The sequence below is a fragment of the Streptococcus sp. 3.1 genome, assembly GCF_016648915.1.
Taxonomy (GTDB): Bacteria; Bacillota; Bacilli; order Lactobacillales; family Streptococcaceae; genus Streptococcus; species Streptococcus salivarius_E.
On record NZ_JACLQV010000007.1, the window covers coordinates 57,672 to 106,650 of the forward strand.

General features: G+C 40.4%; 49 protein-coding genes and 2 tRNA genes (1 of these 51 running past the window's edge). 14 read left to right on the top strand and 37 right to left on the bottom strand.

Annotated features, from left to right (window positions below; genetic code table 11):
• Positions 1 to 2,159, bottom strand: partial view of an excinuclease ABC subunit UvrA gene (uvrA, locus tag H7U02_RS05610; protein ID WP_110981003.1) — the 5' portion only. The gene continues 667 nt to the left of window position 1, outside the view; 2,159 of the gene's 2,826 nt are visible here — the first part of the coding sequence; its start codon is at positions 2,157 to 2,159; the stop codon falls past the left edge of the window.
• A gap of 294 nt (positions 2,160 to 2,453) precedes the next feature.
• Here uvrA and H7U02_RS05615 point away from each other — a divergent pair, with 294 nt between their 5' ends.
• The 3 genes from H7U02_RS05615 to H7U02_RS05625 all read left to right on the top strand — a co-directional run bounded on the left by H7U02_RS05615 (position 2,454) and on the right by H7U02_RS05625 (position 5,136).
• Positions 2,454 to 3,398 (top strand): magnesium transporter CorA family protein, encoded by a 945-nt coding sequence (locus H7U02_RS05615; RefSeq protein WP_110981004.1) that lies wholly within the window; start codon positions 2,454 to 2,456, stop codon positions 3,396 to 3,398.
• A gap of 68 nt (positions 3,399 to 3,466) precedes the next feature.
• A complete protein-coding gene (locus H7U02_RS05620) occupies positions 3,467 to 4,138 on the top strand; it encodes a DUF1129 domain-containing protein (RefSeq protein WP_002891841.1) in 672 nt (223 codons plus the stop codon).
• Between the two features lie 116 nt (positions 4,139 to 4,254).
• The gene (locus H7U02_RS05625) at positions 4,255 to 5,136 is read left to right on the top strand and encodes a DUF4300 family protein (protein ID WP_201042924.1); all 882 of its coding nucleotides are present in this window, start codon (positions 4,255 to 4,257) and stop codon (positions 5,134 to 5,136) included.
• 122 nt (positions 5,137 to 5,258) lie between these two features.
• Here the strand turns inward: H7U02_RS05625 and rpsR are convergent, their stop codons facing one another.
• Genes rpsR through rpsF form a run of 3 tightly spaced genes read right to left on the bottom strand, consistent with a single transcriptional unit; the run spans position 5,259 to position 6,360 of the window.
• The gene (gene rpsR, locus H7U02_RS05630) at positions 5,259 to 5,498 is read right to left on the bottom strand and encodes a 30S ribosomal protein S18 (protein ID WP_000068665.1); all 240 of its coding nucleotides are present in this window, start codon (positions 5,496 to 5,498) and stop codon (positions 5,259 to 5,261) included.
• A gap of 41 nt (positions 5,499 to 5,539) precedes the next feature.
• Positions 5,540 to 6,058 (bottom strand): single-stranded DNA-binding protein, encoded by a 519-nt coding sequence (locus H7U02_RS05635; RefSeq protein WP_002891844.1) that lies wholly within the window; start codon positions 6,056 to 6,058, stop codon positions 5,540 to 5,542.
• An 11-nt stretch (positions 6,059 to 6,069) separates the two neighbouring features.
• Positions 6,070 to 6,360 (bottom strand): 30S ribosomal protein S6, encoded by a 291-nt coding sequence (gene rpsF, locus H7U02_RS05640; protein WP_002884188.1) that lies wholly within the window; start codon positions 6,358 to 6,360, stop codon positions 6,070 to 6,072.
• Between the two features lie 203 nt (positions 6,361 to 6,563).
• On the opposite strand from rpsF, the gene H7U02_RS05645 reads away from it, so the two are divergent.
• Entirely contained in the window at positions 6,564 to 7,517 is a 954-nt protein-coding gene (locus H7U02_RS05645; protein WP_002884801.1) for a hypothetical protein, read from the top strand.
• 1,167 nt (positions 7,518 to 8,684) lie between these two features.
• The gene (mutY, locus tag H7U02_RS05650; RefSeq protein WP_002884244.1) at positions 8,685 to 9,836 is read left to right on the top strand and encodes an A/G-specific adenine glycosylase; all 1,152 of its coding nucleotides are present in this window, start codon (positions 8,685 to 8,687) and stop codon (positions 9,834 to 9,836) included.
• A gap of 143 nt (positions 9,837 to 9,979) precedes the next feature.
• Here mutY and H7U02_RS05655 read toward each other — a convergent pair whose 3' ends face one another.
• The 3 genes from H7U02_RS05655 to polA all read right to left on the bottom strand — a co-directional run bounded on the left by H7U02_RS05655 (position 9,980) and on the right by polA (position 14,603).
• Positions 9,980 to 10,180 carry a Blp family class II bacteriocin gene (locus H7U02_RS05655; RefSeq protein ID WP_021143608.1) on the bottom strand — a complete coding sequence of 67 codons (201 nt, stop codon included), beginning with the start codon at positions 10,178 to 10,180 and terminating at the stop codon, positions 9,980 to 9,982.
• 269 nt (positions 10,181 to 10,449) lie between these two features.
• The gene (locus H7U02_RS05660; RefSeq protein WP_207185657.1) at positions 10,450 to 11,547 is read right to left on the bottom strand and encodes a DUF6287 domain-containing protein; all 1,098 of its coding nucleotides are present in this window, start codon (positions 11,545 to 11,547) and stop codon (positions 10,450 to 10,452) included.
• A gap of 416 nt (positions 11,548 to 11,963) precedes the next feature.
• Positions 11,964 to 14,603, bottom strand: a complete 2,640-nt coding sequence (gene polA, locus H7U02_RS05665) for a DNA polymerase I (protein WP_110981006.1) — start codon at positions 14,601 to 14,603, stop codon at positions 11,964 to 11,966.
• A gap of 231 nt (positions 14,604 to 14,834) precedes the next feature.
• On the opposite strand from polA, the gene H7U02_RS05670 reads away from it, so the two are divergent.
• Positions 14,835 to 17,183, top strand: a complete 2,349-nt coding sequence (locus H7U02_RS05670) for an endonuclease MutS2 (RefSeq protein ID WP_110981007.1) — start codon at positions 14,835 to 14,837, stop codon at positions 17,181 to 17,183.
• A 102-nt stretch (positions 17,184 to 17,285) separates the two neighbouring features.
• Here H7U02_RS05670 and H7U02_RS05675 read toward each other — a convergent pair whose 3' ends face one another.
• On the bottom strand, positions 17,286 to 17,828 hold the full coding sequence (locus H7U02_RS05675; RefSeq protein WP_110981008.1) for a CvpA family protein: 543 nt from the start codon (positions 17,826 to 17,828) through the stop codon (positions 17,286 to 17,288).
• The gene (zapA, locus tag H7U02_RS05680; protein WP_004183554.1) at positions 17,825 to 18,139 is read right to left on the bottom strand and encodes a cell division protein ZapA; all 315 of its coding nucleotides are present in this window, start codon (positions 18,137 to 18,139) and stop codon (positions 17,825 to 17,827) included. Before zapA ends, H7U02_RS05675 begins: the two co-directional genes overlap by 4 nt.
• A gap of 316 nt (positions 18,140 to 18,455) precedes the next feature.
• Here zapA and rnhC point away from each other — a divergent pair, with 316 nt between their 5' ends.
• The 3 genes from rnhC to H7U02_RS05695 are packed head-to-tail and all read left to right on the top strand — an operon-like array spanning position 18,456 to position 22,553.
• On the top strand, positions 18,456 to 19,346 hold the full coding sequence (gene rnhC, locus H7U02_RS05685) for a ribonuclease HIII (RefSeq protein WP_073688626.1): 891 nt from the start codon (positions 18,456 to 18,458) through the stop codon (positions 19,344 to 19,346).
• Between the two features lie 18 nt (positions 19,347 to 19,364).
• Positions 19,365 to 19,988 (top strand): signal peptidase I, encoded by a 624-nt coding sequence (gene lepB / locus H7U02_RS05690; protein WP_013991198.1) that lies wholly within the window; start codon positions 19,365 to 19,367, stop codon positions 19,986 to 19,988.
• A gap of 60 nt (positions 19,989 to 20,048) precedes the next feature.
• The gene (locus tag H7U02_RS05695) at positions 20,049 to 22,553 is read left to right on the top strand and encodes an ATP-dependent RecD-like DNA helicase (RefSeq protein ID WP_110981009.1); all 2,505 of its coding nucleotides are present in this window, start codon (positions 20,049 to 20,051) and stop codon (positions 22,551 to 22,553) included.
• 51 nt (positions 22,554 to 22,604) lie between these two features.
• Here H7U02_RS05695 and H7U02_RS05700 read toward each other — a convergent pair whose 3' ends face one another.
• From H7U02_RS05700 to tsaB, 5 genes are read right to left on the bottom strand one after another with little or no spacing between them, the layout of a single operon-like run.
• Complete coding sequence (locus tag H7U02_RS05700; RefSeq protein WP_037599077.1) at positions 22,605 to 22,931, bottom strand: AzlD domain-containing protein; 327 nt, start codon at positions 22,929 to 22,931, stop codon at positions 22,605 to 22,607.
• Positions 22,918 to 23,610, bottom strand: a complete 693-nt coding sequence (locus tag H7U02_RS05705) for an AzlC family ABC transporter permease (protein WP_073688624.1) — start codon at positions 23,608 to 23,610, stop codon at positions 22,918 to 22,920. Before H7U02_RS05705 ends, H7U02_RS05700 begins: the two co-directional genes overlap by 14 nt.
• Positions 23,611 to 23,661: 51 nt before the next feature.
• A complete protein-coding gene (tsaD, locus tag H7U02_RS05710) occupies positions 23,662 to 24,675 on the bottom strand; it encodes a tRNA (adenosine(37)-N6)-threonylcarbamoyltransferase complex transferase subunit TsaD (RefSeq protein WP_110981010.1) in 1,014 nt (337 codons plus the stop codon).
• Positions 24,675 to 25,130: a ribosomal protein S18-alanine N-acetyltransferase gene (gene rimI / locus H7U02_RS05715; protein WP_045769118.1), complete on the bottom strand. Its 456-nt coding sequence runs from the start codon at positions 25,128 to 25,130 to the stop codon at positions 24,675 to 24,677. Before rimI ends, tsaD begins: the two co-directional genes overlap by 1 nt.
• Entirely contained in the window at positions 25,090 to 25,776 is a 687-nt protein-coding gene (tsaB, locus tag H7U02_RS05720; protein WP_110981011.1) for a tRNA (adenosine(37)-N6)-threonylcarbamoyltransferase complex dimerization subunit type 1 TsaB, read from the bottom strand. The genes rimI and tsaB overlap by 41 nt, the downstream gene beginning before the upstream one ends.
• 260 nt (positions 25,777 to 26,036) lie before the next feature.
• Here tsaB and H7U02_RS05725 point away from each other — a divergent pair, with 260 nt between their 5' ends.
• Together H7U02_RS05725 and rnjA are read left to right on the top strand one after the other, a co-directional pair.
• Complete coding sequence (locus H7U02_RS05725; RefSeq protein WP_002884752.1) at positions 26,037 to 26,267, top strand: DNA-dependent RNA polymerase subunit epsilon; 231 nt, start codon at positions 26,037 to 26,039, stop codon at positions 26,265 to 26,267.
• A 4-nt stretch (positions 26,268 to 26,271) separates the two neighbouring features.
• Entirely contained in the window at positions 26,272 to 27,954 is a 1,683-nt protein-coding gene (gene rnjA / locus H7U02_RS05730; protein WP_002884294.1) for a ribonuclease J1, read from the top strand.
• Between the two features lie 100 nt (positions 27,955 to 28,054).
• Here rnjA and H7U02_RS05735 read toward each other — a convergent pair whose 3' ends face one another.
• The 5 genes from H7U02_RS05735 to H7U02_RS05755 form a co-directional block, all read right to left on the bottom strand.
• Complete coding sequence (locus tag H7U02_RS05735) at positions 28,055 to 28,687, bottom strand: CHAP domain-containing protein (RefSeq protein ID WP_008535629.1); 633 nt, start codon at positions 28,685 to 28,687, stop codon at positions 28,055 to 28,057.
• A 186-nt stretch (positions 28,688 to 28,873) separates the two neighbouring features.
• Positions 28,874 to 30,217: a type I glutamate--ammonia ligase gene (gene glnA, locus H7U02_RS05740; RefSeq protein ID WP_002884322.1), complete on the bottom strand. Its 1,344-nt coding sequence runs from the start codon at positions 30,215 to 30,217 to the stop codon at positions 28,874 to 28,876.
• Positions 30,218 to 30,265: 48 nt separating this feature from the next.
• A complete protein-coding gene (locus H7U02_RS05745) occupies positions 30,266 to 30,640 on the bottom strand; it encodes a MerR family transcriptional regulator (protein ID WP_008535631.1) in 375 nt (124 codons plus the stop codon).
• 173 nt (positions 30,641 to 30,813) lie between these two features.
• Complete coding sequence (locus tag H7U02_RS05750) at positions 30,814 to 31,317, bottom strand: FUSC family protein (protein ID WP_002884568.1); 504 nt, start codon at positions 31,315 to 31,317, stop codon at positions 30,814 to 30,816.
• 187 nt (positions 31,318 to 31,504) lie between these two features.
• The gene (locus tag H7U02_RS05755) at positions 31,505 to 32,704 is read right to left on the bottom strand and encodes a phosphoglycerate kinase (protein WP_002884739.1); all 1,200 of its coding nucleotides are present in this window, start codon (positions 32,702 to 32,704) and stop codon (positions 31,505 to 31,507) included.
• 141 nt (positions 32,705 to 32,845) lie between these two features.
• Between H7U02_RS05755 and H7U02_RS05760 the strand changes: the two genes are divergently transcribed.
• On the top strand, positions 32,846 to 33,550 hold the full coding sequence (locus H7U02_RS05760; RefSeq protein ID WP_073687373.1) for a hypothetical protein: 705 nt from the start codon (positions 32,846 to 32,848) through the stop codon (positions 33,548 to 33,550).
• Between the two features lie 112 nt (positions 33,551 to 33,662).
• Here the strand turns inward: H7U02_RS05760 and gap are convergent, their stop codons facing one another.
• The 10 genes from gap to rsgA all read right to left on the bottom strand — a co-directional run bounded on the left by gap (position 33,663) and on the right by rsgA (position 43,566).
• The gene (gap, locus tag H7U02_RS05765) at positions 33,663 to 34,673 is read right to left on the bottom strand and encodes a type I glyceraldehyde-3-phosphate dehydrogenase (RefSeq protein ID WP_002884461.1); all 1,011 of its coding nucleotides are present in this window, start codon (positions 34,671 to 34,673) and stop codon (positions 33,663 to 33,665) included.
• A 187-nt stretch (positions 34,674 to 34,860) separates the two neighbouring features.
• Positions 34,861 to 36,942 (bottom strand): elongation factor G, encoded by a 2,082-nt coding sequence (gene fusA / locus H7U02_RS05770; protein ID WP_002884537.1) that lies wholly within the window; start codon positions 36,940 to 36,942, stop codon positions 34,861 to 34,863.
• Positions 36,943 to 37,154: 212 nt separating this feature from the next.
• Complete coding sequence (rpsG, locus tag H7U02_RS05775; protein WP_002884746.1) at positions 37,155 to 37,625, bottom strand: 30S ribosomal protein S7; 471 nt, start codon at positions 37,623 to 37,625, stop codon at positions 37,155 to 37,157.
• 18 nt (positions 37,626 to 37,643) lie between these two features.
• Positions 37,644 to 38,057: a 30S ribosomal protein S12 gene (gene rpsL, locus H7U02_RS05780; protein WP_002884809.1), complete on the bottom strand. Its 414-nt coding sequence runs from the start codon at positions 38,055 to 38,057 to the stop codon at positions 37,644 to 37,646.
• Between the two features lie 228 nt (positions 38,058 to 38,285).
• On the bottom strand, positions 38,286 to 39,101 hold the full coding sequence (purR, locus tag H7U02_RS05785) for a pur operon repressor (protein ID WP_002891918.1): 816 nt from the start codon (positions 39,099 to 39,101) through the stop codon (positions 38,286 to 38,288).
• A gap of 93 nt (positions 39,102 to 39,194) precedes the next feature.
• Positions 39,195 to 40,136: a 3'-5' exoribonuclease YhaM family protein gene (locus H7U02_RS05790; protein WP_002884679.1), complete on the bottom strand. Its 942-nt coding sequence runs from the start codon at positions 40,134 to 40,136 to the stop codon at positions 39,195 to 39,197.
• Positions 40,126 to 41,400 carry a DNA recombination protein RmuC gene (locus H7U02_RS05795; RefSeq protein ID WP_002884600.1) on the bottom strand — a complete coding sequence of 425 codons (1,275 nt, stop codon included), beginning with the start codon at positions 41,398 to 41,400 and terminating at the stop codon, positions 40,126 to 40,128. The genes H7U02_RS05790 and H7U02_RS05795 overlap by 11 nt, the downstream gene beginning before the upstream one ends.
• Before the next feature lies 1 nt (position 41,401).
• Positions 41,402 to 42,034 (bottom strand): thiamine diphosphokinase, encoded by a 633-nt coding sequence (locus H7U02_RS05800; RefSeq protein ID WP_002884399.1) that lies wholly within the window; start codon positions 42,032 to 42,034, stop codon positions 41,402 to 41,404.
• On the bottom strand, positions 42,027 to 42,686 hold the full coding sequence (rpe, locus tag H7U02_RS05805) for a ribulose-phosphate 3-epimerase (RefSeq protein ID WP_002884311.1): 660 nt from the start codon (positions 42,684 to 42,686) through the stop codon (positions 42,027 to 42,029). Before rpe ends, H7U02_RS05800 begins: the two co-directional genes overlap by 8 nt.
• 7 nt (positions 42,687 to 42,693) lie before the next feature.
• Positions 42,694 to 43,566 carry a ribosome small subunit-dependent GTPase A gene (rsgA, locus tag H7U02_RS05810; RefSeq protein ID WP_198463609.1) on the bottom strand — a complete coding sequence of 291 codons (873 nt, stop codon included), beginning with the start codon at positions 43,564 to 43,566 and terminating at the stop codon, positions 42,694 to 42,696.
• A 134-nt stretch (positions 43,567 to 43,700) separates the two neighbouring features.
• On the opposite strand from rsgA, the gene H7U02_RS05815 reads away from it, so the two are divergent.
• Positions 43,701 to 43,783: transfer RNA gene (locus tag H7U02_RS05815), tRNA-Leu, on the top strand.
• 39 nt (positions 43,784 to 43,822) lie between these two features.
• On the opposite strand, the gene rsmA is transcribed toward H7U02_RS05815, so the two are convergent.
• The 5 genes from rsmA to trxA all read right to left on the bottom strand — a co-directional run bounded on the left by rsmA (position 43,823) and on the right by trxA (position 47,016).
• Positions 43,823 to 44,695, bottom strand: coding sequence for a 16S rRNA (adenine(1518)-N(6)/adenine(1519)-N(6))-dimethyltransferase RsmA (gene rsmA, locus H7U02_RS05820; protein ID WP_201036120.1), 873 nt, complete (start codon positions 44,693 to 44,695; stop codon positions 43,823 to 43,825).
• A 126-nt stretch (positions 44,696 to 44,821) separates the two neighbouring features.
• Positions 44,822 to 45,382, bottom strand: coding sequence for a ribonuclease M5 (rnmV, locus tag H7U02_RS05825; RefSeq protein WP_037599066.1), 561 nt, complete (start codon positions 45,380 to 45,382; stop codon positions 44,822 to 44,824).
• Positions 45,375 to 46,151, bottom strand: a complete 777-nt coding sequence (locus H7U02_RS05830) for a TatD family hydrolase (RefSeq protein ID WP_198463961.1) — start codon at positions 46,149 to 46,151, stop codon at positions 45,375 to 45,377. The genes rnmV and H7U02_RS05830 overlap by 8 nt, the downstream gene beginning before the upstream one ends.
• Before the next feature lie 53 nt (positions 46,152 to 46,204).
• A complete protein-coding gene (locus H7U02_RS05835; protein ID WP_198463608.1) occupies positions 46,205 to 46,636 on the bottom strand; it encodes a CoA-binding protein in 432 nt (143 codons plus the stop codon).
• Between the two features lie 65 nt (positions 46,637 to 46,701).
• Complete coding sequence (gene trxA, locus H7U02_RS05840) at positions 46,702 to 47,016, bottom strand: thioredoxin (RefSeq protein ID WP_037599064.1); 315 nt, start codon at positions 47,014 to 47,016, stop codon at positions 46,702 to 46,704.
• Between the two features lie 194 nt (positions 47,017 to 47,210).
• Here trxA and H7U02_RS05845 point away from each other — a divergent pair, with 194 nt between their 5' ends.
• Positions 47,211 to 47,993 (top strand): protein-ADP-ribose hydrolase, encoded by a 783-nt coding sequence (locus H7U02_RS05845; protein ID WP_073689894.1) that lies wholly within the window; start codon positions 47,211 to 47,213, stop codon positions 47,991 to 47,993.
• A 34-nt stretch (positions 47,994 to 48,027) separates the two neighbouring features.
• Here H7U02_RS05845 and H7U02_RS05850 read toward each other — a convergent pair whose 3' ends face one another.
• The 3 genes from H7U02_RS05850 to H7U02_RS05860 form a co-directional block, all read right to left on the bottom strand.
• Entirely contained in the window at positions 48,028 to 48,438 is a 411-nt protein-coding gene (locus H7U02_RS05850; RefSeq protein WP_073689893.1) for an acyl-CoA thioesterase, read from the bottom strand.
• A 17-nt stretch (positions 48,439 to 48,455) separates the two neighbouring features.
• Positions 48,456 to 48,791, bottom strand: coding sequence for a conjugal transfer protein TraF (gene traF, locus H7U02_RS05855; protein WP_060971720.1), 336 nt, complete (start codon positions 48,789 to 48,791; stop codon positions 48,456 to 48,458).
• A 112-nt stretch (positions 48,792 to 48,903) separates the two neighbouring features.
• A tRNA-Asn gene (locus H7U02_RS05860) sits at positions 48,904 to 48,977 on the bottom strand.
• Positions 48,978 to 48,979: the final 2 nt, after the last annotated feature.

Here is a 48,979-nt window from a genome sequence, read left to right on the forward strand (position 1 = left end):
TCATTGGTTTGAGCAAAAAGATCACGAATATCGTCGAAGACGCCTGTATAGGTTGCAGGGTTGGAACGTGGAGTACGCCCGATTGGACTTTGGTCAATATCAATCAAACGTTCGATATGCTCGATTCCAGTCACCGATTTATGTTTCCCAGGTTTCTCGCTGTTTCGATTAAGCTCTTGGGCAATCTTTTTCTTGAGAATACCGTTAACCAAAGTTGACTTCCCAGAACCAGAAACACCTGTCACTGCGATTAATTTCCCAAGTGGAAATTTGACAGACACATTCTTAAGGTTATTTTCACTGGCTCCTTTAACCTCAATAAAACGACCATTCCCTACACGGCGTTCCAGAGGAACAGGAATTGATTTAGCACCTGACAGGTACTGACCAGTAATTGATTTTTTGTTTTTAGCCACTTCCTCTGGGGTTCCCGAGGCCATGATTTGCCCACCAAAGGCACCAGCACCAGGTCCCACATCAATAAGCCAGTCAGCCTCACGCATGGTATCTTCATCATGCTCCACCACAATCAAAGTATTGCCCAAGTCACGCATCTTTTTAAGACTTGATATCAAGCGATCATTGTCACGCTGATGAAGCCCAATAGAAGGCTCATCCAAAACATATAGGACTCCAGAAAGGTTAGAGCCAATCTGTGTCGCCAAACGGATACGCTGACTCTCACCCCCAGAAAGGGTTCCAGCCATACGAGAGAGAGTCAAATAATTAAGACCTACATTATTTAGGAAAGTCAAGCGATCCTTGATTTCCTTAACAATTGGACGGGCAATCATTCCTTCATTTTCACCTAATTCCAGGCTATCGATTTCCTGAAGATGATCTGAAATAGACAAATCAGAGATTTGACCAATATTGAGGCCATTCTCACCACCAACACGAACCGAGAGAGCTGCTTCGTTAAGACGATAGCCATGACAAGTTGGACATGACAACTCATTCATATAACCTCGCATGACATTACGAGTGAAATCACTATTGGTCTCGTGGTAGCGACGATTAATATTAGTCACAACCCCTTCAAAAGGAATGTCAATATCACGCACCCCACCAAAGTCATTAACATAATGGAAGTGGAATTCGCGGTCCCCAGATCCATAGAGGATCAAATCCTGTTCTTCTTTTTTCAGATTTTCAAATGGTGTATCCATATCCACGCCGAACTGCTCCATGGCCTGCTCAAGCATAGCTGGATAATAGTTGGATGATATAGGATTCCAAGGCGCCAGAGCACCTTCACGCAATGTTTTACTAGCATCAGGGATAACCAAATCCATATCAACTTCCAGTTTATTACCCAAACCGTCACAGGTCGGACAAGAGCCAAACGGTGCATTGAATGAAAAGAGACGCGGCTCCAACTCTGGCACTGTGAAGCCACAAACTGGACAAGAATAATGTTCTGAGTAAAGCAGCTCATTATCATCCATGGTATCCACAATCAAGTAGCCATCTGCTAAACGAAGGGCCGCCTCCACTGAATCAAAGAGACGACTACGGATACCCTCCTTATTTACCAAGCGGTCTACAACCACTTCGATATTATGCATCTTAGACTTGGACAACTCTGGCACTTCTGTGACATCGAAAATCTCACCATCTACACGAACACGAACATAACCGTCTTTCTGTACACGCTCAAAAACAGCCTTGTGTTGCCCTTTCCTACGACGAACAATTGGTGCCAAAATTTGCATACGAGTACGCTCTGGAAGGGCTAGAACCTCGTCAACAATCTGTTCCACAGAGGACGACTGAATGGCTCCATGACCATTAGGACAATAGGGGACACCCACACGTGCATAAAGGAGACGGAGATAGTCATTAATCTCCGTTGCCGTTCCGACCGTCGAACGAGGGTTTTTACTTGTTGTTTTCTGGTCAATGGAGATGGCAGGGCTCAAACCATCAATCGAGTCCACATCAGGTTTCTCCATATTACCCAAAAACTGACGGGCATAAGCCGAGAGACTTTCAACATAACGACGTTGCCCCTCTGCATAAATAGTATCAAAAGCCAAGGAAGACTTCCCAGAACCTGACAAACCCGTAACCACTACCAGTTTATCACGTGGAATCTCCACATCGATATTTTTTAAATTGTGAGCTCTTGCTCCATGAATCACTAACTTATCTTGCATATTTTTAAGAGGCCCTAGCCCAAAAGCTACGGCCACTCCTTTCTACAGACGGAGGGAAAATCCATCCCGACTTTCTCTCATATTATAACAAAATTTCAATTTATCCAGCCCAAAAATGTTTCAAATGTAGTATAATATTGGAGTGTCTAAAAAAGGCAAGGAACATCGTCCCAAGCCTCATTTGACAGCACTAAAATAGCTAAGAGCAGTGTTTATTTTACTTAAAAGCGATTGTAAAAATTCTTTTGTAATCAAGGCGCTAGCGCTTACCTAATGACAAAGGAGGGGTTCCCATTGAAACAAATGTTCTTATCCACCGGAAAAGAATTCAAAGAAATTGAAACATTCGAGCCTGGTGCTTGGATTCATTTGGTGAACCCTTCCCAAGAAGAAGCCCTGAAGGTCGCAGAACGTTTTAACATTGATATTCAAGACCTCCGTGCCCCTCTGGACGTGGAAGAAACATCACGTATCGATGTCGAAGATGACTACACCCTGATTCTGGTCGACGTCCCAACCCAAGAAGAGCGTAATAACAAAAGCTACTACGTCACTATTCCATTGGGAATCATCGTTACCGATGAGGTGGTTGTTACAACCTGTCTCGAGGACATCAGCCTCATGGACAACTTCCTCAACCACCGTGTACGTAACTTCTACACCTTTATGAAGACCCGTTTTGTCTTTCAGATCCTCTATCGCAATGCTCAACTCTACCTAACCGCCCTACGTTCTATCGACCGTCAGAGCGATAAATTGGAAGCTCAGTTGGAAAATGCGACTAAAAACGAGCACTTGATTGACATGATGGAATTGGAAAAATCCATTGTCTATCTAAAAGCCTCACTTAAGATGAATGAGCGAATTGTCAAAAAGCTAACAGGTAACGCCTCTAGCTTGAAGAAATATATCGAGGACGAGGATCTCTTGGAAGATACACTGGTCGAAACCCAACAGGCCATTGAGATGGCAGGCATCTATGAAAATGTCTTGAATGCCATGGCTGAAACCGCTGCTTCTATCATCGGCAATAACCAGAACACTATCATGAAGACACTCGCTCTCATGACTATGGCTCTGGACATCCCAACCGTTATCTTCTCCGCCTACGGCATGAACTTTAAAAATAATTCTATGCCTCTAAACGATTTAGATAACGCCTTTTGGGTTATCTTTTTCATCGCAGCCTTCGGGTCATCCTGCGTTGTTATCTACTTTATCAGGAAAAAATGGTTCTAACATAGAGCCTCTTCTTTTCCCTAAACTACAAAACTAAAAAATAATACTATTTATCGAAAGGTCATCTCATGGACATCCAAAAACTCACCAAGAAAAACCAAGAATTTATCCACATCGCAACCAACCAACTCATCAAAGATGGTAAGTCAGACCAAGAAATCAAAGATATCCTTGGCGATATTATTCCTGAACTTATCGAAAACCAGAAAAAAGGAATCACAGGACGTGGACTCCTTGGTGCTCCAACTGTTTGGGCAGCTAGTTTCTCTCCTGAAAAACACCAAAAACCTGAAACTGGTAAGCCTAGCAAAGAAGTGCCTGAAACAGATAAAACACCTTGGAAGATGTGGCTTGATACCTCACTCTTCCTTCTAGCCATCGTTGCTATCATGAACGCAATCTTTGGTTTCTCAGGTACACAAACCAGCTACGGCCTCACAACCTTGCTTTCAGTGTCATTCATTGGCGGTCTTGCTATGTATACCCCTTACCACTACATCTACCGTCACAATAACAAACCAAAGGAAGAACGTCCAAAATGGTGGTTCAGCATGACCATCATCACTCTCTCTTTTATTGCATGGTTTGCTCTATTTAGTCTTACAGCCCTTCTTCCAAGCTACCTCAACCCTGGTCTTTCACCAATTGTAATCCTTATCATTGGTGTCATCGCTGGTGTTGCCAAATACTTCTTCAAACGTCACTACAACGTTCAAAGTACTTACGCACCTGCATCTTAATCAATCTCATCCCTAAGCACCCAGAAGGGTGCTTTTTTACGTCAGAAATCTTGACACAGTTGGTTGTTCTATACTAAAATGTTAAAGTTAATAGACAAAAGAAAGAAATCCAATAGATGCGTATCAAATTCCCTCTACTAATCATTGCTTGCTGCCTACTACTTATGGCTTGTGGCCACAAGAATACTCAGAAAAACCATCAAGCTTACTATAGTTTTAACAATGTGACGACTTCCACTCAGGAAAAACAGCTGGCAAAAGCCTTAAAAAGCAAGGGCATCCCGACAAAAGACTGGGACAATCTAGCCCCTTATATTGCTCGTTACAATCAGGAAAATACAAACCTCCAACCTGTTGTCAAAAAATGGACCCAAAGTAAAATCGGCAAGGATCAAAATCAATTCGTCACCTTCCTTAATGAAAAAACTTTCGAAGATAACAAATCACATTTTACTGATGACTTAAACTGCCGACGAACATCGTTCCTCCTTCTTCATGATCTTATTACAAGTTCAGAGGACCTCACCAAATTGGACCTCCCCCTTCAAAACGAATTTATAAATCTTAAGTCACGCCACAAAGAGCTAACTGCCAAGGATCAAGCTCTCTATAGTCTCCTCTTTGGGGATAATATCAGCTACCAGTCTACGGGTGACCTCCTTAAAGCTTGGAAAAAAGCTGGACTCAAGTTCCCAGAAAAGGTTAAACTCCTCTCTGTCTTTCAAAATAGCCCTGGTGATGTCAGCAATTTCCACACGGCTATAGCTTACGAAAAAGACAGCAGTATCTATGTCTTTGAAAAACAGGACCCTACACTTCCTTACAGGTGGAGCCGCTTCAATAATTGGGCGGACATCAAAACACACTGGTTAACAAACCGCTTCAATGTCTTCAAAGATAATGTCGATATCCTCGTTAACGACCAAAAATTTGATGATTTCTTAGAAAACACACTCTATATACCACAAAACAACCAACTAGCTCCTCAAGACGAATGAGAAAGCCAGTTGGTTTTTCTTTTTCCCCTAAAGTATAAAATAAAACTCAGCACACAAGCCTAAAAAGAAAAAAACCACAAAATCAAGGCAGAAAAAAACACCCTCAGTCGAGGGCATTATTTTTAGTCTTCGTTTACGTAAGGCATAAGTGCCATAACGCGAGCGCGTTTAATCGCTGTTGTTACTTTACGTTGGTTTTTAGCTGAAGTTCCTGTTACACGACGTGGAAGAATTTTACCACGTTCTGAAACGAAACGGCTAAGAAGCTCAGTATCTTTGTAATCAACATATTCGATTTTGTTAGCTGCGATGTAATCAACTTTTTTACGGCGTTTGAATCCGCCACGACGTTGTTGAGCCATGTTTATTTCTCCTTTATATATTTAATTCGTTTTGTCCATTCTTAGAATGGGAGATCGTCATCTGAAATATCCATTGGATTTGAATTACCAAATGGACTCTCGTCACGACCGAAGTTTGGTGTAGATTGTGCAGGTTGTGATCCACCAAATGAACCACCAGTTGAAGCTCCCCCACCGAATGAATTTGAATTATCAAATCCTCCAGCGTTGTAAGAACCACCACTGTGACCTTCACGTGCCGCACGGCTTTCCAACATTTGGAAATTATCAGCGACAACTTCAGTTACGTAAACACGTTGACCTTGTTGATTTTCATAGTTACGAGTCTGAATACGACCTGTAATTCCAATCAATGCGCCTTTCTTAGCCCAGTTAGCCAAATTTTCAGCTTGCTGGCGCCAGATAACACAGTTAATAAAGTCAGTTTCACGTTCACCATTAGCACCCTTGAAGTTACGATTAACTGCAAGACTGAATGTAGCAACTGCAACATTACTTGGTGTATAACGAAGTTCCGCATCACGGGTCATGCGACCAACGAGTACGACATTATTAATCATAATCTACCTTCTTACGCGTCAAGTTTAACGATCATGTGACGAAGAATGTCACCGTTGATTTTTGAAAGACGGTCAAACTCGTTAAGAGCAAAATCGTTATCAGATTCAACGTTAACAACGTGGTAAAGTCCTTCACGGAAATCTTGGATTTCGTATGCAAGACGACGTTTTTCCCAATCTTTTGATTCAACAACAGTTGCACCGTTGTCAGTCAAGATAGAATCGAAACGTGCTACCAAAGCGTTTTTAGCTTCTTCTTCAATGTTTGGACGAATGATATAAAGAATTTCGTATTTAGCCATTGATATTTTCCTCCTCTTTTGGTCTAATGACTCATGGTCTTTCGCCACGAGTAAGTGAGGTGCACTCACAAGATATAATTCTACCAAAGTTTGGAGGATAATGCAAGGAAAAAGTAAAGAGTTAGAAATTTGAATCTCTCAGAAAAAAATTAAGCCCTATGCGTTATCTTTTCTCTGACTAAACTTCATGCTAAAATAAGAGAATGCTTTATCATAAAAAGAAATTAGGGGAAAAACTAGGGCTTCCAACCTTTAACCACTACTATAATATCCCTATTACCTCCCTAGAATATGATTTTCAAAACCTAGGTCCGAGTGATGCCTACATTATCACTTTCAAACAGGACAACAACCTTTTTGTTGTCGATATGACACATCAGCTTGGTCACACCAGTCATTTCGATACTGTCTCTCTCTTTAAAAAAGACAATCTCCTATCAGGTATCGCTGCTGTCCCTTTAGCTGCTGTCCACAGCATTCAAATCTTGAGTTTTCCAGACGAGTTATACTCTCTGGATTCTAGCCAGCATCTTAAAAATCTGGTCGCTCTTTACTACAAGGATGCTGAAATCATGCGCTACCTCAAGACGACTAAAAATATCGGTGATCAGGTGACAAGATATCAATTAGAGGCTAATCGACTAGAAAGACAAGGTAAGAGTTTTGACTTCTTCAAGTACACCAATCGTGGCAAAATACGAGAAGAAAACGGTCTATCGGAAGTATCCAGCAAGGACTACGACTTCATTCCTGATTTTCATCCCTTCTTAACCTCACCAAGAAGCCAACAGGTTTTAAGCGTCCCAGTAACCTACTGTGATGACAAAACGAAACAGACCGCTAGAATAGACATCATGGGCTGGTACATCAAGGACCAGCAGCTTAAGATTCGTTGGAAACCTAAGTACATGCGCAAACGCCGATGGCGTTCTTCACGTATCTCAGTTGACATCGTTACCGGCAACTACTTCTTCCAAGGGCAAATCTATAGAGACAGTAGCGCCCCCATATTTCTAGACAACCTAAGCTTTGATAACAAGGTTCCTAAAAGTTTCCTGCCACATCTCCAGAAACAGTACCAAATCTTTATGGCTCTAGTCGAAGAACAAAAAAGACTGGCTCTCCTACGAGAGGTCCAGTTGAATAATAAGGATTAAGAGTCTTTCACTAAAATCCAACATATCAAAAAGCTCATTCTTACACGCTAGAATGAGCTTTTAAGATTCTTCAATTGTCATTAGAACATCCTTTTGGAATTTTGTAAAAAATATTTTCATAAGGAGGAGTCATTGTGTGTCACCATTTTTATACCTAGCAATCATAGATTACCTCCATCAACTTACAAATAACATTTTTGTATTGTAAATTTTCTATTACATTGGTATCACTCCCTAAGCTATTTTATGCAATAACTTGAAGTGTCTCCATTTTTATAACGTCCTAAATTCATCATCATAGTAATCACCTCTGATTCGTATGATTTGAGACCTATCTCCCCATTGACCACTCAATGAGACTTACTTGTCGCCGTTCTTATAACGACTTACATCAAACATCAACATAAGCGTCACCTCGGTACTTTTTTACAAGATTTAAGCATTTAACTTTTGTCGATAGTTTACTCATTTGGCATCGGTATCACTCCTTAAGCTATTTTACGCAACAGCTTAAGTGTCTCCGTTTTTATACCTACTAACATTTCTCATGAGCTTTACCTCACTTTTTGACGTTAATCTTGAGTTTAGCTTTCGATTTCTGGTGGTATCACTCCCTTGTAGCTATTTTATGCAACATTTTTAATCGCCGTTTTTATACCTACTGATATTTTTCATGAACTCACCTCGTTCATCTTAAGAATATAGGATTTACGTTTCGTTTGGCATGGGTATCACTCCTTAGGCTATTTTACGCAACAACCTAAGTGTCTCCATTTTTATACCTACTAACATTTCTCATGAGCTTTACCTCACTTTTTCTTAAGTTAACAGATTTGAGTTTGGCTTTCGACTTCTGGTGGTATCACTCCCTTGTAGCTATTTTATGCGACTGAATTAATCTCCGTTCTTGTAACGTCCTACTGTCATGCGGTCACGCTCCTCAGAGATGATTGGTAAAGTTACTTGTTTTGCCTACTGTTTTATTTAGAGATCTTAGTCTCCGTTTTTGTACCTTGAAATATTGACTCTCACCATGGCTTTTACCTCCTTGATGAATCCTTATCTTCTTTACACTCTTAGTATAATGTAAACGCTTACTTTTGTCAATCTTTTTAACAGAAAAACGCATGATTTTTTGAAAAAAGATTTCTTTGCTACAATAGAGACATGTTAGATTTAAAAGAATACGGCATTATCATGTGGGATGCTGAGAAAATCGCCTCTTTTCGTCGTACCCTCCTGGACTGGTACGATCGAGAGAAACGAGACTTACCATGGCGTAGAACTAAAAATCCCTACTATATTTGGATTAGCGAAATTATGCTACAACAAACCCAGGTTCAGACCGTCATTCCCTATTACGAGCGCTTTTTAAACTGGTTCCCAACAGTTAAGGATTTGGCTGAGGCTCCTGAAGAGAAGCTTCTCAAAGCTTGGGAAGGGCTAGGTTACTATTCACGTGTCCGAAATATGCAAAAGGCTGCTCAACAAATCATGGATGACTTTGATGGTCAGTTTCCAGATACTTATGACAATATTGCCAAACTCAAGGGCATAGGGCCTTATACTGCTGGTGCGATTTCTAGCATCGCCTTTGGGCTCCCAGAACCCGCTGTTGATGGTAATGTTATGCGAGTCATGGCTCGTCTCTTTGAGGTTAACTACGATATCGGAGACGCCAAAAATCGTAAGATTTTCCAAGCAATTATGGACATTTTGATTGACCCTGACCGTCCAGGTGACTTTAATCAGGCGCTTATGGACCTTGGAACTGATATCGAATCAGCTAAAAATCCGAGACCAGACGAAAGCCCAATTCGCTTTTTCTGTGCAGCCTATCTCAACGGAACTTATGATAAATACCCCATAAAATTACCTAAGAAGAAGCCTAAACCTATGCAAATTCAGGCTTTTATTATCAGAAATGCAAAGGGTGAATTTCTGCTCGAAAAAAATATCGAGGGTCGTCTGCTAGGTGGTTTCTGGTCCTTCCCTATCATGGAAACGGACTTTATTAGCCAACAACTCAGCCTTTTTGAAAAAGATGATAGTATTCTCGAGACAGTCTCTCAAAAGGCTATTTTTGAGGAAAATTATGCCCTCAAACCAGAGTGGACGAGCAGTTATTTTACACCTGTAAAACATACCTTCAGCCACCAAAAATGGACCATCGAGATGGTAGAAGGTAGCGTTAATGACGACAAACTCACTACCGATAAGGAGCTATGCTGGGTAGCGGCTGAGGACTTCGACCAGTTCCCAATGGCCACACCACAGAAGAAAATGATTAAAACTTATAAAGACAGCAAAAAAGGATAGCATTGAGTGCTACCCTTTTTCTTATGCATCAAGTTTATTGTGCTTCCGACCACGCAAAGCAAGGTATACCTTTGAAAGAACTACTCCCAGAAAGATATAAAACAATTCCAAATAAGTCACATTTTTTGACATCAAAAATTCAATCATACCCAACACAACGCTCCGTAACTTACTGCTCCTCCAGCTAATCCCAATAAAGCTCCTCCTGGGCCACTAGTGATAAGACCCGTGATACTTGTTCCGAGGGCTGCCTTAGCTGCATTGTTCCAACTACATCCACCACCTACAACCACTGATAATTCCTGATGTGTCAATACTTGTTGTGTCATTTCTGATGTTTTCAATATATTTTCTCCTTATTAATACTAATTTTTCTATTTATGGTAATTGTGAGTTGCAAATCTCTTAGTGTCCTCACTAATCACTAAGAGATATCCTAAAATTAACTGTCTATTCTATCTCCTTTCATTTTAAAGACAACTGTCGCTAGCTCTCAGTTATATCCTTAAGTTATGCTTTTATTATAGGTAAGATGGCCAATAAAAAATAGTGACATAAATGTCACTATGGAGGACAAAAAAGCCGAAACGTTTAAGTTTCGGCTTGAAAATTATTAATCGACTTTATAGAAGAAGTAACTGTCGTCAGTGGTGCCATAAATTGACTGACCACTCCAGATGCGGTCCTTACTTTTATCTGACTGATCATCAGCTTTCTCATTTGGTGATGATGTTACAGAACCGGTCAAGGCTACTCCTTTGGGTAAGAATGCAATCATTCCACCTCCAGGACCAACTTCTTTTGGTACAAGTCCTGCTTTAAAAAAGCCATCAGTGATTTTACCATATTCAATTCCTACCTTCTCAGTATCACTTACTAACCCATTTTTATCAAAGGTCATCGTATAGCCCTTGCCATTCTTCCAAGTTCCAGCGATGCTTGAGAAATCACCATTCTGAATAGCATTGATGTCCATACCAGTCTCTTTATTTGATTTGCTGTCGCTACTGCTTGCTTCTGTCTCGTCGCTACCTGAGTCGTCAAAGTCATACCAATCTTCGGAAGACAAATCCAGAGTCTGGGCGTCACCTAAGCCAACCTTACTTGCACCATCAGTTGTCTCAGACATACTGAAATCAACTGATTGAAGTTGGTTAAAGGCGCCATCCTTGATTTCATAGGTCTCAGCCTTGGCCTCAGGTCTCATACGCTGGAATTGTTGGCAGTAAATCGTACCATCTTTATAAAATTTCATGGTACTCAAGTAACCACCCTTGGCAAAGGTTCCAGCACTTTTGGCAAATACAGGCTTATCATCATTATCAAGATAATAAAGAGCATGAACACTGTCAGGAGTACCAATCAAAAGCTCAGCTGAGCCATCATCGTTGATGTCTACATAACTATATTGCACGTTTTCTCCTGCTCTTTTAGCATCAAAAATAGTGCTAGTCGCATAAGCTTCGTCAGACGAAAGATCACCTGGAACAGCTGATGTATCGCCGTTCAAAGCAATAGGGCGATAGAGATCCAAGACTGAAGCATAGAGCTCATCGTAGCTCACTTCCTCGGTTTCGGACGAATCGCCACTCACTTGCTCAGACTTAGAAGCACTGTCGCCTGAGCCTGAACCACCCGTATTTGTTGCGTTACAAGCTGTCAGCAAGAACAAACTTGATAAGAGCGCAAATCCTGTTAATTTCTTTTTCATAACAATCCTTTCATAAGAAACGACCTAATATAAATATTAAATCATTTAAATCTCTCTGACATTATGTTAACAATTGTATGGTTGATAAGTCAAGTATTTTTTGAAAAATTAATTTATATTTATTTATCAAGAACACTTATATAATCATAGCTTTCACTATAACCCAACAATTCCATCCCCAATTAAATTAGAGTTTTGATTAAAATGTCTAGATATTAATTAGTGATTCTTTTTTCATTTACAAATATCTGCATCAAAAAAAGCCGAACCTCAGTCCAGCTTTCATCTGTCTATTTCTACTTGTTCATAAAGTAGGTGATAATCACCAATACTGCTACGATACCTAGGACAACGGCCAGGAATCCTAGCATGTAACGCAAGAGAAAGTAGGTAAATGGAAAATTTTCTTTCATGTTTTACTTTGCCTCATACCATGTGCGGCCGTCATTCTCATCTGCAATGAGTGGGACAGCGAGTTCGACTGCAGCTTCCATGGTTTCTTTAACCAAGGCTTTCATCGCTACAAGTTCATCGTTTGGCACCTCAAGGACGATTTCATCGTGCACTTGGAGGAGCATCTTAGTTTTATAGCCACCTTCTACCAAAGCCTTGTCTAAGTTAATCATAGCAATCTTGAGGATATCAGCAGCACTTCCCTGAATAGGCGAGTTGATGGCTGTACGCTCTGCGAAGTTGCGAACATTAAAGTTACGAGAATTGATATCTGGCAACTCACGACGGCGATGGAAGAGGGTTTCTACATATCCTTTATCCTTGGCCTCACGAACCACATTATCCATATAGGCCTTGATGCCAGGATAACGCTCAAAGTAGGTGTCGATATACTCCTTGGCCTTCTTACGGCTAATACCAAGGTTGTTGGAGAGACCGAAGTCAGAAATGCCATAAACGATACCGAAGTTAACAGCCTTGGCGTTACGACGGTCGTTAGGTGTCACATCCTCTGGCTTTTCGATACCAAAGACACGCATGGCTGTAGAGGTATGGATATCTGCCCCCTCTTTAAAGGCTGCAATCAAATGCTCATCTCCCGAAATGTGGGCGAGCACGCGCAACTCAATCTGTGAGTAATCCGAGCTTAAAAGCACTGCGTCCTCAGTCGATGGGACAAAAGCCTTACGGATGAGACGACCTTGCTCCAAGCGAACAGGGATATTTTGCAAGTTTGGATCCACTGATGAGAGGCGACCTGTCTGTGTTAAATCTTGCACATAACGGGTATGGATTTTGCCATCCTTAAGGATATAATCCTGAAGCCCCAAGACATAGGTAGACTGAAGCTTGGTGATTTGGCGGTACTCCAAAATCTTAGCTACGATTGGAGCAATTGGTGCCAAACGTTCAAGGACATCCACAGCCGTTGAGTAACCTGTCTTGGTTTTCTTAGTGTATTCCAAAGGTAGTCCCATCTTTTCGAAGAGGATAACACCCAACTGTTTTGGCGAGTTGATATTAAACTCTTCGCCCGCCATTTCATAGATTTCTTGGGTCAATTTATCGATGACTACTTGGTTTTCCACTGCCATCTCGTTAAGGGTTTGTCCCTTAACCTTAATACCAGCGATTTCCATCTTAGCTAGCACATTTGCCAGTGGTAACTCCATATCAAAGAGGAGCTCTGATTGGCCGTGTTCAGCCAATTTTTCAAGCATGACAGGTTTAGCTACCTGAAGGACCTTGACTTTTTTAGCTAGGTGGCTGAGCAAGACCTCTTTTTCAGGAACGGCACGTTTAGCCCCCTTACCATAGACCACTTCATCTGTTTCAAGCGGCAAGTCTGTATAGAGACGGGCAATGGTTGACAATTCATTGTCCTCAACGGTTGAGAGGAGATACTTGGCCAGACGTGCATCAAAATTAGCTGTAGGCAAGTCAATACCTAGATGACTCAAAAGGACCTTACTACGCTTGAAATCGTAGATATTAACAGCTTTAGAAAGAGCTACTTGGAAGGCTTCTGATTTGAGGAGGTCAGTATCTGTAGACGCATAAATCTGCTTGTCATTCCCCCAAGCAAAACCAATGATAGGCTCAGTGTGATAATTCTCACCAAGAATTTCAAGATAAAAGAAATCATCAAGGCTGAAGTGATCCGCTGTTACTTGGCTAGGCTCTTCATAGGCCACATCAAAATCTTGTGGCACAGCCTCGCCACCAAGGGCATTTTTAAACTGAACAAAGCCCATCTCGTCATAAAAGGCTGCCAATTTTTCAAGGTCAGGTCCCGTAAAGGCCGTATCATCGAGACCAATTTCAATAGGAGACTGGGTATCAATAGTCGCCAGGGTCTTAGAAAGGAAGGCTTTTTCCTTGTCATTGATGAGATTTTCCTTCATTTTGGACTTCTTCATCTCATCAATATGGTCATAGATACCTTCAAGGGAACCGTGTTCCAAGAGGAGCTTGAGACCAGTCTTTTCACCAATCTTAGTCACTCCTGGAATATTATCGGACTTATCACCCATGAGGGCCTTAAGGTCGATGAATTGCGCTGGAGTAATCCCCATTTTCTCCATGAGGTAGTCAGGTGTGAAGGCTTCAAACTCAGCCACACCTTTTTTCGAAATCTCAACAACTGTATTTTCGTCAGTCAGCTGAATCAAGTCTTTATCCCCAGAAACAACTGTGATTTGGTAGTCCTCACTGGTATTTTCAGCCATCTTAGCTAAGGTACCGATAATGTCATCTGCTTCATACTGAGCCAAGTCATAATAGGCGATGCCACGTGCAGCCAACATCTCACGGATATAAGGGAACTGCTCACGGAATTCCTCTGGAGTCTTGGCACGACCAGCCTTATAGTCCGCAAACATCTCTGTACGGAAAGTTGTTTTACCCGCATCAAAGGCTACCAAAACATGGGTCGGTTGGATACGCTCAAGCAGGTTGTCCAACATGAGGTGGAAACCGTAGATAGCATTGGTATGAAGGCCGTTATTGTTACGAAAACGGTCAATTTGATTATAAAGTGCGAAAAAGGCACGAAAGGCAACGGATGAACCGTCGATTAGGAGTAATTTTTTCTGATTAGTCATAGGTTTATTATAGCATAGATGGGAGCATTGGTTTTAATTGAAAATCTCTTATTTTAGGGAGACTCTTTTGTAAAATAGTCGTTCAAAAATAAAAAACTTCAAGGAAAATTGTTCAGAGATAAACTGTAAAAATAGCCAGTCAACATCTGATGACAAAAGCCCGCTTATAAAACTATCTCAAGCATTTCCCACCTCCACCCCCCTATAGTCAAATGTGTTATAATAGGAGCTATGAACACAAAGATTTTAGACCAATTAGAATTTAACAAGGTCAAGGACCAGTTCACAGAATACCTGCAGACTGAACAGGCTCAGGCGGAGTTGCGTGACTTGGTGCCTATGACCAATCCAGAAAGAATTCAAAATCAATTTACAGAAATTCAAGAAATGGCTGAGATTTTCGTAGAGCACCATGGCTTTGCCATTGGTAGCTTGCGACATATTTCTGAGCCCTTGCGTCGCTTGGAACTAGATGCTGACCTCAACATCCAGGAACTCATTGCCATCAAGAAGGTGCTACAAGCTTCTGCTGACCTTGGTCGCTTTTACGCTGACCTTGAAAATGTAGAGCTCATCGCCCTTAAACGTCTTTTCGAAAAGATTGAAGCCTTCCCAAGTCTACAAGGCAGTCTTCAGAGCATCAATGACGGTGGTTTTATTGAGCATTTTGCTAGCCCAGAGTTGCAAAACATCCGTCGTCAACTCAAATCTTGTGATGATGCCATTCGCCAGACCTTGCAAGACATTCTCAAGAAATCTGGTCACATGTTGGCTGAAAGTTTGATTGCTAGTCGTAACGGCCGTTCGGTGCTTCCTGTCAAAAATACCTACCGTAACCGTATTGCTGGAGTTGTGCATGACATCTCAAGCTCTGGAAACACAGTATATATCGAGCCACGTGCCGTTATCCAGCTTAACGAAGAAATTACACAATTACGTGCAGACGAACGCCACGAGATGGCTCGTATCCTGCATGAACTGTCTGATCAACTCCGTCCACAGGCTGCTGCAATTGCCAACAACGCTTGGATTTTGGGCCACATGGACTTCATTCGAGGAAAATACCTCTATCTCCATGATAAAAAAGCGGTTATTCCAAAGATTAGTGACAACCAAACACTACAACTACTTAACGTTCGTCACCCTCTTTTGGTCAATCCTGTAGCTAACGATTTGCACTTTGATGAGGACCTCACGGCCATTGTCATTACAGGTCCCAATACTGGTGGTAAGACCGTCATGCTTAAAACGCTAGGACTAGCACAACTAATGGCTCAATCTGGTCTGCCAATTTTGGCTGATAAGGGCAGCCGTGTCGCCATTTTCCAAGAGATTTTTGCGGACATCGGAGACGAACAGTCTATCGAACAGAGTTTGTCAACATTCTCTAGTCACATGACTCACATTGTCGAGATTCTGGACGCTGCCGACAGCAACAGTCTTGTCTTGGTCGATGAGCTCGGGGCTGGTACCGACCCTCAGGAAGGAGCTAGTCTAGCCATGGCAATCTTAGAGCACCTCCGTTTAAGTCAGATTAAGACCATGGCTACCACTCACTATCCTGAGCTTAAGGCCTATGGGATTGAGACGCAACATGTGGAAAATGCCAGCATGGAGTTTGACACAGCGACTTTAAGCCCTACCTATCGTTTTATGCAAGGGGTTCCTGGTCGTTCTAATGCCTTTGAAATTGCTCGACGCCTCGGTTTGAATGAGATTATTGTCAAGGAGGCAGAAAACCTCACTGATACTGATAGTGATGTCAACCGTATCATCGAGCAACTTGAAGCCCAAACTGTGGAAACACAAAAACGTCTGGAACACATCAAGGACGTGGAGCAAGAGAACCTTAAATTCAACCGTGCGGTCAAGAAACTCTATAACGAATTCTCCCATGAATACGACAAGGAACTCGAAAAGGCTCAAAAAGAAATTCAAGAGATGGTTGATACCGCTTTGGCTGAGAGCAATAGTATTCTCAAAAATCTCCACGATAAGAGTCAACTCAAACCTCATGAAGTTATCGACGCCAAAGGAAAACTCAAGAAACTTGCCCCACAGGTGGAACTCTCTAAGAATAAAGTCCTTCGTAAGGCCAAGAAAGAAAAGGCTGCGCGTGCCCCTCGTATCGGAGATGATATCATTGTTACCGCCTATGGTCAACGTGGTACCCTTACCAATCAAGCCAAAAATGGTAACTGGGAAGCCCAGGTAGGTCTCATCAAGATGACACTCAAGGCGGATGAATTCACTCTTGTTCGTGCCCAAGCGGAAGCCCAACAACCTAAGAAGAAACAGATTAACGTGGTTAAAAAAGCCAAAAAGTTATCTGGCGGTCCTCGTGCCCGTCTAGACCTTCGTGGGAAACGTTACGAAGAAGCCATGCAAGAGCTTGATGCCTTTATTGACCAAGCCCTACTTAATAACATGAGTCAGGTGGACATCATCCACGGTATTGGTACAGGTGTCATCCGTGATGCTGTTACCAAATATCTCCGCCGTCATCGCCATGTTAAAAGTTTTGAATATGCCCCACAAAGTGCCGGTGGTTCCGGATGTACCATTGCAACCTTAGGGTAAAAATAGTTAAGAAAGACTGAGACCTTGTGTCCGGTCTTTTTCATATCCTACCAAAACAATGAACAAAAAAAGTCTCCCTTAATCAAGGAAGACTTCTATTTTCTATATCACACTTGTCCACAAATGCTGGATAATCTGACTAACTGGAAAATAACCATTAATCAAGATACGTAAAACCCAGCTCGATGACAAGAGCGTTTGAATGTTGTTCATAGGAACAGTCGCAAGAATATTCCCCAACATAGTCAAAGGCACAAGACTCACTAAGGTGGCCAAGACACCACCTACCACTTGGTAACGTCTCTGATCAAGTCGCTCAATTCTCACAAAATGGAAGAAAATACCAAGAAAGCGTAAGCCATAATAGGCTATACAGTAGATAGCAAAATAAGCCACACCTGCATAATAGACACGGTCAAGTGAAAATATGTTCTGATCTTTAAAGAAAGCTATACTGGCATCCTTGGTTGGATTGGTATAAGGTACCCAAAGATTGATAGCCTCTCCTAGCGACCGGTAGAAATAGGCCGCCACACACATGGCGATAATGACTGAAACCACGTAATAAGCTTGCATAAAGAGGCCTCGACGGTAGCCAATGTAGAAATTCCAAGCCACGATAGCTAAGACAAGGAGTCCAATCATGCGTCATCCTCATCGTCATTTGTAGCTGTCGCCTTGACCTTAAGTTGTTCAAGTTGCTTAGCTCTCAACGTTTCCAACTCTTTTTCCATATCTTCAACTTGGATTTCACGTTCCAACTGAGTCGACAAAGAATTGATAGCCATTAGGATAGCAATCGTTTCATTGTCAGCGTTTTTCATCTGCTCTTTGATAATTTTATATTTCTCGTGGGCAACACGCTCAACCTCTTCCATGAATAGGTTATCCTTATCAGTTGTTAGCGTGAGGTTCTTCTCTCCAAAATGAAATTTGTAACGGTTCTTATTTGCCATTTGCTTGTTAGCTGCCAATCAATGGTGGTCACGGATTCGCCACCGCAGCTTCTCCTTATTTTATTGCTTTTATATCGCCTTTTTTTAGCAAGATTCAGACACTTACTCTGAGGCGTGTTCGACACTTAAATGCCAACCTTTTTCTTCTAATTGTGGAAAAAAGAGCAGGGTTAGGCATTCTCTTTCTAATCATTATATCCTAAATTTTAACTTTCGTAAATTTTAGACTTTGCACTTCTCTAGAAAAATAATTTTCAGGGATTCCGAGTCTGTAAAATATCTACCAATTCTCCTTTTTTGTGCTAAAATAGATTTCATGGGCACAATCGTATTAAAAATGACAGCAGAGCAGATTTCGACACTCCAGAAGGACCTAGCAAGCTATGCGACTGCGACTAAAAATCCTTATGCAAGTTTTTCAGCCAAGGTCGATGGAATAAGTGTCATCGCCTATACTTCAGGAAAGGTAACTTTCCAAGGTGCTAAGCCAGAAATCCTAGCTAGCCGTTTTGGATACCAAGCTGAACCTAAGCATTCACCTGATGGGCAAAACATAGCCCTAATTGGATCAGACGAAGTCGGAAATGGCTCCTATTTTGGTGGTCTAGCTGTTGTAGCTAGTCTAGTTACCCCAGCTGACCATACCTTTTTGAAATCTCTAGGAGTTGATGATTCTAAAAATCTTAACGATATCAAGATTCGTCAGATTGCACCTATTTTGGAGGAGAAAATTCCTCACAAGGCACTCCTTCTTTCGCCTAGAAAGTACAATGAAGTGGTTGGAGACGGTAAGAGTCATAATGCTGTGTCCGTTAAAGTAGCCCTCCATAATCAGGCTATCTTCCTATTGTTACAATCAGGTGCTAAACCAGATAAGATTGTCATCGATGCCTTCACCAGCGAGAAAAATTATCAAAAATATCTCAAGAACGAACGTAATCGCTTTGACTTTCCTATTACTTTAGAAGAAAAAGCCGAAGGTAAATACCTAGCTGTCGCGGTGAGCTCTATCATCGCCCGCAATCTCTTCCTGGAAAATCTGGATAAACTCAGCCAAGAAGTAGGTTATACTCTTCCTTCAGGTGCTGGTGCTAAGTCCGACCAGGTCGCAGCCAAGCTTCTTCAAGCCTACGGAGATCAGGCTCTCCAAGCTACTGCTAAATATCATTTCGCCAATACTAAAAAAGCCTACCAACGCTTAAAATAACCCTGAAAGGCCTTAACTATGAAAAACAAATGGACCCAATACTTTCTCATTTTCCTTCGTGAATGGGGACTCTTTATCCTCTTTATCACATTCTTCCTCTTGACTCGCCTCTTCCTCTGGCTTCCTGTTCAGGTTGACGGCCACTCAATGGATCCAACTCTCGCCAATAACCAGCGTGTTATTGTTTTGAAACACACGTCCATTGAACGCTTTGATATTGTCGTTGCCAAGGAGGTTGAAAATGGTAAGACGAAACAAATCGTAAAACGTGTCATTGGGATGCCAGGTGATACCATTACCTATCAAAACGATAAACTTACTGTCAACGGTAAAGAAGTCAAGGAAGAATACCTCAAAGAATTCCAGGCTGCCTTTGCCAAAGATAAGCTACAAAAAGAGTATGCATACCGCGATTACTTCCAACAACTAGCTAAAGAATCTAAGGCCTTCACTGTCAACGCGGACAAAAACACTACTTTCTCTGTCACTGTTCCTGAAGGCAAATATTTCCTACTTGGAGATAACCGTATCGTTTCAAAAGATAGCCGCGAAGTTGGTTACTTTGACAAGAGTGCTCTTGTAGGGGAAGTCAAATTCCGCTTCTGGCCACTTAATAAAATTGGTACCGTTGAAGACAACTAAAACCACTAAATAAGATAAGGTTGGGGAAACCCAGCCTTATTATGTATCTAGGAAAAACACATGCAAGAATTTTATTTTTCAGGAACTATCGAACGCGTCATTTTCGAAAACACTAGTAATTTTTTTCGTATCTTACTCTTAGAGATTGACGAAACGGACAGTGATTTTGAAGACTACGAAATCATTGTCACAGGAACTATGGGGGATGTCATGGAGGGTGAAGACTATACCTTCTGGGGCCAACTAACCAATCACCCTAAATATGGGGAACAGCTACAAATGACCCGCTACGAGCGTTCAAAACCTTCTGCCAGCGGTCTTATCAAATATTTTGCCAGCGACAATTTCAAAGGAATCGGTAAGAAAACGGCCGAGCGTATTGTCGAAATTTACGGAGAAGACCCTATTGACAAGATTCTCGAGGATTCTAGCGAGTTAGAGCAGATTCCCAACCTCTCCAAGGTCAATCGAGAAGCCTTTGTTGCGAAGTTAAAAATCAATTATGGAGCCGAGCAAATCCTGTCCAAACTTTCTAGCTATGGACTCACACCAAAGGCCGCCTCACAAATTTTCAATCAATATAAGGAAGAGTCACTAAATCTTATTGAGGAACACCCTTATCTATTAGTAGAGGAGATTCAAGGAATCGGTTTTAAAATGGCTGACCAACTAGCCGAACGTCTCGGAATTGCTAGCGATGCTCCTGAGCGTTTACGAGCTGCCTTGATTCATTGTCTACTAGAAGCCAGTATGGAAGAAGGCGATACCTACATAGAAGCCAAAGCCTTGCTTGAACGTACCATCATTCTTTTGGAAGGTGCTCGTCCGATTGAACTTGACCCCGCCTTGGTCGCTAACCAATTAACCAATCTTATCCAAGAGGATAAGGTGCAAAATGTAGAGACTAAAATCTTTGATAATACCCTATATTTTGCGGAACAGGGCATCTATACCCACCTAACTCGTATCATGAAGGACCAACCTGACGTCAGCTCTGAAGACAAAATCTTAGACAGCCTTGAAGGGGTGGAAGAGGAGCTTGGTATTACTTATGATCAGGTTCAAAAAGATGCCATTATCAAAGCCCTACAAAGCAAGGTCTTCATCCTGACAGGTGGTCCCGGAACAGGGAAAACCACTGTTATTAACGGCATTATTAAAACCTATGCTGACCTCCATGGCCTAGATCTCAAAAAGTCTGATTTACCTATTATTTTAGCAGCACCAACGGGACGGGCTGCTCGTCGGATGAACGAACTCACCCAACTCCCTAGCGCCACTATTCATAGACATTTAGGCCTCAATAGCGAGGACGATTTTAAGACCTTAGAGGACTATCTCGATTGCGATTTGATTATCATCGACGAGTTCTCTATGGTTGATACTTGGTTGGCCAATCAACTCTTTGAAAGTATCTCTGATTCAACCCAAGTTATCATTGTGGGTGACCAAGACCAACTACCTTCCGTAGGCCCTGGCCAAGTCTTGGCTGACCTTTTGCAGATTGATAACTTGCCTAAAGTTTCCCTAACCAAAATTTTCAGACAATCCGAGGATTCCACTATCGTTACCCTAGCTAGCCAGATGCGCCAAGGCCAACTACCCGCTGATTTCACAGAGAAAAAGGCTGACCGCTCTTACTTTGAGGCCAATGCCAACCATATTCCACAGATGGTTCCTAAAATCGTCTCTGCTGCGATAAAGAGTGGGATTGCAGCTCAGGATGTTCAGATTCTAGCCCCCATGTACCGAGGACAGGCTGGTATTAACAATCTCAATACCATTATGCAAGACCTACTTAATCCTAAAGAAAAGGCCAATCAGTTCGCCTTTAATGATATCTTCTTCCGCAAAAACGACAAGATTCTCCATCTGGTCAACGATACAGAACTCAATGTCTTCAATGGCGACATCGGAATCATTACTGATCTCATTCCTGGTAAATATACTGAAAGCAAACAGGACGAAATTTACATGTCCTTCGACGGCAATGAGGTTATCTATCCTCGTAACGAATGGAATAAGATTACTCTGGCCTATGCTATGTCAATCCACAAATCCCAAGGGAGTGAGTTCCCAGTCGTTATCCTTCCCATCACACGCCAAAGTGGGCGTATGCTACAACGTAACCTCATTTACACCGCAATCACACGCGCCAAGAGTAAACTAGTCATGCTGGGGGAAATCGTAGCCTTCGATTATGCTGTTCACAACGAGGGAGCTAAACGAAATACTTATCTCATCCAACGTTTTGAACAAACTTATACACAAGCTGTTGATAAGTCTGTCGAAAAGATTGTTAAAAACGAGGCAACAGACGCATCCAATCAAACAAAAAAGGAAAACAACGAATCCTCAGAACCCCTTGAAAACAAAGACATTTCGGAAAATATCAATCCATCCCCAGATCTTGTTAACACTTATTCACAACCTGTGGATAAGTCTGTTAACAAACCTGTGCAAACAGAAGAAAACTATCGTTTAACTGAAGAAAATTGGGCAACTATAGATCCAATGATTGGTCTCAGTGAAGACGATATCGCTGCTTTTTTTAACAATAACTAAAAAAGACTTGGAAAGCGACTCACTAAGAGCAACTCCAAGTCTTTTCATTTACTAAAACACTAAACGAATCAGGGCCATAGACACTATACCGACGATTACTGCATAGAGCAGATTTTTGCTCTTAAATGCTACAATTACCGTTGGCACAGTAGCCAGTATTTCCATCCACTTAAACTGTGGCAAGTGACCAATCTTCTCAGTCGTGAGACTAGAGAGAATCAGAGCAAAGAGGATAGAAACTGGTAAGTAGTGCAAAAATCGAACAACGATATCTGGTAAGCCCTTGTATTTCACTAAAACAAAGGGGAGAATACGGGGCACCCAGCTAACAACAAATCCAAGTAGAATGGCAATGAGAATAAACTTATTGACGGCCATCACACATCACCCCCACACTACATCCAACTAAAGTAGCCACTAAAACAGCCAAAGATTCCGACAAGATGACACTAAAGCTCAGATAAGCCATAGCAATAGATAGTAAAATCAAGAATAGCTTACGCACGCCTTCACCTAACAAAGCATCTATCTGACTACTTAACAAACCTATAAACATGGCAATCAAGGCAAAATCCAAACCAAAAAGCTCAGGATTAGGAATCATGGAACCAATCAAACACCCAACAACTGATGATACAATCCAAACCAGATAGCTGAAAATATTGTTCCCATGCATCCAGTTCGCAGAAATATCTTTATGATGCACATATTCTCCCAACAAGACACCATAACTTTCATCCGTAATCAGACTACCAATTCCCAGCTGATTCCAGAGGCTTGTTTTTGTAAAAATCGTCGTTGCATGTAAACTCATCAACATGTTACGCAAATTAACTAAGAAAACAGTCAAGGTTAACTCACCAAGGCCAGCTCCTGCAACTACTAATGCACACATAGCAAACTGAGCCGAGCCACCATAGACTAAGGCACACATGAGGCCAACCTCAAGGGCCGATAGACCAGAAGCCGCCGCTACAACACCAAAGGCTAGGCCAATAGCCACATATCCTAGGGCTGTCGGTACTGCAGCTTTTACACCTAAACGAAAGGCAGACATACTCAATTCCTTTCTAAAGGAACCTCTTACCAGACTAGTAAGAGGTTCTTCTTATTCTTCAAATCCTGCAAAGGCAAGACTTGGTTTTGCATTCAAGTCCAACTCAGCAAAATGTTTCTGATCACATTCAATGGCAGCTGCTAGGGCAATCATGCCAGCATTATCACCACAGAGACGTAAAGGCGGAATAACCACATCTACATCCGTAATTTCTTCAGCCAAACGTTCACGTAAGCCCTGATTAGCTGCTACGCCACCAGCAACAACAAGTGTCTTGACAGGATAACGCTCCAAGGCTTTCTTAGTCTTAGCTAGGAGAATATCCAACACAGCAGCTTGGAAGGAAGCACAAAGGTCCTCTCTGACTAGAACTTCTCCCTTCTGTTCTGCATTGTGATGCAAATTGATGAAAGCAGACTTTAGGCCTGAAAATGAAAACTCCAAGTGGTCTTCCTTAATCATAGCGCGTGGAAAATCATAAACATCTTTCCCTTTATGAGCCAATTCATCAATTTCACGCCCAGCTGGGTAGGTCAAACCCATCACACGCCCAACCTTATCATAGGCCTCACCAACTGCATCATCACGTGTCTCACCAACAATCTTGTAATTTCCTGGTTCTGACACATAAACCAACTCTGTGTGTCCCCCAGACACCAAAAGTGCTAGGAGGGGGTATTCCAACTCTTGTACCTCACGCGCTGCCATAAGATGCCCAGCCATATGATTAACTGGAATCAAAGGCAATCCATGTGCCCAAGCGAAGGCCTTAGCCGCTGCCATCCCGACCAAGAGCGCTCCGACCAAACCAGGACCATAGGTTACTGCTACAGCATCTAGTTGTTCAGCAGTAATGCCCGCCTCTGAAAGGGCATCCTTAATGCAAAGAGTCACCACTTCCACATGGTGACGACTAGCCACCTCAGGGACAACACCACCAAAACGTTTATGACTTTCCACCTGACTGGCAATAATATTACTCAAAAGTTCCTTCTCATTTTTCAAAACGGCAACTGAAGTCTCGTCACACGAGCTCTCCACTGCCAAAATATATCTATCTACCATTAGACTTCCTCTCGCCTCATGATAACTGCATCTTCTTGAGGCTCATGATAATAATTTTTCCGAATTCCTAGACTTTCAAAACCAAATTTTCTATAAAGTGCCTGAGCGACTTGATTTGAAGCCCTCACCTCTAAAAATATAGGTTCACTACGCTCTTCCAAATGCTTCATCAGCTGACTAGCATAACCACGCCCCTGATAAGCTTTTAAAACAGCGATATTGGTCACCTCAAGCTCACCCACCAAATTTTGAAGGGCTAAAAAACCAACAACTTCTTCCTGATCATAAACATAGAAATACTCCGTAGTATCCAAAGCCAAGTCTGCTACCACTTGTTCTATCGTCCACGGAGATTTGTCATAAACATCCGACAAAATCTGATAAATCAGTTGAGCTTGCTCCTGACTACTCAATCTAGACGCGCTTGATGTAGTTGTCACGGTTAATCTCCTCATGCGTCTTAAGCCAATTCTCCTCTGCCTCAACCCGCTTCAAGTAATGTGGAACAAAGGCATCCACATCAACAGAAGGCAAGGACAAGCCTAAACGACCAATTAACTGAGCTGATGGAAGGCTAGACAAGATCGTTGCCTCTGGAAGATTTTCCTTAATCTGATCCGCAAAATTAGCCACTTCACCGACAAATGTCACCTTTTCATAAACTTTAGCTTGCTCAAGAACATCTGTAAAGGCAGCATGACAATCAGGGACGATAGCCTGACCATTTTCATAAAAACCAACGTAAACATTATTACGACGGGCATCCATGATAGGAATCACAACACCGACAACCGAAAGGTTTGTCAGCGCCTGTAGACTTGAAACCCCCACTAAATCAATGTCAAGCGCATAGGCTAACGTCTTAGCTGTTGCGACAGCCACACGAAGCCCGGTGTAGGATCCAGGCCCCTGTGCAACCACAATACGTTCTAAATCAGACGGCTGCCAGCCTGCCTGAGCAACTAAAAAATCAATGGTGGGCATTAAACTAATACTGTGGTTCTTTTTTACTGTGACAGTTGTCTCTGCCACTAGTTTCTCTTCTTCCAACAAGGCTACTGATAAAGCAGTGCTAGAAGTATCAAATGCTAATATTTTCATCTTTTTTCCTTGTTTCCTTTTATGCTTTTCTATTATAACACAAGTCACTGTTTCCCAGAAACGAACATTTTCCAACTTTTTCCGCCATTTTCTTTATCTAGCCCTTATCTTATGGTACAATAATAGTAATTGTTAAACGAATCAAGGCTACTAGCTATTACTCATAAAGTGAATATCATAACGTCAAGTAAATCATAGAAAGATTAACTTGACCGGTTTTTTTATAGAATGGCAGAGCCTTTTGGAAAGAAAGGAAAACCATGATTTATAAAGTCTTTTACCAAGAAACTAAAGAGCGTAATCCACGCCGTGAACAGACAAAATCACTCTACCTAGATATCGATGCAGAAACTGAACTTGAGGGACGTATCCAAGCTCGTCAAATCATCGAAAAAAACACTGCCTATAACATCGAATTCATCGAGCTCCTCTCAGAAAAAGCCCTTGAATACGAAAAAGAAACAGGCGTTTTTGAAGTAACGGAGTTCTAAGACCATGGCATCAAAAATCAATCTAAAACCTGAAGAAGTTGGGGTTTATGCGATTGGTGGTTTGGGGGAAATCGGTAAAAACACCTATGGTATTGAATACCAAGATGAGATTATCATCGTCGATGCGGGTATTAAATTCCCCGAAGACGATCTTCTCGGAATCGACTATGTCATCCCAGACTATTCTTACATCGTTGAAAACGTTGATCGTGTAAAGGCACTTGTCATTACCCACGGTCACGAAGACCATATTGGTGGGATTCCCTTCCTTCTTAAACAGGCAAATATCCCAATTTATGCAGGACCGCTTGCTCTTGCTCTTATCAAAGGAAAATTGGAAGAACACGGACTACTTCGTGACGCACAACTCTACGAAATTAATGCTAATACAGAGCTTACTTTCAAAAATATGAGCGTGACCTTCTTCCGTACTACTCACTCAATTCCAGAACCTCTCGGTATTGTCATCCATACACCTCAAGGTAAAATTGTGTGTACCGGTGACTTTAAGTTTGACTTCACCCCGGTAGGTGAACCAGCAGACCTTCACCGTATGGCTGCACTTGGTGAGGAAGGCGTTCTTTGCCTCCTCTCAGACTCAACCAATGCTGAAGTACCAACTTTCACTAATTCCGAGAAGGTTGTTGGCCAATCCATTATGAAAATTATTGAAGGCATCCACGGACGTATTATTTTCGCCTCATTTGCCTCAAACATTTTCCGTCTTCAACAAGCTGCCGAAGCCGCTGTAAAAACTGGCCGTAAGATTGTTGTCTTCGGACGTTCTATGGAAAAAGCCATTGTCAATGGGGTTGAACTAGGTTACATCAAGGTTCCAAAAGGGACTATCATTGATCCTAGTGAGATGAAAAACTATCATGCCAGTGAGATTCTTATCATGTGTACCGGTTCTCAAGGGGAGCCTATGGCGGCCCTGGCACGTATCGCCAATGGTATGCACCGCCAAGTGACACTACAACCTGGTGACACTGTCATCTTCTCATCTAGTCCTATTCCAGGGAACACCACTAGCGTTAACCGTCTGATTAATACCATTCAAGAAGCTGGTGTTGATGTTATCCACGGTAAAATCAACAATATCCATACCTCTGGACACGGTGGTCAACAAGAGCAAAAACTAATGCTTCGTTTGATAAAACCAAAATTCTTCATGCCTGTTCACGGTGAATACCGCATGCAGAAAGTCCACGCAGGTCTTGCTGTTGATTGTGGCGTTCCCAAAGATAATATCTTCATTATGGAAAATGGTGATGTCTTAGCCCTAACAAAAGACTCTGCGCGTCGTGCAGGTCACTTCAATGCCCAAGATATCTATGTTGATGGTAATGGTATTGGGGATATCGGAGCCGCGGTTCTTCGTGACCGTCGTGATCTTTCTGAAGATGGTGTTGTACTTGCCGTAGCTACTGTTGATTTCAAGTCTAAGATGATTCTAGCTGGTCCAGACATCCTCAGTCGTGGCTTCATCTATATGCGTGAATCTGGCGATCTTATCCGCGAAAGCCAACGCATTCTATTCAATGCTATTCGTATCGCTCTTAAGAATAAAGATGCTAGCATCCAATCTGTTAACGGAGCTATCGTCAATGCTTTACGTCCATTTCTATATGAAAAAACAGAACGTGAACCAATTATTATTCCAATGATTCTAACACCTGATAAATAAAAAAATGGTAGCCATCTAGCTACCATTTTTTAAGTTTAAATCCAGTCTGAGCACAACTCTTCCAGCAAGTAAAAAAGCGCTATAAGCGCTTCTTTTCGTTTTATGCACCTGGATAAATGTAAGATACTGAACCTGGTGTAGTTGAGTTTTGTGGATCAAACCAACCACGATAGTTATTGATTTGTTGCTGGTTGTTATAGTTTGACTCCAAGATTTGAATTTGACCATCTTGACCAACTTGTGTTACATAACCAACGTGACCATAACCACCATCAGTCCAACATACAATTGATCCTGTCACAGGTGTTGAACCTACAGCATAACCTTGGCTAGCAGCGCTTCCGGCCCAATCGCCACCATTACCCCACCAGTTACTTGCCCATGGAGCGACTTCCTTAACACCCCATGTACATTGACCAACTGGATAACGATTCCAAGTAGCATCTGAATCAGTAGCTGTTACCTCTGAAGAAGAAACTTCTGTTGTTTCTTCAACTGCCGTAGTAGCTCCTGAAACTTCCAAGCTTCCACCAGGAACAATTGTTGACCAAATAGTCATGCCATTTTCAGCTGCTAATTGATAAGGATCTACACCATACTGACTAGCAATCCCGAAGAATGAATCTCCATTTTGAACTGTATAAGTATCAGCATTAACTGTTTGTGCGACTGTAAGACCGAGCAATAATGCACTTGAGGCTGCTGCCAAAGCAGCTTTTTTTGTAGTTTTCATATTTCCCCCTGAATAAGATTAATATGAAATTAGTTTAACACTCTCATATTTTAATGCGATTAAGGGGGAATAAAGAAATATGACAAAAGAAAACAGCTCAGTTAAAACTACGTAATTTGTCCAAGAACTTAATAATTTTAGAAGAAAAAGAAAACCAGGCATAACCTGATTTTCAAATTTAATTTCTTAATAAATGTCCAAGTAGTTATCAATTTCCCATTGTGAAACAAAGGTAGCATAGCTTGCCCATTCCATACGTTTCGCATCAAGGAAGTTTGTATAGATATGATTACCCAAAGCTTGACGAACCACTTCATCTGTTTCCAATGCTTTAAGAGCGTTACGAAGTGTTGATGGCAAATCAATAATACCTGCTTCTTTACGTTCTTCAGGAGACATTGAGTAAATGTTTGTTTCAACTGGATCTGGAGCATCAATCTTGTTAATAATACCATCAAGACCAGCTTCCAAAAGAACAGCAAGTGCCAAGTATGGGTTTGCCATTGGGTCTACTGAACGCAATTCCAAACGTGTACCCATACCACGAGACGCAGGAACGCGGATCAATGGTGAACGGTTGCTACCTGCCCATGCAATATATACAGGAGCTTCATATCCAGGAACCAAACGTTTGTAAGAGTTAACTGTTGGGTTAATAATTGCAGTATAGTTATATGCATGTTTCATCAAACCACCAAGGAAGTAGTAAGCGTCTTGAGACAATTGCATACCACGTGGATCCTCTGGATCAAAGAATGCATTTCCTTCTTCAGTGAAGAGAGACATGTTACAGTGCATACCGCTACCAGCAATACCATATTTAGGTTTCGCCATAAATGTCGCATAAAGACCATGTTTACGAGCGATTGTCTTAACAACCAATTTGAAAATTTGGATATTATCACAAGCCTTCAAAACATCTGTATACTTGAAGTCGATTTCATGTTGACCAACCGCCACTTCATGGTGAGATGCCTCAACATCAAATCCCATTTCTGTCAACACATTAACGATTTCACGACGTGTGTTGTCTGCAAGGTCAGTTGGTGCAAGGTCAAAATAACCACCTTTATCGTTAACTTCAAGCGTAGGATTACCTTGCTCATCTAATTTGAAAAGGAAAAATTCTGGTTCTGGTCCAAGGTTAAATGATTTATAACCAACTTCTTCCATATGACGCAAAGCTTTTTTCAAGTTACCACGAGGGTCACCAGCAAATGGTTCACCCGCAGAAGTATAGATATCACAAATAAGACCAGCTACTGCACCATTTTCATCGCCCCAAGGGAAAACTGTCCACGTATCAAGATCTGGGTAAAGATACATATCAGATTCGTTGATACGAACAAATCCCTCGATTGATGAACCATCAAACATAGCTTTATTTGAAAGTACCTTATCCAACTGTTCATCTGTCGCAGGAATTTCAACGTTCTTCATAACACCAAGGATATCAGAGAACATTAAACGCAAGAAAGTAACATTCTTCTCTTTGACTTCGCGACGAATATCAGCTGCTGTGATTGCCATAATAGGGGTCTCCTTTATAAAAACCAAAAATAAAAGTTCAAAGCGTAATTAGATACGCAAGTTACCAAATTGTTGTGACGGGGTCGTAAAACGGCCTTGCTGAAGGAGTTCATCATGCAAGATACGTCGAACGTCCGCATCTGTTAAAGCCACTTGTTTTTGTTGGGCACGAACTTCACGCTCTTCGTACTCATGCTTGATGGCTGCAATATTGTAACCATCATCCAAAAAATCTTTGATTTCCAATAAACGATCCATATCATTTAATGAGTACATCCGACGATTTCCAGCTGTACGTTCAGGTTGAATTAAACCTTGATCTTCATAGTAACGAATTTGACGAGCAGTTAAATCCGTCAATTTCATAACTGTTCCAATCGGAAAAACAGCTAGAGAACGCCTTAATTCTTTCTCTCTTGCCATGATCATCCTCCTTTCCTAACAATTATATTCTGAATATTTCTACATGTCAACAGTTTATGTTACTTTTTCTTACACAACGAGCAATTCCCGAACATTATATTGTCTATTCGCTCTAATTTAAGGATTTTATCAAAAAAACATAAAAAATAGAGTTCAAGAGAACCCTATCATTCTTATTTTAAGTGTTTAAGTAGCCAATCATAATCATAATTAACAAGAATTGCTATAAAGACTCCACAGAAAGTTTCAAAGACTCGAGCAATAACATAAGTGAAGGTATTATCAGGTGGAATGGACAAGGTAATAATCAGAAGTGCAGCCACCCCTCCAATAACACCAGATGCATTATTAAATGACACATTAATGACAATCGTCAGCATTGTCAAAATTGGAACCAATAGCAAGGTCACCCAAACTGAATGATTAAACCACATATTTACAAAGTAAAATAATAGCGACAAAAGCCCTCCAACCGTATTCGCAAAAATACGTGACTTACCAAACTGAATACTTCTATCAAAGTTTTCTCGAAGACTAAAGACTGCTGTCAAACAACCAATCTGAAGCCCTTCCCAGCCTAAAGCAGAAAAAAGACCTAAAACTAGAAAGACAGCAATCCCCGTCTTAAGTGTACGCATACCAAATTTAAATTTTTTCGGTTCAAATTTCAATCCCATTTTACTATTTTAACATGATTATGAAACTTTTGGCTACTTCTACAGTATTATGCCGCAAAGTTCAAACTAATAATCGCAATTTTTTGAGAGAAATTTACTTCCCAATAATAGTTTTAGCCTCTACCAAATACTCAATGAGATAACACAAAAAAGAGTTGGTTTCCCAACTCTTTCTATTCTAATAGACTTATTTATCAGTAAGTGCAGCCAATCCTGGAAGCTCTTTACCTTCAAGAAGTTCCATAGAAGCACCACCACCAGTAGAGATCCATGAGAATTTGTCTGCACGGCCAAGGTTGATCGCAGCAGCAGCTGAGTCACCACCACCGATGATTGATTTAACGCCTGGTTGTTTCACGATAGCGTCCATCACACCGATTGTACCAGCTTGGAAGTCAGGGTTTTCAAATACACCCATAGGACCATTCCATACAACTGTTTTCGCACCAGTCAAGGCTTTATCGAATTCAGCAATTGATTTAGGACCGATATCCAAACCAAGGAAACCTGGGTCTACTGCTTCACCTTCAGTGTCTTTCACTTCAGTGTAGTCAGCAAATGCATTAGCTTCTTTTGAGTCAACTGGCAAGATCAATTTACCGTTTGATTTTTCAAGAAGAGCTTTAGCAACATCAAGTTTATCTTCTTCTACAAGTGAGTTACCGATTTCGATACCTTGTGCTTTGTAGAATGTGTAAGTCATACCGCCACCGATAAGAACTTTATCAGCTTTTGCAAGAAGGTTTTCGATAACACCAATCTTATCAGATACTTTAGAACCACCAAGGATAGCTACGAATGGACGTTCTGGAGTTTCAACTGCTTCTTTGATGTAAGCAATTTCGTTTTCAAGAAGGAAACCAGCAACAGCTTTATCAACGTTTGCTGAGATACCAACGTTAGATGCGTGTGCACGGTGAGCTGTACCGAATGCATCGTTTACGAAGATACCATCTCCAAGTGATGCCCAGTATTTACCAAGTTCAGGATCATTTTTAGATTCTTTCTTGCCATCAACATCTTCAAAACGAGTGTTTTCAACCAAGAGAACTTGTCCATCTTCAAGAGCGTTAACAGCTGCTTCCAATTCAGCACCACGTGTAACACCTGGGATAAATTTAACGTCTTGACCCAATTTAGCAGCCAAGTCAGCAGCTACAGGAGCAAGTGATTTGCCTTCTTTATCAGCTTCTTCTTTTACACGTCCAAGGTGAGAGAAGAGGATTGCACGTCCACCTTGTTCAAGAATGTACTTGATAGTTGGAAGGGCAGCAGTGATACGGTTGTCGTTAGTGATCACGCCATCTTTTACAGGTACGTTGAAGTCAACACGAACGAGAACTTTTTTCCCTTTCAAGTCAACATCTTTAACAGTCAATTTAGCCATTTGATCAGACTCCTTAATTTTTTAATACGTTTTCATTATATCACAAAATGCATAAAAGAGATAGCAAAATCAGAAGGATTTCTAGCTTATTGCTAGTATAAGGCATTTAGCATATAATCTAAATAGAAAGGTCGAATATCCATGAAAAAACAGCTAAACAAGAAGCAGAAACAAGCTGACCATGATCTAAATGTAATCCTTATTCTTACCCTTGTTCCTCTGCTCCTCTTTCTTACTCTTAAACCAACTCTTTTTTCATACACTAACCAAACCTCAGTACCGCTATGGCTGCGATTAATCTTATTAGCTAGTTGTCAATTTGCCATCGCAGGCTTAGGAACCAGCACTGTTATGCTTTATCGCAAAGAATCTTTCAGACACTTTGGATTAATCACCAAAAATCTAGTTACCACCCTTTTTCAATCTCTTCTTGTAGCCCTACCACTTATCATATTTAAAGGAATTACTCATCAGATTCATTCCTATCTACCTCTTCAATCAATACAATTAACAAAAGAAGTAATGAGCCAATCATTTCCTAGTAATATCCTGGCATACCTATTCATCTGTCTTATTTGGGGATTCTGGGAAGGATTTAACTATGTAGTCATCGCTGAAAAGATACGCATACGTTTTCCATCTCCTTACATTTGGTTAGATAGTGGGGCAATAACTTGTGCGATTTTTTGCCTCCTTATCCATGGAATCATTGGTTTTGATGTCTATACCCTATTTGAATCACTTACCGTTTTTATACTTATTTATGGTATGCTAGCTATACAAAAACATAATAAAAACGCCTGGGGTTGTGTCATGCTCTTTCTACTCATTTGGAATGCCTTCTAGCTTATTCATAAATCACAATCCTACTGAGATTATAACAGCCTATTTATACGGCTGTTTTATTATTTTGGAAAATAAAAAAAAGAGCCGAAGCTCTTCTTTTTATACAATTGAATTATTTAGCGATTTTCGCGAAGTATTCAAGAGTACGTACAAGTTGTGAAGTGTATGACATTTCGTTGTCGTACCAAGAAACAACTTTAACCAATTGTTTACCATCAACAGTTTGTACTTTAGTTTGAGTTGCATCAAACAATGAACCGTAAGAAATACCTACGATATCTGAAGATACGATTGGATCTTCAGTGTAACCGAATGATTCGTTTGAAGCTGCTTTCATAGCTGCGTTCACTTCATCAACAGTAACGTCTTTTTCAAGAACTGCTACCAATTCAGTAACTGATCCAGTTGGAACTGGAACACGTTGTGCAGCACCGTCAAGTTTACCGTTCAATTCTGGGATAACCAAACCGATAGCTTTAGCAGCACCAGTTGAGTTAGGAACGATGTTTGCAGCACCAGCACGTGCACGACGAAGGTCACCACCACGGTGTGGTCCGTCAAGGATCATTTGGTCACCAGTGTAAGCGTGGATAGTAGTCATCAAACCTTGTTTAACACCGAAGTTATCTTGCAATGCTTTAGCCATTGGAGCCAAGCAGTTTGTAGTACATGAAGCACCTGAGATAACTGTTTCAGTACCATCAAGGATATCGTGGTTAGTGTTAAATACGATTGTTTTAACATCGTTTCCACCAGGAGCAGTGATAACAACTTTCTTAGCTCCACCTTCGTGCAAGTGTTTTTCAGCAGCATCTTTCTTAGCAAAGAAACCAGTTGCTTCAAGAACGATTTCTACACCGTCGTTAGCCCAGTCAATTTGTTCTGGGTCACGTTCAGCAGAAACTTTAACGAATTTACCGTTAACTTCAAATCCACCATCTTTAACTTCAACAGTACCGTCGAAACGACCTTGAGTTGTGTCGTATTTCAACAAGTGTGCAAGCATAACTGGATCTGTAAGGTCGTTGATGCGTGTAACTTCAACACCTTCTACGTTTTGGATACGACGGAAAGCAAGACGACCGATACGACCGAAACCGTTAATACCAACTTTAACTACCATTAGTGATTTCCTCCTTATGAAAATCAAATAAATATAATTTTGAGAGCAAGCTCTCCCTATTGTGAAAAGATTAACTTGAGCGCTTTCAATTCAACCTTTCAACAGTCATATTATATAATTTTTTTCAAAAAATTGCAAATAGAAAAGGCACTTACTTTCATAAGTACCTTAACTTTATAAGTTCTAATTAAGCTTCACCAGAATTTTTCTTGATGATTTCTTCTTGAACTGATTTAGGAACATCTTCATAGTGGTCAAATACCATCATGAATGTACCACGACCTTGAGTTGCAGAACGAAGTGTTGTTGCATAACCGAACATTTCAGCAAGTGGAACATACGCACGAACGATTTGACTGTTACCGTGTGCTTCCATACCATCAACACGTCCACGACGAGCTGTAACGTGACCCATAACATCACCAAGGTTTTCTTCAGGAACAGTGATTGTTACAAGCATCATTGGTTCAAGGATAGTTGGTTGTGCAGTCTTAGCAGCTTCTTTAAGTGCAAGAGACGCAGCGATCTTGAAGGCAGTTTCAGATGAATCGACATCGTGGTATGAACCATCGTAAAGCTTAGCTTTGATGTCAACCATTGGGTATCCAGCAAGGACACCGTTAGCCATAGATTCTTCCAATCCTTTTTCTACTGCAGGGATGAATTCACGTGGAACCACACCACCGACGATAGCATTTTCGAATTCGAAACCTTTACCTTCTTCATTTGGAGTAAATTCAATCCAAACATCACCAAACTGACCTTTACCACCAGATTGACGTTTGAAGAATCCACGTGCTTGTGTTCCAGCACGGAATGTTTCACGGTAAGATACTTGTGGAGCACCAACGTTTGCTTCAACTTTGTGTTCACGTTTCAAACGGTCAACAAGGACATCAAGGTGAAGTTCACCCATACCAGAGATAACTGTTTCACCAGTTTCAGGGTTAGTTTCAACACGGAATGTTGGATCTTCTTCAGCAAGTTTTTGAAGACCGATACCCATCTTATCTTGGTCAGCTTTAGTCTTAGGCTCAACCATCAATTGGATAACTGGTTCTGGAACTTCGATTGACTCAAGAATAACTTTAGCTTTTTCATCAGTTAATGAGTCACCAGTTGTAGTATCTTTCAAACCGATAGCAGCAGCGATATCACCAGCGTATACTTGTTCAATTTCTTGACGGCTGTTAGCGTGCATTTGAAGGATACGTCCGATACGTTCACGTTTACCTTTAGATGTGTTCATTACATATGAACCTGATTGAAGGATACCTGAGTAAACACGGATAAATGTCAAACGACCTACAAATGGGTCAGTCATGATTTTGAAGGCAAGAGCTGCAAATGGCTCATCATCAGATGCTGGACGAGTTTCTTCTTCGTCTGTATCTGGATTGATACCTTTGATTGCAGGGATATCAAGTGGACTTGGAAGGTAATCGATAACCGCATCAAGCATCAATTGAACACCTTTGTTCTTGAAGGCAGAACCACAAAGAACTGGGAAGAATTCAACGTTGATTGTTGCACGACGGATAGCTGCTTTCAATTCCTCGTTAGTGATTTCTTCACCTTCAAGGTATTTCATCATCAAATCTTCGTCAGTTTCAGCAACTGCTTCGATCAATTTTTCACGGTATTCGTTTGCTTGATCAACGTAATCAGCTGGAATATCTTCTTCAAGAATATCTGTACCAAGGTCATTAGTATAGATTTCAGCTTTCATTTTAATCAAGTCAATGATACCACGGAAATCATCTTCAGCACCGATTGGCAATTGGATTGGGTGTGCGTTTGCTTGAAGACGATCGTGAAGTGTGCTTACTGAGTAAAGGAAGTCTGCACCGATTTTATCCATTTTGTTGGCAAATACGATACGTGGAACACCATACTCAGTTGCTTGACGCCAAACTGTTTCAGTTTGAGGTTCTACACCTGATTGTGAGTCAAGAACGGTTACGGCACCATCCAATACACGGAGTGAACGTTGTACTTCGATTGTGAAGTCCACGTGTCCTGGTGTATCGATGATGTTAACGCGGTGACCATCCCATTGTGCTGTTGTAGCGGCAGATGTGATTGTGATACCACGCTCTTGTTCTTGCTCCATCCAGTCCATTTGTGATGCACCTTCGTGAGTTTCACCGATTTTGTGGATTTTACCAGTGTAGTAAAGGATACGCTCTGTTGTAGTTGTTTTACCGGCATCGACGTGGGCCATGATACCGATATTACGAGTTTTTGCAAGTGAAAATTCGCGTGCCATTAGGTTTATTCTCCTATAAATATTTTAGTTTACTTATTTATTATAACATTATTGTCAAAAAACGGATAGGCAGGACCTACCCGTTTTTTCACTAATATTTAACTGGTTTTCAAATGATATGAATAATATTATTTGAATTCAGAGTCAGCCTATTACAAATCCATAATCTTAGCTTATGAATATATGACTGTAATTCAGCTTGAAACTTATGATTACCAGCGGAAGTGTGCAAAGGCACGGTTTGCTTCAGCCATTTTGTGAGTATCTTCACGTTTCTTAACTGATGCACCAGTGTTGTTTGCAGCATCCATGATTTCTTTTGCAAGACGATCTTTCATAGTGTGTTCACCACGCGCACGTGATGCGTTAACCAACCAACGAAGACCAAGAGTTGTACGACGTTCTGGACGAACTTCAACTGGGACTTGGTAGTTTGAACCACCGACACGACGTGCACGTACTTCAAGTACAGGCATGATGTTGTCCATAGCTGTTTCAAATACTTCAAGAGCATCGTTTCCAGTTGCTTCTTTGATTTGCTCGAAAGCATCGTATACGATTGTTGCAGCAGTACCACGTTTACCGTCAAGCATTACACGGTTGATAAGACGTGTAACGATTTTTGAATTGTACAATGGATCTGCCAATACTTCGCGTTTAGGCGCTCTATTTTTACGACTCATTTTATCTTATCTCCCTTCTTATCCTTTAGGACGTTTAGCACCGTATTTAGAACGGCTTTGTTTACGATCAGCTACACCTGCAGTATCAAGTGCACCACGGACGATGTGGTAACGTACCCCTGGAAGGTCTTTTACACGTCCACCACGGATAAGAACAACGCTGTGTTCTTGGAGGTTGTGTCCGATACCTGGGATGTAAGCAGTAACTTCGATAAGGTTGCTCAAACGTACACGAGCGAATTTACGAAGGGCTGAGTTAGGTTTCTTAGGTGTCATTGTTCCAACACGTGTTGCAACACCACGTTTTTGTGGTGAAGATACGTTAGTTTGAACTTTTTTGTGGCTGTTGTAACCAACGTTCAAAGCTGGTGATTTAGATTTTACAACTTTTGATTGACGTGGTTTACGAACCAATTGGTTAATTGTAGGCATCTACATTCTCCTGTGTTTTTTTATTTTTGGTTGATATGGCACTTGGTGACAGCCCATATCTGTGTGTACTTTTGCAACTTATGTCAGCACGTCTCTGTACACTTTTGAGAGACCAAAAGTAAAAAGTACCGTCTAATATAGTATCATTTTTTGATGATTATTGTCAAGACTTTCTTGTTAAAAAGAAAAATTCCTAATCTTTAAATTAGGAATACTATCGTAGATTAATTATTTATCAAAAATATTACCGACTTCAACTTCTACCTTCTGTGCTTTTACATCGATGTCAGAAACAGTAAGTAATGATTTATATTCATGGATATCACGATCACCTTTAGCATTTTCTGCGAATACAGCTACACCTACTAACTCACTATCAAATTCTGAAAGCAAGCTAATCATACCCGTAATGGTACCGCCACCTTTAAGAAAATCATCGACAATAAGGACACGGCTATTAGGTTTCAAACTACGTTTTGAAAGGAACATCTTTTCAATACGATCACTTGAACCACTAACGTAGTTTACCGATACGGTTGAACCTTCTGTAATTTTCAAGTCACGACGAACAATAACAAATGGAATGTTCAAGACATCTGCTACTGCATTTGCTAAAGGAACTCCTTTAGTTGCAACAGTCATAACGGCATCAATTTTTTGTCCTTTAAAGGCACTGGCAATGATACGACCAACATTTTTTAAAATAGACGGTGTACTCAGTAAATCAGATAGGTAGAGATAACCACCTGGTAAGATACGATCACTCTCGGAAAGACGTTTACAAAGATCTTCAACCAGACTTCTTGCATCTTCATCAGAAATAGTCGGTGTAAACATAACGCCACCAGATGCACCAGTTACTGTTTCGATTTCTCCTATTTGACTTTCCTCAAAAGCTTTTTTAATGATAGCAACATCTTCTGAGATTGAAGACTTTGCAGCTTCATAACGCTCTGCAAAGGTGTTGAGGCTTGTCAATTGATAAGGATTATTAATCAGGTAGTTTGAAATAACTACCATGCGCTCACTTCGTTTTAATTTCATATGTTACCTATATTTTCTGTACTTTTTAACTATTATACCATAATACAGCAAAAAACGAACATTTTCATATGAAATGCTCGCTTAATTTCGATTTTAATCAAATTTTGGCTTGTAGAAGGAACGATTATCCATAGCAAAGAGACGATTTGTCATTTCTCCTGGACCTACTAGGTTAAGGGCTGTCGTCATCATCATCATACTGGCATCAAGATTATCAATCATATGAATAATTTCTGCTTCCATAATACGGGGGCGCACTGGACTACCATACTCTAGTTGTCCATGATGGCTGAGAATAACATGACGCAAAACAACGACATCCTCACGCGTATCGTCAATATTGAGCTCCATAAGCACCTTAGTGATTTCTTCATCAATCAAAGCAATATGACCAATCAAGTTTCCACGAACCGTATACTCAGTATTTTCAGGACCAGTAAGTTCAATAACCTTAGCTAAATCATGAAGCATAATTCCGGCAAAGAGTAGACTCTTATTGAGCTCTGGATAAATATCTCCAATGCTGTCCGCTAAGCGAACCATAGTAGCTGTATGATAGGCTAGTCCACTTTCAAAGGCATGATGATTTGTTTTAGCAGCTGGAAAAGTGAAAAACTCCTTATTATACTTTCGATAAAGGGCACGAACAACACGCTGCCAAGTTGCTTCCTCAATCTTGAAAATCATTTGCTCTAGGTATTCGCGTACTTCGGAAGGATTTACTGGTGGTTTCTCTTTGAAATCAGCCGGATCATTTGGCTCACCAAATGTAGGCAAGCGTAAGGTAATTTGGTTTACCTGAGGAGTATTATTATAAACCTCTCGACGTCCCTCCATATGCACTACTTTACCTGCGGTAAATTCTTCGACATTATAAGGCTGAGCATCCCATAGGTTGCCTGAAATCTCACCAGTATCATCCTGGAATGTAAAGGCAATGTAATCCTTTCCCGCTCTTGTCTTACGTACCTCTGCACGCTTAATCAGATAAAAACCTTCAAAATACTCGTCTTTTTTCATTTGATTAATCTTCATGCTTGTCCTCGTTTTCTAATCGTGGTAAATCCAACAAACTTTGTGTCGCACTGTCTTGATAGGTTTCAATTGTATCAAGAGCTCTAACAATTGCCCTACTCCTTGTGTTGAGAAGACTATCGACGGTTTTACTTGCTGTATTCAATTGTTTCTGAGCTTTAGTTAACATATCTCCAAACCTGCCAAACTCTAGTTTGACGTTGCCTAAAATCTTACTAATATCATCCGCATTCTTTTGAATATTCAAAGTTCTAAATCCTACAGACAATGAATTCAAGAGTGCTGATAAGGTTGACGGCCCTGCGATAACAATATTCTCCTCGCGACGAAGGGCGTCAAAGAAGGCTGGTTGGCGTACTACCTCAGCATAAAGTCCTTCTGTCGGCAAAAATAATATGCCAAAATTTGTGGTTTCAGGTGGGTTAAGATACTTCTTGTTAATATCCTTTGCAAATCGCTTAATACTAGTCAGAAGTGACTTACGGTGATTCTCAATCTCCTCTTTATTACCAGACTCATAAGCATCTTCCAGACGATAGTAATCTTCCAAAGGAAACTTAGAATCAATGGGAAGGTAGATATATTCATCTTTATGGTTTCCTGGCATTTTGATTGCATATTCAACTCGTTCACTTGAACCTGATACCGTAGGAAATTCTCGCTCGTACTGATTAACAGTCAATATGTCTTCAATAATTTGCCCTAATTGAAGCTCTCCCAAAATACCTCGTGTTTTTGTATTTGAAAGGACCTTGTTAAGACTTCCAACATCCTTGGCTACATTTTTCATTTCCCCCAAGCCCTGGTTAACCGACTCTAATTGTCTTGAAACCGTCTCAAAAGAGGCTTGTAAACGTGTTTGTAAGGTTTGCTCAAGTTTCTCTTCAACTGTCTGACGCATTTGTTCCAAACGTTTCTCATTGGAATCCTGCATATCTTTAACAGCTTTGGTTAAGCTTTGGTTTATTTGCTCAAGGCGTTGGTCGGAACGGTCTCGATTATCAGACAAATTTTGATGTAAAACCTCTCGGATATCTGTCAACTGTTGATATAGTTCCATCTGCAATTGGTTCAATTGCTTTGTCGTTTCCAGTTGATTTGTCTTAGCAAAAGATTCCAATTGAAACGAAACTTGATCTGAAAGATTATCTGCATTTTCTTCCAAACTCTTATTAATCTGTTCTTTTAACTCCATATTCTTCAAGAAAAGAGCAATAAGAATCCCCAAGCTTAATAAAGTTAAAAGTGTAAGTAGATAGATCATACTAACTCCTATCTTTAGTCTGGATGACAATCACATATCCATTTGGCACAAGCACTTGAATCGGACCATCAACGAATTCATTGCTAGAATAGATTTTCTTCTGGAAATAATTCATACTAGTTAATTCGTATTTTGCTCCCAAAATCGTCAGTTCTCCATCTCCTTCATGTAAAAAAGAAACATATGTCATTCCGGGTTCTGGTAAAACTTTATGACTTCCTTCTGGATAATAAGTAATCTTATTTTGCTTATCTCGCAAACAGATACGCCTCATAAAAGGAGCTAATTCAGGATCGCTGACCAAAAATATATTTGATAACATATGATCAATTCTGCCACCAAAAGCACCAAAAATAGTTACTTCCGCCTCAGGATATAGCTGAAATATAATTTTTAGGGCTAACTCTGTATCCGTATCATCCTTTTCAGCTGGAGCAATCATACAATCTTTGGCAGCTGATTGAATCATCTCTAACTCTGACCGAGATACTGAATCAAAGTCTCCGACAGCCAAATCAAGAGGTAAACCTAACTCCAACAAACGTAAGCACGCACGATCCACCCCAACAAAATAATCAAAATCGGTAGCGAACCACTCTAGCTCACCACCGACAAATAAAGCTATTTTAGGCATCGATAGCATCACGAAGCGTTTGAACTTGCGCTGTCAAATCAGGATTTTTGAAGAGGTAAGAGCCCGCTACAAAAACATTAGCCCCCGCCTTGGCACATGCTGCAATAGTGTTGTTATCTACACCACCATCAACTTCAATATCGAATGAATAGCCACCTTTTTCGCGAAGCTCCACAACACGCTCTACTTTAGACATCATTTCTGGAATGAACGCCTGACCACCAAAACCTGGATTTACAGTCATAATAAGTACTTGATCCACTAAATCCAGTACAGGAATAAGTGCCTCGACTGGGGTTCCAGGATTAATCACAACACCTGCTTTCATACCAGCAGCTTTGATTTTCTGGAGGGCACCATGGATATGTTTAGTGGCTTCAACATGAATAGTCATGATATCTGCACCAGCTTGTGCATAGGCATCCACATAACGTTCAGGATCAACAACCATAAGGTGGCAATCAAAAACCAACTTGCTATGTTTACGCATGCTAGCGACCACATCTGCTCCCCAACTGATATTAGGGACAAATTGACCATCCATAATATCAATGTGAACATATTCCGCACCTGATGCATCAATACGAGCTAGTTCTGAAGCAAAATTAGCATAATCAGCGGCTAGGATAGAAGGAGCAATTTTATATGACATGAGAGACCTACTTTCTTTTTACAGTTTTTTTATATGTTTCACGACGATTTTCAATTTCACTTAAAAATTGAAGGTAATTATCATAACGGACTTGCCAAATTTGGCCTGACTCAACCTCATCCTTAACAGCACAAGAAGGCTCATGGGTATGTGTACAAGAACGGAATTTACAGCCATGACTAGCTTGACGGATTTCCGGAAAAGCTTCACTCAAGTCCTCTGCATTATCCACTTCATAATCTAGCGAAGAGAATCCTGGTGTGTCAGCAATCTTCCCACCATGAACATCATAAAGACTTACAGCCCTTGTAGTATGACGTCCACGACCTAAACTGTCTGAAATCTCACCTGTTTCCAACTTCAACTCTGGGGCAATACGGTTCAACAAGGTTGATTTTCCAACACCTGTCTGTCCCATAAAGACTGTTATTTTAGCAGTCAAGAGCGGCAATAGTTCTTCCATACTGAAGATAAAATCAAAACCAATTTTTTGATACTGTTTTTGAATGGCTTTCATTTCTGAATCATCTTCAACCAAATCCATCTTAGAAATATAGATTACAGGTTTTATATTTTTATGCTCTAGTAAAACCAAAAAACGGTCCAAAAGATTACTATTGAAGTCCGGTTCCTTAGCAGACATAATAACCACAGCCTGATCTATATTGACAATGGGTGGACGCACTAAGCTATTGATTCGTTGATCAATTTTAAGGATATAGCCTTCTGAATTTTCCTCTGCTGAAAATTCGACAAAATCCCCAACGTAAGGTGTTTGTCCTTTTTTTCTAAAATTTCCTCGCGCACGCGTCTGGTATACAACACCATCATGCTCTACATAATAGAAACCTGCCAGTGCTTTGATAATTCTTCCTTGCAAGTGAACTCCTCAATCGTTTAATAGCCCTATTATACCACAAAACAACACGCTTTTCTGATCCAAAACAAACCACATTTCCATTTCCTTAAGCTCCTTGCATTTTTAGTAATTTGCAGTATAATAATCCTATCACTGCGGAGGTGGTGGAATGGCAGACACGCATGCTTCAGGCGCATGTGCTTTTTCAAGCGTGAGGGTTCAAATCCCTTTCTCCGCATAGCTAAAAATCCCACTGAAATTCAGTGGGATTTTTGAATTATAGACCTGATTCACTCAAAGCATCTGATAAGTGTGCAAAATCAGAAATAGATAGAGCCTCTCCACGAATAGAAGGTTTTATATCAGCAATTTCCAAAGCCTGCTCAAGTTTGGCTTTCACTTCTTCAGATTTACCAAAATGATTTGTTAAATTATTCCACAATGTCTTACGACGATGGACAAAGCTAGCCTTAGCCACTCGGAAAAGGAAATCCTCATCTTTAACTTCAACCAACGGTTGTTCACGGCGCGCCATCTTCAAAATTGCTGAGTCAACATTCGGGGCTGGTACAAAGACTGTACGAGGGACAACAAATGCCACTTTAGCGGTCATATAATACTGCACAGCAATTGATAGAGAACCATAAGGCTTGCTATTAGGCTCTGCAGAAATGCGGTCAGCAACCTCTTTTTGCATCATAACAACAAATTCTGCAAAAGGAATCTTACTCTCAATCAAATGCATCAGAATTGGCGTCGTAATATAGTATGGCAAGTTAGCTACAACCTTGATTGGTAGTTCTGGATTTTTAAACTCTTTGACACGTGTCTGTAAATCCGCCTTGAGAACATCTTCATTAATCACGTTAACATTTTCATGGTCACGTAATGTATCCTCTAAAATCGGAACCAACCGATCATCAATTTCAAAAGCCATAACTTCCGCAGCATTTTCAGCTAAGAATTCTGTTAATGCTCCGATACCAGGTCCAATTTCGATTACATTGACATTTTTGTCGATCTCTGCCGTATCAACAATTTTTTGTAAAATATTTGTATCCGTTAAGAAGTTCTGTCCAAAAGACTTCTTAAAGGTAAAGCCATGGCGTTCAAGGACAGCCTTGGTCACGCTATAATCTGCAATTCTCATTTATTCTCTTTTCTTATTATTTTCTCGATTTTTATATTTGGACACAAAACAGGTCCAAACCCTTAATTATCCCAACCTCAATAATAAGCTACTTAGTAGCGATTTGATGTTAAGATCACTGGTAATCTAGTAATTTGACATAGCCTCTTCTAGCTCCTCTAATGTGATTCCAAACAATTCCAAACGCTTTAAAAGCTGCTTCCCATTGCAATAACCAATACGGAGCACCTCGCCCAAATATTCTCGACGCTTTCGACTATCTGCTCCCATTAGTAGCCCTAACTTCATAAGATTTGATTTACTAATATCAAACTGATTATCATCATCGTAACTACCTAAAACTCCAGATAAGGCCTTTTGAAGATCCTCAAAACTCGCATGCTCAACACCCAATGAACGACCTTTAGTCTTAGATTTTGGTGTTGCTTCCCCACGGTTTAAAAAAGCATGCTTTGCTGTCGGAACAGCTTCCATAATGATTTTACGGATACGTTCACCATTATAGTCTGGATCAGTAAAAACAATCACTCCGCGTAAGTCATTAAGCTTATCGATACGCTCTAAGTCATCCTCATTAATAGCGGATCCTCTAGTCTCATAGGTATCCACCTCATAAAAACGTCTCAAATTTGCCGTATCATCCTTACCTTCTACGACGATGACTTCTTGAATCTTTATTCTATTCATCCAGACCAAAAATCCTCATCGCATTGTCATAAGTAGCCCTAGCCACTTCTTCACTCGTTAAACCACGAAACTCAGCAATCTTGTCTACTACGTAACGTGTATAGCCTGTACGATTCTCACGACCACGTTTGGGAACAGGTGCCAAATACGGTGCATCCGTTTCAACCAGAATCTTACCTAAAGGTAACTTCTGAGCAGCTTCTTGGACATCCAAAGCCTTCTTAAAAGTTACAACACCTGAAAATGAAATCATCATTCCAAGATCAACAAATTTTTGAGCCATTTCTAGGGATCCTGAGTATGAGTGCATAATCCCCCCACGAGGACCAACACCAACTTCTTTAATAACAGCGTAAGTATCCTCAAGTGCATCACGTGTATGGACAACAAAAGGTAAATTGTGTTCCTTTGACAAAAATATTTGACGCTTAAAGACATCAATCTGAGTTTCTTTAGGATCCTCCATCCAATAATAATCCAAACCGATTTCCCCAAGTGCCACTACTTTCGGATTATCTAATTGTGATACAATCATATCCTCAATTTCCTGAGAATAGGACCCCGCTTCCGTAGGATGCCATCCAATCGTACTATATAATTGATCATATCTCTCTGATAGTGCTAAAGATTTATTTATTGTTGGTTTATCAAAACCAACAATATTCATTTTAACAACACCTAGTTCAGCTGCAAAATCTATTTCTTCTTGTTCTTTTCCTGCAAAATTATCCACATTAAGATGGGTATGCGTATCAAAAATTTCAATCATAGCTCTATTATAACAAAAACGAGCGAGCATAGCTCACTCACCTTTTCATTTTATTAAACAAAGAGTCGCATATATTCTCTCTTTGTACAACGATTCATTACAATATCCTGTCTATTCGCTTGACGAAGAATAGTCTCAGCCTCCTCATTCTCAAGACCAATTTGACTCCAAAAAACTGTTGCATCCGTTTCAAGAAAATCATAGGCAACATCTGGTAAAAGCTCACTTCGTCTAAATACATCAACAATATCAATCGAAAATGGGATATCTTTAAGATGAGCATAAACATGCTCTCCTAAAAGCTCCTGACCTTCTAGTTTGGGATTTACTGGTATAATACGATAACCAGCAGCTTGTAGAAAATGAGCAACCTGATAAGATGCTGCCTCCTTGCGATGAGATAAACCAACAATTGCAATCGTCTTTGCAGATTTTAAATAAGATTCTATAAACTCATCACTAGGATTTTGAAATGAATAAGACATATGATTCTCCTCGTCGTTTGAATAAACTAAAAATAAAAATCCCCAAACGGGACTGTGACGATTAGTTAGCTAAGCTCGGCAACGATAGCTTTAATTTGTTCTTTTGTATGTACACCTGCTACTTGCTTAACAACCTCACCATCTTTTTTGAAGAGTAAAGTGGGAATAGACATAATTCCAAACTTCTGAGCTGTTTCTGGGTTCTCATCAACATCAATTTTAACAATCTTAAGTTCATCTTCTGAAATCTCTTCAGAAAGTTGCTCAAGAATTGGTGCTTGCATCAAGCAAGGCCCACACCAAGTCGCCCAAAAATCAATCAAAACGAGGCCTTCAGCTGTTTCTTGTTCAAATGAAGCATCTGTTACTACTTGTGTCATTTAATCATCCTCCTAGACATTATAAAACTTTTGTAGACCTATTCTATATGATTCTAAAGGCTATTGCAAGAATTTGACACATACATAAAAAATTCTTATCAAATATTAGTCATTACCTATCATAGACATCACTTGCCCACAGCCAGTCTTGGGAGTATAATAATAAAAAACTATAAAAATAGAAATGAGTAAATATGGATAAAGATGCAATGATTACCTATCTCATAGGTGAACTCAAAAAAGAAAATCTAGAATTACATGATTTGATTATCCCAGAAGAACTCGAGGAAAAACAAAAACTTCTCAGAGCACTCTTTAATACACGTAAACCAATGGCAGCATCAACACAATTCTTAACAATCCAAGACCTTTACCTACAAGTTAGAAAAGGGGAAAGAGGATTTGTACAACTCAGTTCGCTCCAGCCCATTCCACAAGATGATCGAATCTACCTCTGGAAAGGTGATATTACAAGACTCGAAGTAGATGCAATCGTAAATGCAGCTAATAAAACCTTACTAGGATGTATGAAACCACTTCATGATTGTGTAGATAACGCTATTCATACATACGCAGGTGTTCAGTTACGCCAAGCTTGTTTCGAACTCATCTTAGAACAAGGATATGAAGAACCCGTTGGCATGGCTAAAATCACCCCAGCTTACAATCTTCCTTCTGCCTTTGTCATTCATACAGTAGGTCCAAAAATAGTAGACCAACCGACACAAATTGATGAAGATCTTTTAGCAAAAAGTTATCTTTCAGTATTAGCACTAGCTGAGAAAAATAACATTGAATCAATTGCTATACCATGTCTATCAACTGGAGATTTCAATTTTCCAAAACAAGAAGCTGCCAAAATCGCCATTCAAACAGTCAAAACCTTTATTGACGAATCAAGTATAATAAAAAAAGTAATATTTAACGTATTTGATGATGAAAATTTAGCTATTTATCAAAAACTCCTTGCCGAATAAAAGAAGAAAATCGATTTGATTTTCTTCTTTTTTATTACATAACTGAATGCTCTTTTAAAAGATTAAAAAATGACGAGTAATCTCTTTTAAGATTGACAAAACCACCGTCCTTAGACAAGAAACTATGTTCAGAAACAGCTGTACAAACAAGGATTCCGTTTTGATTTACCATATTGTATACAAAAGTAAGTTTAGCAGATTTAACTCTTTTAACATTAATCTCGATAGAAATTACATCTGCAAAAGTAGAAGTAGCTTTATAGTCACAGGAAATTGAAGTAACAGGAGAGATAATTCCCTCCTCTTCAATTTTTTCATAAGGCCAACCTATCTCTCTTAGAAAAAAAGTTCTCGCCTCTTCCATCCATCGAACATAATTAGAATGATGAGTAATACCCATTCGATCTGTTTCATAATACTGGACCTCGTGTTTACAAATAAACATAAGAACCTCCAAAAAGACTAAGAAATAAAATCTAAAATATCATCCTCAGAAAGAGAAGAGTCACATACAACCTTAGCAGCACCATTTTCTGAAACAAAGAGAGCAGGAACTGTAGCAATACCATATCTTTTACGTAAAGCTTGAATATCTTCTAATTCTTCACTATTTTCGCTATTAATATAGAAAATAGTAAGATTTGAATTACGTGCCACATTTGATAATTTAGGTTCAAAAAGTTGACAATATGGACAAGAAGGACGTCCAATAAATAAAATAAATTTTTCAGCTGTATCAATATTCTCCTTAGCCGAAGAAACAGAAATAGGTGTAAAAGCAGATGCAAAATTTGACATAGAATACCTCTCAATTTAAAATATAGTATTATCATATCTGAAATTTAAACTTTTAACAAGTAAATAACTTAACAAAAAAAAGCTAGACCTGCGTCTAGCAATAAGAATTATACTCCGCCAGTAGGACTCGAACCTACGACATCATGATTAACAGTCATGCGCTACTACCAACTGAGCTATGGCGGATA

Excerpts from the sequence above, each read along its gene's own strand:
- H7U02_RS05620 (WP_002891841.1), top strand. The coding sequence starts at position 3,467 with ATGGACATCCAAAAACTCACCAAGAAAAACCAAGAATTTATCCACATC.
- H7U02_RS05625 (WP_201042924.1), top strand. The coding sequence starts at position 4,255 with ATGCGTATCAAATTCCCTCTACTAATCATTGCTTGCTGCCTACTACTT.
- rpsR (WP_000068665.1), bottom strand. The coding sequence starts at position 5,498 with ATGGCTCAACAACGTCGTGGCGGATTCAAACGCCGTAAAAAAGTTGAT.
- H7U02_RS05635 (WP_002891844.1), bottom strand. The coding sequence starts at position 6,058 with ATGATTAATAATGTCGTACTCGTTGGTCGCATGACCCGTGATGCGGAA.
- rpsF (WP_002884188.1), bottom strand. The coding sequence starts at position 6,360 with ATGGCTAAATACGAAATTCTTTATATCATTCGTCCAAACATTGAAGAA.
- H7U02_RS05645 (WP_002884801.1), top strand. The coding sequence starts at position 6,564 with ATGCTTTATCATAAAAAGAAATTAGGGGAAAAACTAGGGCTTCCAACC.
- mutY (WP_002884244.1), top strand. The coding sequence starts at position 8,685 with ATGTTAGATTTAAAAGAATACGGCATTATCATGTGGGATGCTGAGAAA.
- H7U02_RS05660 (WP_207185657.1), bottom strand. The coding sequence starts at position 11,547 with ATGAAAAAGAAATTAACAGGATTTGCGCTCTTATCAAGTTTGTTCTTG.
- polA (WP_110981006.1), bottom strand. The coding sequence starts at position 14,603 with ATGACTAATCAGAAAAAATTACTCCTAATCGACGGTTCATCCGTTGCC.
- H7U02_RS05670 (WP_110981007.1), top strand. The coding sequence starts at position 14,835 with ATGAACACAAAGATTTTAGACCAATTAGAATTTAACAAGGTCAAGGAC.
- H7U02_RS05675 (WP_110981008.1), bottom strand. The coding sequence starts at position 17,828 with ATGATTGGACTCCTTGTCTTAGCTATCGTGGCTTGGAATTTCTACATT.
- zapA (WP_004183554.1), bottom strand. The coding sequence starts at position 18,139 with ATGGCAAATAAGAACCGTTACAAATTTCATTTTGGAGAGAAGAACCTC.
- rnhC (WP_073688626.1), top strand. The coding sequence starts at position 18,456 with ATGGGCACAATCGTATTAAAAATGACAGCAGAGCAGATTTCGACACTC.
- lepB (WP_013991198.1), top strand. The coding sequence starts at position 19,365 with ATGAAAAACAAATGGACCCAATACTTTCTCATTTTCCTTCGTGAATGG.
- H7U02_RS05695 (WP_110981009.1), top strand. The coding sequence starts at position 20,049 with ATGCAAGAATTTTATTTTTCAGGAACTATCGAACGCGTCATTTTCGAA.
- H7U02_RS05700 (WP_037599077.1), bottom strand. The coding sequence starts at position 22,931 with ATGGCCGTCAATAAGTTTATTCTCATTGCCATTCTACTTGGATTTGTT.
- H7U02_RS05705 (WP_073688624.1), bottom strand. The coding sequence starts at position 23,610 with ATGTCTGCCTTTCGTTTAGGTGTAAAAGCTGCAGTACCGACAGCCCTA.
- tsaD (WP_110981010.1), bottom strand. The coding sequence starts at position 24,675 with ATGGTAGATAGATATATTTTGGCAGTGGAGAGCTCGTGTGACGAGACT.
- rimI (WP_045769118.1), bottom strand. The coding sequence starts at position 25,130 with ATGAGGAGATTAACCGTGACAACTACATCAAGCGCGTCTAGATTGAGT.
- tsaB (WP_110981011.1), bottom strand. The coding sequence starts at position 25,776 with ATGAAAATATTAGCATTTGATACTTCTAGCACTGCTTTATCAGTAGCC.
- H7U02_RS05725 (WP_002884752.1), top strand. The coding sequence starts at position 26,037 with ATGATTTATAAAGTCTTTTACCAAGAAACTAAAGAGCGTAATCCACGC.
- rnjA (WP_002884294.1), top strand. The coding sequence starts at position 26,272 with ATGGCATCAAAAATCAATCTAAAACCTGAAGAAGTTGGGGTTTATGCG.
- H7U02_RS05735 (WP_008535629.1), bottom strand. The coding sequence starts at position 28,687 with ATGAAAACTACAAAAAAAGCTGCTTTGGCAGCAGCCTCAAGTGCATTA.
- glnA (WP_002884322.1), bottom strand. The coding sequence starts at position 30,217 with ATGGCAATCACAGCAGCTGATATTCGTCGCGAAGTCAAAGAGAAGAAT.
- H7U02_RS05745 (WP_008535631.1), bottom strand. The coding sequence starts at position 30,640 with ATGGCAAGAGAGAAAGAATTAAGGCGTTCTCTAGCTGTTTTTCCGATT.
- H7U02_RS05750 (WP_002884568.1), bottom strand. The coding sequence starts at position 31,317 with ATGGGATTGAAATTTGAACCGAAAAAATTTAAATTTGGTATGCGTACA.
- H7U02_RS05755 (WP_002884739.1), bottom strand. The coding sequence starts at position 32,704 with ATGGCTAAATTGACTGTTAAAGATGTTGACTTGAAAGGGAAAAAAGTT.
- H7U02_RS05760 (WP_073687373.1), top strand. The coding sequence starts at position 32,846 with ATGAAAAAACAGCTAAACAAGAAGCAGAAACAAGCTGACCATGATCTA.
- gap (WP_002884461.1), bottom strand. The coding sequence starts at position 34,673 with ATGGTAGTTAAAGTTGGTATTAACGGTTTCGGTCGTATCGGTCGTCTT.
- fusA (WP_002884537.1), bottom strand. The coding sequence starts at position 36,942 with ATGGCACGCGAATTTTCACTTGCAAAAACTCGTAATATCGGTATCATG.
- rpsG (WP_002884746.1), bottom strand. The coding sequence starts at position 37,625 with ATGAGTCGTAAAAATAGAGCGCCTAAACGCGAAGTATTGGCAGATCCA.
- rpsL (WP_002884809.1), bottom strand. The coding sequence starts at position 38,057 with ATGCCTACAATTAACCAATTGGTTCGTAAACCACGTCAATCAAAAGTT.
- purR (WP_002891918.1), bottom strand. The coding sequence starts at position 39,101 with ATGAAATTAAAACGAAGTGAGCGCATGGTAGTTATTTCAAACTACCTG.
- H7U02_RS05790 (WP_002884679.1), bottom strand. The coding sequence starts at position 40,136 with ATGAAGATTAATCAAATGAAAAAAGACGAGTATTTTGAAGGTTTTTAT.
- H7U02_RS05795 (WP_002884600.1), bottom strand. The coding sequence starts at position 41,400 with ATGATCTATCTACTTACACTTTTAACTTTATTAAGCTTGGGGATTCTT.
- H7U02_RS05800 (WP_002884399.1), bottom strand. The coding sequence starts at position 42,034 with ATGCCTAAAATAGCTTTATTTGTCGGTGGTGAGCTAGAGTGGTTCGCT.
- rpe (WP_002884311.1), bottom strand. The coding sequence starts at position 42,686 with ATGTCATATAAAATTGCTCCTTCTATCCTAGCCGCTGATTATGCTAAT.
- rsmA (WP_201036120.1), bottom strand. The coding sequence starts at position 44,695 with ATGAGAATTGCAGATTATAGCGTGACCAAGGCTGTCCTTGAACGCCAT.
- rnmV (WP_037599066.1), bottom strand. The coding sequence starts at position 45,382 with ATGAATAGAATAAAGATTCAAGAAGTCATCGTCGTAGAAGGTAAGGAT.
- H7U02_RS05830 (WP_198463961.1), bottom strand. The coding sequence starts at position 46,151 with ATGATTGAAATTTTTGATACGCATACCCATCTTAATGTGGATAATTTT.
- H7U02_RS05835 (WP_198463608.1), bottom strand. The coding sequence starts at position 46,636 with ATGTCTTATTCATTTCAAAATCCTAGTGATGAGTTTATAGAATCTTAT.
- trxA (WP_037599064.1), bottom strand. The coding sequence starts at position 47,016 with ATGACACAAGTAGTAACAGATGCTTCATTTGAACAAGAAACAGCTGAA.
- H7U02_RS05845 (WP_073689894.1), top strand. The coding sequence starts at position 47,211 with ATGGATAAAGATGCAATGATTACCTATCTCATAGGTGAACTCAAAAAA.
- H7U02_RS05850 (WP_073689893.1), bottom strand. The coding sequence starts at position 48,438 with ATGTTTATTTGTAAACACGAGGTCCAGTATTATGAAACAGATCGAATG.
- traF (WP_060971720.1), bottom strand. The coding sequence starts at position 48,791 with ATGTCAAATTTTGCATCTGCTTTTACACCTATTTCTGTTTCTTCGGCT.